Annotated in this window: 45 protein-coding genes, 2 tRNA genes, 9 rRNA genes and 1 other annotated feature (2 of these 57 running past the window's edge); of the genes, 51 read left to right on the top strand and 5 right to left on the bottom strand. The window is 35.4% G+C overall.

Translation table 11 applies throughout. From position 1 onward, the window contains the following. The 5 genes in view from NON08_RS04900 to NON08_RS04880 are tightly spaced (at most 15 nt apart) and all read left to right on the top strand, a layout consistent with a single transcriptional unit that may run on beyond the window. Positions 1–120: the 3' end of an RnfABCDGE type electron transport complex subunit D gene (locus tag NON08_RS04900; RefSeq protein WP_256690327.1), read on the top strand. The gene continues 813 nt to the left of window position 1, outside the view; the window shows 120 of its 933 coding nt (coding positions 814–933); its start codon lies off the left edge, out of view; its stop codon occupies positions 118–120. Beyond that, positions 120–659 carry an RnfABCDGE type electron transport complex subunit G gene (locus NON08_RS04895; protein ID WP_256690326.1) on the top strand — a complete coding sequence of 180 codons (540 nt, stop codon included), beginning with the start codon at positions 120–122 and terminating at the stop codon, positions 657–659. Before NON08_RS04900 ends, NON08_RS04895 begins: the two co-directional genes overlap by 1 nt. Beyond that, complete coding sequence (locus tag NON08_RS04890) at positions 659–1,267, top strand: RnfABCDGE type electron transport complex subunit E (protein ID WP_256690325.1); 609 nt, start codon at positions 659–661, stop codon at positions 1,265–1,267. Before NON08_RS04895 ends, NON08_RS04890 begins: the two co-directional genes overlap by 1 nt. Positions 1,268–1,270: 3 nt before the next feature. After that, entirely contained in the window at positions 1,271–1,855 is a 585-nt protein-coding gene (gene rsxA / locus NON08_RS04885; protein ID WP_256690324.1) for an electron transport complex subunit RsxA, read from the top strand. Between the two features lie 15 nt (positions 1,856–1,870). Continuing rightward, positions 1,871–2,866: an RnfABCDGE type electron transport complex subunit B gene (locus tag NON08_RS04880; RefSeq protein ID WP_256690323.1), complete on the top strand. Its 996-nt coding sequence runs from the start codon at positions 1,871–1,873 to the stop codon at positions 2,864–2,866. Between the two features lie 31 nt (positions 2,867–2,897). On the opposite strand, the gene NON08_RS04875 is transcribed toward NON08_RS04880, so the two are convergent. Continuing rightward, complete coding sequence (locus NON08_RS04875) at positions 2,898–3,275, bottom strand: RidA family protein (RefSeq protein WP_256690322.1); 378 nt, start codon at positions 3,273–3,275, stop codon at positions 2,898–2,900. A gap of 346 nt (positions 3,276–3,621) precedes the next feature. Here NON08_RS04875 and NON08_RS04870 point away from each other — a divergent pair, with 346 nt between their 5' ends. From NON08_RS04870 to NON08_RS04860, 3 genes are all read left to right on the top strand, one after another. Then, on the top strand, positions 3,622–4,635 hold the full coding sequence (locus NON08_RS04870) for a PTS sugar transporter subunit IIC (protein ID WP_256690321.1): 1,014 nt from the start codon (positions 3,622–3,624) through the stop codon (positions 4,633–4,635). A gap of 116 nt (positions 4,636–4,751) precedes the next feature. Further along, complete coding sequence (locus NON08_RS04865) at positions 4,752–6,056, top strand: Na+/H+ antiporter NhaC family protein (protein WP_256690320.1); 1,305 nt, start codon at positions 4,752–4,754, stop codon at positions 6,054–6,056. Between the two features lie 15 nt (positions 6,057–6,071). Then, complete coding sequence (locus NON08_RS04860) at positions 6,072–7,511, top strand: flippase (RefSeq protein ID WP_256690319.1); 1,440 nt, start codon at positions 6,072–6,074, stop codon at positions 7,509–7,511. A 14-nt stretch (positions 7,512–7,525) separates the two neighbouring features. On the opposite strand, the gene NON08_RS04855 is transcribed toward NON08_RS04860, so the two are convergent. From NON08_RS04855 to NON08_RS04840, 4 genes are all read right to left on the bottom strand, one after another. Beyond that, positions 7,526–7,804 (bottom strand): DUF2325 domain-containing protein, encoded by a 279-nt coding sequence (locus NON08_RS04855; RefSeq protein WP_256690318.1) that lies wholly within the window; start codon positions 7,802–7,804, stop codon positions 7,526–7,528. A 14-nt stretch (positions 7,805–7,818) separates the two neighbouring features. Continuing rightward, on the bottom strand, positions 7,819–8,154 hold the full coding sequence (locus NON08_RS04850; protein WP_256690317.1) for a DUF2023 family protein: 336 nt from the start codon (positions 8,152–8,154) through the stop codon (positions 7,819–7,821). 108 nt (positions 8,155–8,262) lie between these two features. After that, positions 8,263–9,072, bottom strand: coding sequence for a Cof-type HAD-IIB family hydrolase (locus NON08_RS04845; protein ID WP_256690315.1), 810 nt, complete (start codon positions 9,070–9,072; stop codon positions 8,263–8,265). Further along, positions 9,062–10,195: a M20 metallopeptidase family protein gene (locus NON08_RS04840; RefSeq protein ID WP_256690313.1), complete on the bottom strand. Its 1,134-nt coding sequence runs from the start codon at positions 10,193–10,195 to the stop codon at positions 9,062–9,064. Before NON08_RS04840 ends, NON08_RS04845 begins: the two co-directional genes overlap by 11 nt. Before the next feature lie 229 nt (positions 10,196–10,424). On the opposite strand from NON08_RS04840, the gene NON08_RS04835 reads away from it, so the two are divergent. From NON08_RS04835 to NON08_RS04625, 43 genes are all read left to right on the top strand, one after another. Next, the gene (locus NON08_RS04835) at positions 10,425–11,147 is read left to right on the top strand and encodes a hypothetical protein (RefSeq protein ID WP_256690312.1); all 723 of its coding nucleotides are present in this window, start codon (positions 10,425–10,427) and stop codon (positions 11,145–11,147) included. 109 nt (positions 11,148–11,256) lie between these two features. Next, positions 11,257–12,132, top strand: a complete 876-nt coding sequence (gene dapA, locus NON08_RS04830) for a 4-hydroxy-tetrahydrodipicolinate synthase (protein WP_256690310.1) — start codon at positions 11,257–11,259, stop codon at positions 12,130–12,132. Further along, positions 12,129–12,827: a 4-hydroxy-tetrahydrodipicolinate reductase gene (gene dapB / locus NON08_RS04825; RefSeq protein WP_256690308.1), complete on the top strand. Its 699-nt coding sequence runs from the start codon at positions 12,129–12,131 to the stop codon at positions 12,825–12,827. The genes dapA and dapB overlap by 4 nt, the downstream gene beginning before the upstream one ends. A gap of 13 nt (positions 12,828–12,840) precedes the next feature. After that, entirely contained in the window at positions 12,841–13,542 is a 702-nt protein-coding gene (dapD, locus tag NON08_RS04820) for a 2,3,4,5-tetrahydropyridine-2,6-dicarboxylate N-acetyltransferase (RefSeq protein WP_256690306.1), read from the top strand. Positions 13,543–13,802: 260 nt separating this feature from the next. After that, a 16S ribosomal RNA gene (locus NON08_RS04815) occupies positions 13,803–15,319 on the top strand. A 45-nt stretch (positions 15,320–15,364) separates the two neighbouring features. Beyond that, a tRNA-Ile gene (locus tag NON08_RS04810) sits at positions 15,365–15,441 on the top strand. Positions 15,442–15,579: 138 nt separating this feature from the next. Continuing rightward, positions 15,580–18,492, top strand: a 23S ribosomal RNA gene (locus NON08_RS04805). Positions 18,493–18,541: 49 nt separating this feature from the next. After that, positions 18,542–18,658 (top strand): 5S ribosomal RNA (rrf, locus tag NON08_RS04800). Between the two features lie 426 nt (positions 18,659–19,084). Next, a 16S ribosomal RNA gene (locus NON08_RS04795) occupies positions 19,085–20,597 on the top strand. A 176-nt stretch (positions 20,598–20,773) separates the two neighbouring features. Beyond that, positions 20,774–23,684 (top strand): 23S ribosomal RNA (locus tag NON08_RS04790). Between the two features lie 49 nt (positions 23,685–23,733). After that, positions 23,734–23,850 (top strand): 5S ribosomal RNA (gene rrf, locus NON08_RS04785). The 16S, 23S and 5S rRNA genes sit together here with 1 tRNA gene alongside, the layout of an rRNA operon. Positions 23,851–24,022: 172 nt before the next feature. Then, the gene (gene rpmG / locus NON08_RS04780; protein WP_023051526.1) at positions 24,023–24,175 is read left to right on the top strand and encodes a 50S ribosomal protein L33; all 153 of its coding nucleotides are present in this window, start codon (positions 24,023–24,025) and stop codon (positions 24,173–24,175) included. Positions 24,176–24,243: 68 nt separating this feature from the next. After that, positions 24,244–24,319, top strand: a tRNA-Trp gene (locus tag NON08_RS04775). Positions 24,320–24,354: 35 nt separating this feature from the next. Then, on the top strand, positions 24,355–24,537 hold the full coding sequence (gene secE, locus NON08_RS04770) for a preprotein translocase subunit SecE (RefSeq protein ID WP_023051525.1): 183 nt from the start codon (positions 24,355–24,357) through the stop codon (positions 24,535–24,537). A 1-nt stretch (position 24,538) separates the two neighbouring features. Further along, the gene (gene nusG / locus NON08_RS04765; protein ID WP_256690305.1) at positions 24,539–25,138 is read left to right on the top strand and encodes a transcription termination/antitermination protein NusG; all 600 of its coding nucleotides are present in this window, start codon (positions 24,539–24,541) and stop codon (positions 25,136–25,138) included. A gap of 70 nt (positions 25,139–25,208) precedes the next feature. Continuing rightward, positions 25,209–25,634, top strand: a complete 426-nt coding sequence (rplK, locus tag NON08_RS04760) for a 50S ribosomal protein L11 (RefSeq protein WP_256690304.1) — start codon at positions 25,209–25,211, stop codon at positions 25,632–25,634. Between the two features lie 80 nt (positions 25,635–25,714). Continuing rightward, complete coding sequence (gene rplA, locus NON08_RS04755) at positions 25,715–26,419, top strand: 50S ribosomal protein L1 (protein WP_256690303.1); 705 nt, start codon at positions 25,715–25,717, stop codon at positions 26,417–26,419. A 77-nt stretch (positions 26,420–26,496) separates the two neighbouring features. Continuing rightward, positions 26,497–26,639, top strand: a sequence feature (ribosomal protein L10 leader region). A gap of 18 nt (positions 26,640–26,657) precedes the next feature. Further along, positions 26,658–27,182 (top strand): 50S ribosomal protein L10, encoded by a 525-nt coding sequence (gene rplJ, locus NON08_RS04750; RefSeq protein WP_256690302.1) that lies wholly within the window; start codon positions 26,658–26,660, stop codon positions 27,180–27,182. Positions 27,183–27,258: 76 nt separating this feature from the next. Continuing rightward, positions 27,259–27,621, top strand: coding sequence for a 50S ribosomal protein L7/L12 (gene rplL / locus NON08_RS04745; RefSeq protein WP_256690301.1), 363 nt, complete (start codon positions 27,259–27,261; stop codon positions 27,619–27,621). A 209-nt stretch (positions 27,622–27,830) separates the two neighbouring features. After that, positions 27,831–31,328 (top strand): DNA-directed RNA polymerase subunit beta, encoded by a 3,498-nt coding sequence (gene rpoB, locus NON08_RS04740; protein WP_256690300.1) that lies wholly within the window; start codon positions 27,831–27,833, stop codon positions 31,326–31,328. A 68-nt stretch (positions 31,329–31,396) separates the two neighbouring features. Continuing rightward, positions 31,397–35,341: a DNA-directed RNA polymerase subunit beta' gene (gene rpoC / locus NON08_RS04735; protein ID WP_256690299.1), complete on the top strand. Its 3,945-nt coding sequence runs from the start codon at positions 31,397–31,399 to the stop codon at positions 35,339–35,341. A gap of 56 nt (positions 35,342–35,397) precedes the next feature. Continuing rightward, complete coding sequence (locus NON08_RS04730; RefSeq protein ID WP_256690298.1) at positions 35,398–36,273, top strand: YicC/YloC family endoribonuclease; 876 nt, start codon at positions 35,398–35,400, stop codon at positions 36,271–36,273. Between the two features lie 12 nt (positions 36,274–36,285). Then, positions 36,286–36,840 carry a guanylate kinase gene (gene gmk / locus NON08_RS04725; RefSeq protein WP_256690297.1) on the top strand — a complete coding sequence of 185 codons (555 nt, stop codon included), beginning with the start codon at positions 36,286–36,288 and terminating at the stop codon, positions 36,838–36,840. Between the two features lie 9 nt (positions 36,841–36,849). Next, complete coding sequence (gene rpoZ, locus NON08_RS04720) at positions 36,850–37,068, top strand: DNA-directed RNA polymerase subunit omega (RefSeq protein ID WP_256690295.1); 219 nt, start codon at positions 36,850–36,852, stop codon at positions 37,066–37,068. Further along, the gene (locus tag NON08_RS04715; RefSeq protein ID WP_256690294.1) at positions 37,061–38,050 is read left to right on the top strand and encodes an FAD:protein FMN transferase; all 990 of its coding nucleotides are present in this window, start codon (positions 37,061–37,063) and stop codon (positions 38,048–38,050) included. Before rpoZ ends, NON08_RS04715 begins: the two co-directional genes overlap by 8 nt. A gap of 107 nt (positions 38,051–38,157) precedes the next feature. After that, positions 38,158–40,128 (top strand): sodium-translocating pyrophosphatase, encoded by a 1,971-nt coding sequence (locus NON08_RS04710; protein ID WP_256691227.1) that lies wholly within the window; start codon positions 38,158–38,160, stop codon positions 40,126–40,128. Between the two features lie 271 nt (positions 40,129–40,399). Beyond that, positions 40,400–41,809: a pyruvate kinase PykF gene (gene pykF, locus NON08_RS04705; RefSeq protein ID WP_256690293.1), complete on the top strand. Its 1,410-nt coding sequence runs from the start codon at positions 40,400–40,402 to the stop codon at positions 41,807–41,809. Between the two features lie 71 nt (positions 41,810–41,880). Continuing rightward, complete coding sequence (eno, locus tag NON08_RS04700) at positions 41,881–43,188, top strand: phosphopyruvate hydratase (RefSeq protein WP_023051511.1); 1,308 nt, start codon at positions 41,881–41,883, stop codon at positions 43,186–43,188. 114 nt (positions 43,189–43,302) lie between these two features. Continuing rightward, the gene (gene tyrS, locus NON08_RS04695) at positions 43,303–44,529 is read left to right on the top strand and encodes a tyrosine--tRNA ligase (RefSeq protein WP_256690292.1); all 1,227 of its coding nucleotides are present in this window, start codon (positions 43,303–43,305) and stop codon (positions 44,527–44,529) included. Further along, complete coding sequence (locus NON08_RS04690; protein ID WP_256690291.1) at positions 44,529–45,002, top strand: GNAT family N-acetyltransferase; 474 nt, start codon at positions 44,529–44,531, stop codon at positions 45,000–45,002. Before tyrS ends, NON08_RS04690 begins: the two co-directional genes overlap by 1 nt. A gap of 11 nt (positions 45,003–45,013) precedes the next feature. Beyond that, positions 45,014–45,649, top strand: coding sequence for an endonuclease III (gene nth / locus NON08_RS04685; RefSeq protein ID WP_256690290.1), 636 nt, complete (start codon positions 45,014–45,016; stop codon positions 45,647–45,649). A gap of 100 nt (positions 45,650–45,749) precedes the next feature. Further along, entirely contained in the window at positions 45,750–46,916 is a 1,167-nt protein-coding gene (locus NON08_RS04680; protein WP_256690289.1) for a cysteine desulfurase family protein, read from the top strand. Between the two features lie 26 nt (positions 46,917–46,942). After that, a complete protein-coding gene (gene nifU / locus NON08_RS04675) occupies positions 46,943–47,317 on the top strand; it encodes a Fe-S cluster assembly scaffold protein NifU (protein WP_256690288.1) in 375 nt (124 codons plus the stop codon). Between the two features lie 62 nt (positions 47,318–47,379). Then, the gene (locus NON08_RS04670; RefSeq protein ID WP_256690287.1) at positions 47,380–48,513 is read left to right on the top strand and encodes a D-alanyl-D-alanine carboxypeptidase family protein; all 1,134 of its coding nucleotides are present in this window, start codon (positions 47,380–47,382) and stop codon (positions 48,511–48,513) included. A 200-nt stretch (positions 48,514–48,713) separates the two neighbouring features. After that, a 16S ribosomal RNA gene (locus NON08_RS04665) occupies positions 48,714–50,226 on the top strand. Between the two features lie 176 nt (positions 50,227–50,402). Next, positions 50,403–53,317 (top strand): 23S ribosomal RNA (locus NON08_RS04660). 49 nt (positions 53,318–53,366) lie between these two features. Further along, positions 53,367–53,483: ribosomal RNA gene (gene rrf / locus NON08_RS04655) — 5S ribosomal RNA — on the top strand. A gap of 68 nt (positions 53,484–53,551) precedes the next feature. Continuing rightward, positions 53,552–54,526 carry a UDP-glucose 4-epimerase GalE gene (galE, locus tag NON08_RS04650; RefSeq protein WP_256690286.1) on the top strand — a complete coding sequence of 325 codons (975 nt, stop codon included), beginning with the start codon at positions 53,552–53,554 and terminating at the stop codon, positions 54,524–54,526. Between the two features lie 16 nt (positions 54,527–54,542). Beyond that, positions 54,543–55,388, top strand: coding sequence for a hypothetical protein (locus tag NON08_RS04645; RefSeq protein WP_256690285.1), 846 nt, complete (start codon positions 54,543–54,545; stop codon positions 55,386–55,388). A gap of 9 nt (positions 55,389–55,397) precedes the next feature. Further along, on the top strand, positions 55,398–56,234 hold the full coding sequence (yqeB, locus tag NON08_RS04640) for a selenium-dependent molybdenum cofactor biosynthesis protein YqeB (protein ID WP_256690284.1): 837 nt from the start codon (positions 55,398–55,400) through the stop codon (positions 56,232–56,234). Further along, positions 56,203–56,994 carry an XdhC family protein gene (locus tag NON08_RS04635; RefSeq protein ID WP_256690283.1) on the top strand — a complete coding sequence of 264 codons (792 nt, stop codon included), beginning with the start codon at positions 56,203–56,205 and terminating at the stop codon, positions 56,992–56,994. The genes yqeB and NON08_RS04635 overlap by 32 nt, the downstream gene beginning before the upstream one ends. Beyond that, positions 56,978–57,448: a cyclic pyranopterin monophosphate synthase MoaC gene (gene moaC / locus NON08_RS04630; RefSeq protein ID WP_256690282.1), complete on the top strand. Its 471-nt coding sequence runs from the start codon at positions 56,978–56,980 to the stop codon at positions 57,446–57,448. Before NON08_RS04635 ends, moaC begins: the two co-directional genes overlap by 17 nt. Next, positions 57,441–57,671, top strand: partial view of a sodium:glutamate symporter gene (locus NON08_RS04625; RefSeq protein WP_256690281.1) — the beginning only. 1,107 nt of this gene lie beyond the right edge of the window; the window shows 231 of its 1,338 coding nt (coding positions 1–231); the start codon lies at positions 57,441–57,443; its stop codon lies beyond the right edge, outside the window. Before moaC ends, NON08_RS04625 begins: the two co-directional genes overlap by 8 nt.

Below are 57,671 nucleotides of genomic sequence, written 5' to 3'. Positions count from 1 at the left end.
CTGATAAGATTTAAAGGTGGATATCCAGAAGGTGTAGCATACTCAATACTTATAATGAATGGATTTGTGCCATTAATAAATAGATATACAAATCCTAAGAAGTTTGGGGAGGTGAAGTAATGGAGAAAAATAGATTTATACATTATGGTATAGTTTTAACTCTGATTGCTTCGATATCAGCTGGAATATTATCTATAGTTAATGGAGCTACTCAAAAAGTTATTAAAGAAAATGAAAGAGCAGCTGTAAATGCAGCTAGAATCATGGTTTTACCTAAAGCAGAATCATTTGATGAAAATGCTATTGTAAAAGTAGATGAATTAGAATTTATTCCAGGAAATGGTTCAAATGGAAAACCAGTAGGTTATGTAGTAACAGTTTCACAACCAGGTTACGCAGCAAACATAGACTTTGTTTTAGGTATTGATAGAAGAGGAAGAGTCACTGGATTAAATATAATAGGAAGCCAAGAAACACCAGGATTAGGATCAAAAATATTAGATCCAGAATGGCAAAAAAAAGCTATAGGAAAAGATGCATCTTATGAGTTTAATAAATCAGCAGATGGATTTGCAGGTGCAACAATATCACCAAATGCTGTATATACTGGAATTAAAAGAGCTCTTAATAGCTTTAATAGTGGGGTGAATAAAAAATAATGGCTAAGTCAAATAAAGATATATTATTAAATGGAATAATAAAAGAAAACCCAGTATTTGTGCTTTTACTTGGATTATGTCCAACATTAGGTGTTACATCTTCATCAATAAATGGTATGGCTATGGGATTAGCTACGATGTCCGTAATAGTTTGTTCTAACATGTTAATATCTATGATAAAAAGTTTCATTCCAGATAAAGTTAGAATACCTGCTTTTATAATGGTTATAGCATCATTAGTAACAATAGTAGAAATGGTTATGAAGGCATATGTGCCTGAATTATACAAAGTTTTAGGATTATTTATTCCACTGATTGTTGTTAACTGTATAGTACTAGGTAGAGCTGAGAGTTTTGCATCAAAAAATACAGTTTTTAAATCAATATTAGATGGAATTGGAGCAGGATTAGGATTTACATTAGCTTTAACTCTTTTAGGTACTATAAGAGAGATTTTAGGAAATGGAACAGCTTTTGGAATTTCTGTAACACCAGCTTCATTTACACCAGCTTTAATATTTATATTAGCTCCTGGGGCATTTATAACAATTGGTTTTATAATCGCTACTCAGAACTATATTAAAGCTAGAAAGAGTGGGGTGAAATAAGATATGGATTTTGCAAAAATATTTAGTTTAATAATAACAGCAATTTTTATTCAAAATATAATATTTGCTAAATTTTTAGGAATTTGTCCATTTATGGGAGTTTCTAAAAAGGTTGAATCATCAATAGGAATGGGAATGGCTGTAACTTTTGTTATGTCATTAGCTTCTGGAGTTACATGGACAATTTATAATTATTTATTAGTACCATTAAATTTAGAATATTTACAAACTATAGCATTTATATTAATAATAGCTTCTCTGGTACAATTTGTTGAAATGGCAATTCAAAAAACTTCGCCAAATTTATATAAAGCTCTTGGAGTTTTTTTACCACTTATAACAACAAACTGTGCGGTGTTAGGTATCGCAATTTTAAATATCCAACAGGAATATAATTTTATAGAATCAGTAATAAACGGAGCTGCAGTAGCAATTGGATTTACATTGGCTCTAGTATTATTAGCAGGAATAAGAGAAAGAATAGAATATGCAGCTATTCCAGGACCATTTAAAGGAGTTCCAATTGCATTTATTTCAGCAGGACTTTTAGCAATGGCTTTTATGGGATTCAGCGGAATGCAAATATAGATTGGAGGTAGCTTAATGGAATCAATATTATTTCCTGTTTTATCATTGGGAGGAACAGGGTTAGCAATGGGACTATTTTTAGCCTATGCTTCTAAGAAGTTTGAAGTTAAGGTTGATGAAAAAGTAGAAGCTATTCAAGGAATACTTCCAGGAATAAACTGTGGAGCTTGCGGATATCCAGGATGTTCAGGATACGCAGAAGCAATAGCTTTAAATGGAGCAGAAATGACAGCATGTTCACCTGGAGGTCCAGCAGTAGCAGCAGAAATAGCAAAGGTTATGGGAGCTACAGTTGATCTATCAGGACCAAAAATGGTGGCAAAATTACTGTGTCAAGGAGATTGTACAAAAACAAGCAAAACATATGAATTTGAAGGAGAGTTGACAACTTGTTCTGCAATAAATTTATATGCTGGTGGAGATAAATCTTGTAAGTATGGATGTTTAGGATATGGAGATTGTGCTAAAGTTTGTCCAGTTAATGCTATAACAGTTACTGAAAAAGGAATTGTTAGTATAGATGAAGAGAAATGTGTATCTTGTAAAAAATGTGTTGCAACATGTCCAAAACGATTGATAGAAATGTTACCTATGAATAAAAGAGTGACAGTTAGTTGTATGTCTAGAGATAAAGGTGTTGTGGCTAGAAAAGCCTGTACAGCAGCTTGTATAGCTTGTGGATTATGTCAGAAGGCTTGCCCAGTAGATGCGATTGAAATAAAAAATAATGTAGCAAGAATAGATCCAGAAAAATGTGTAGAATGTGGTTTATGTGCTGTAAAGTGTCCAACTAAAGCTATAAATAGCGAAGTCAAAGAGATAAAAAAAGCTGAAATAATTGAAGAAAAATGTATAGGATGTACAGCATGTGCTAGAGTTTGTCCTGTTAAATGTATAGAGGGAGAAGTAAAACAAAAGCATAAAATTGATCAATCAAAATGTATAGGATGTCAATTGTGTTATGATAAATGTAAATTTTCAGCAATAAAAATTAATATTCAAAATCTATAAAAAAAAGATGAGGATTTCCTCATCTTTTTTATTATTTTACAGCTATAACTTCAATTTCAACTTTAACATCTCTAGGTAATCTAGCAACTTCAACACATGCTCTAGCAGGTTTAACATCTCCTAAATACTCAGCGTAAATCTCATTGATAGCAGCAAAATCATTCATATCTTTAATGAAAACTCCAGCTTTAACAACATCATTTAAACTGTATCCAGCTTCCTCTAAAATAGCTTTAACATTTTCTAATGATTGTCTAGTTTGCTCTCTAACGTCCTCAGATACAACAGTCATAGTTTCAGGAACAAATGGAATTTGTCCAGATACATATAAAGTTCCATTTACTTCGATTGCTTGAGAATAAGGTCCAATAGCTGCAGGAGCTTTGGCAGTGTTAATAACTCTTTTCATTACGAATACCTCCCAATTAAATTTAGATGCTTAGATTCTAACATAAAATTATCATATAAACAACCTACAAAATACTAATTTAAGGGAAGGTTCAAACGTCGAATTGTGAAAATAGTAACTATATTTAATAAAAAAATGTTTATCGAACATTTAAAAAAAGTGCAGTATTGTGAAGTATACATTAAATGTGTTAAACATATATTGAATTGTTTTAAAAATAAACATAAAAATAAAAAAAACACTTTACTTTTTGTAAAAGGTGGAGTATAATCAATTCTGTGAGAAAAAAAGTATATATTAATGTATTGTTATTTTTTTAACAAGGACATTAAAGGAAAGAGGGAAAATGGAATTATTAAAAGGTACAGTGTTATTATTATTGGTTTTAGCATTCTTTACTGGATTTAGTTTAAAAGCACCAAGAGGAATGAAAGCTATGGGTGCTCTAGCAGGAGCAGCAACAGCAAGTTTCCTAGTAGAAGCTTTCCAATTATATGTTGGTGGAGATCTTTTAGGAATTAAGTTTTTAGGAGAAGTTGGAGCGTCAGCAGGATCAATGGGAGGAGTTGCAGCAGCAATTTTAGTTCCATTAGCATTAGGTGTAAGTCCTGTTTATGCAGTTATGTTAGGTGTAGTTTGTGGAGGAATGGGAATCATCCCTGGATTTATAGCTGGATACATAATGTCATTCATTATTCCTAAATTAGAAGAAAAAATCCCTGATGGATTAGATTTAATTGTTATTATTTGTTTAGCAGCACCTTTAGGAAGAGGAATAGCTCAGTTTGTTTCACCAGGAGTTACATTTGCTTTACAAACAATTGGAGATATAATTATAGCGGCTCAATCAGCTAGTCCGTATGTAATGGCATTTATCTTAGGAGGAGTTATAACAGTAGTTGCTACAGCTCCAATAAGTTCAATGGCTTTAACAGCAATGTTAGGATTAACTGGTTTACCAATGGCAATAGGAGCATTATCAGTAATGGCTTCATCATTTATGAACTATGTATTCTTTGATAGAATGAAATTTGGAGATAGATCAACAACAATAGCAGTAGCTATTGAGCCATTAACTCAAGCAGATATTATATCTGCAAATCCAATTCCAGTATTCACTACTAACTTTATTGGTGGAGGAATAGCTGGTATGATTGTTAACTACTTCGGATTAATTAATAATGCTACAGGAACAGCAACACCAATCGCTGGTTTCGCAGTAATGTTTGGATTTAATCCCGCTAAAGAGGTATTAATAACAGCTGGATTATGTGCAGTTGCAGGTATCTTAGCAGGATATGTTGGATCGATCGTATTTAAAAATTATAAAATAAAAACTGTTGCTGAAATAAGAGGGTAATAGTTATATAAGAAAGTTCCAGTTCTGCTGGAACTTTTTTTTACTAAAAATTTGATAAAAAATAAAAAATAATGTATACTCATAAAAATATATAAAAAAATAAAAAGGGGGTAAAAATGAATACAAAAATAAAAGGAGATTTCAAAGGATTAGTTCCTTTTTTAGTTTTCATTGGATTTTATCTAGGAAGTGGAGTTGTTTTAGACTCTATGGGTGTAGAGTTAGCGTTCTATCAATTACCAGCACCAGTAGCAATTTTTCCTGGAATAATTGTAGCGTTTTTGCTATTTAAAGGTACTATAAAAGAGAAGTTTGAAACTTTCCTAGAAGGATGTGGACATCAAGATATAATAACAATGTGTATAATATATCTTTTGGCAGGTGGATTTGCAATTGTATCAAAATCAATGGGAGGAGTCGATTCTACTGTTAATTTAGGATTAACTTATGTGCCATCTCATTATATAGCGCCAGGGTTATTTGTAATAGCAGGATTTATATCAACAGCCACAGGAACATCAGTAGGTTCTATTGTGTCATTAGCGCCAATAGCTGTAGGTTTAGCAGAGAAAAGTGGTGTTTCAATGTCTTTAGTTCTAGCAGCTTTAATGGGAGGAGCAATGTTTGGAGATAACCTTTCGATAATTTCTGATACAACAATTGCAGCAACAAGAACCCAAGGTGTTGAGATGAAAGATAAATTTAGGGTGAATATTAAAATTGCAGCTCCTGCAGCTATTTTAACATTGATACTATTAATAGTTTTTGGAAAACCAGATGTAGCTCCAGAAACGGGAATATATGCTTATAATATAATAAAAGTTTTACCGTATATTTTTGTATTAACATTGTCATTAGTTGGAATAAATGTTTTTGTTGTATTAACAGCAGGAATTGCACTATCAGGAGTAATAGGATTATATTATGGTGATTTTACATGGTTAGGATATGCTAAAGAAATTTATAATGGTTTTACAGGAATGACGGAGATATTTTTATTATCTCTTTTAACAGGTGGATTGGCGTCTCTAGTTACTAAAGCTGGAGGAGTAGATTGGATAATGAATACAATTGAAAAAAGAATAAAAGGTGTAAAAAGTGCTCAAATGGGAATGGCGCTTTTAGTAACTTTAACTGATATGGCTGTAGCAAATAATACAGTGGCAATAATAATAAATGGACCAATTGCTAAAAAAATATCTGATAGATATGGAGTAGATCCTAAAAAGGCAGCATCAGTATTAGATATATTTTCATGTATAGCTCAAGGAGCAATTCCTTACGGTGCACAAATGCTTATCATGTTAAGCTTTGCAGGTGGGAAAGTTTCTCCTTTTGATATAATACCTTTATTATGGTATCAAATGATATTATCTGTATTTACAATAGCGTATATTTTTTATAATCCAAAAGAATCTTAAAAAGGAAGATGCAAAATGTCAGTTTCTAAAAATTATCTATATAATGTTCTACTTATAATAAGTAACACAATTTTTCCAATAATAACCTTTCCTTATATTTCGAGAATATTAATGCCTGAATATTTAGGAAAGGTATATTTTGTTCAGGGAGTTGTAGCTTATTTTTTGATTATTTCAGTGCTAGGAGCTCCAAATTATGGAATAAAAGAGCTATCTAGAGCAAAAGGAATTGGAGATTGGGTTGAATTTAAAAAAATATTTACAGAACTATTCATAATGACAATTTTGAGTAGTATAGGTTCTTTAATTCTTTTATTAATAACAGTCCAATTTTATGGAAAGTTTTATCAAGAGAAGTTAATATTTTATATTTTTGCAATTCAAGTTCTATTTGAATGCTTTCATATAAATCATTTTTTTGTTGTTATGGAAAATCATAAAAGAAGGTTAATAAGATCATTTACAATTAGAGTTTTATCTTTAGGATTTTTATTTTATTTCATAAAAACTCCAAGTGATTATTATTTATATGCCTTGCTTTTAGTTGTTCCAGAAGTACTAGCAAGAATAATTGATGTGATTAGTGTAAGAAAATATTTTTATTTTAAAGATTTGAACTTTAAAAGACATACGAGTAATATGTTTATAATATTTTTATATATTTTTACAATTGGTATATATGGAAGTATTGATACAACAATGTTAGGTATTATGATAAACGATACAGAAGTAGGATTATATACAGCAGCAGTAAAAATGTATAAAATGGTTTTACCGGTAATTTTAACACTAGGAACAGTTTTATCTCCAAGAATAATTGGAGCAATTAAGAGAAAAGAAAAGCAAAATATTTATAAAAATATAGATGTTTTTATAGATTATTGTTTTATAGTAGGAGTTCCAGCTACTTTGTTAATGATGATTTTAGCTAGAGAATTTACATTATTATTTTCAGGTCCTGATTTTAAGGGTGCAATAGAAACTATGATAATAATGTCTCCATGTTTAGGATTTTTAGCATTAGGTACTTTTGTAGGTGGCCAAGTTATGCTACCAAATGATTTAGAAAAAGATATATTATTGATATCTATATTTGGCGTATTTTTAAATATAGGATTAAATTACTTTTTAATCCCAATATATTTAAGAAATGGAGCAGCTTTAGCAACTTTAATTACCGAAGTTATAGTAGCTCTAATAAAAATAGGCAAAATGAAAAAACTATATTGTGATTATAAAATTATGACAAAAGATAGAGTTTTAACTATTATTGTTGGAATTATAATAGCTTGTGGTATATATTTAAAGATAAATTCTATAAGAGAATTAGGAAATTTGATATCCTTAATAGCAGTTCCAATAATATATGGAGTTATTTATTTTTTAATTTTAATTTTATTAAAAAATATGAGGGTTTTAAGCTGGATTGATTTTATAAAAAAAAGATTGCATTAATATGCAATCTTTTTTCATTTATATACTTTATCTAAGTTTTCTTTTAGTTTTGAGATACTATTATTAGTTAAATGAACAATAGGAATGTTTTGTGTTTTGCAAACTTTATTACAGTTGTTCAAAAGATTATGACTTACCAAGTTAGTAAAAATTATGCACATTTCACAATTTTTAATTTTTTTACAAAAATTTGGACATTGAGTATTATAAACTTTTCCTTTTAGATTATAAGTTTTTAGTAAATCTAAATATTCTCGTTCTCCTCTTTTTAACCCCCCAACTATAGCAATCATTTTCATCTCCTCCTTTATGAAACTTTAGTGTTTTCTTTATTTTTAAAAAAAATATATCTATCACATTGCTTCTTTCTATCGTAGCCAAGCATAATTCCAAGAATAAAATCTTCTTCTGCTGTATATTCAGATAGGTTAGATTTATTAATTTTTTTTATGACATTAATACAAGAATCATCTCCAAAAAAAATATTGTATCTTCCATTTTTGATTTTATATATTTTATAAGCTATATTTTTTGAATTCAATCTATTCTCTACAAAACTTAACAAGTCTTCAGAAATAGTGTGTAAAATTAAGTTTCTTATTCCTTTTTCAAATTCATATATATGATGAATGAAAACTTGCATAAACTACCTCCAAAATTTTTATATAAAAATATTAACATAATAAACTTTATATGTCAATTATTTTTATTGTCAAAGTATTTAACTTAAAAAATAAAGTGATTAATCACTTTATTTTTTTAAAATTAAATTTTCAATAATATTTGTCATTCCATTATTGTTATTTGAAGTTGAAATAAACTTACAAATCTCTTTTATTTCAGGTTTTGCATTTTCAACACATGCAGGTAACCCAGCTATTTTAAGCATAGGTAGGTCATTATAAGAATCTCCTACAACAATGATTTCTTCTTGTCGGATATTTAACTTTTTAGCTAATTTTAAAAGTGAGCTTCCTTTATCAACACCTAGTTTTGTAACTTCTAAAAAAAATGGTTTAGAAATAGCGATAGAGAAATTTTTTCCTAATTCGTTTTTTAATTTTTCTTCTACTTTTTTAAGATATGATGGTTCTTCAAGTAGTATACATTTAACGCAGTCCTTATCTATTGTAGCTTTAAAGTTTTTAACTTTTTCAAAAGGCATTTTTGTTAACTCAACTTCCACTTCAATATAAGAACTATAATTTTCTGAAACTATTGTATCATCTAAGTAAGTTATAATTTCAACATTATTTTTTTTACTAAAGTCATAAAGTTGATGAATTTCATCTTTAGTAAGAGTTTCTTCTAAAATATTTTTATTAGTTTTGCAATTAGTTATAATAGAGCCATTGTAAGATAGAATATAGCTACCATATTTATCGAGTTTTAGTTCTTTGGCCAAATCTCTCATGGCATATGTTGGTCTTCCTGAAGCAAGAACAAATATTATTCCTTCTTCTTGAGCTTTCAGTATTGATTCTTTATCTTTTAAAGATACTTTTCCTTGAGAATTTAGTAAAGTATCATCAAGATCAGTAACAATCATTTTATATTTCATTAGTTTCCTCCAAAAGTTTTGCAAAAAGTTTGACTCCCTCAAGAAGTACTTTTTCATCAAAATTAAATGAAGAGCTATGTAGAGGGGAAGTGAATTTTTTTTCTTTATTTCTAGTGCCTAACAGAAAAAATATTCCAGGAACTTTTTCTTGATAGAAAGCAAAATCTTCAGCTAAAGCTAAAGCTTCTCCTTGAATGAAGTTAAATTGTGAAGAAATCTTTAGAAATTTTTTATAAAGAGATTCATCATTTATTACAGGAGGATAAAGAATTCTAAATTCATTTTCAATTTTTACATTGAAAGCTATTTCTATTCCAGTATGTATTTCTTTCATTCTTTTTATGATAAACTCAGTATCTTCTTGAGAATATGCTCTAATTGTACCATAAAAATCGATAGAGTTAGATATAATATTTCTAACTGTACCACCACTTATTTTCCCAACTGTAATAACGCCAGCGTTGAAAGGAGAAATATTTCTAGAGATAATGGTTTGATAAGAATCGATAATTTTTGTAAAAGGAATAAGTGGATCATTAGTTTTTTGAGGCATCCCTCCATGTCCACCCTTTCCAATAACTTTACAATCAAATTCAGTAGCTTGTGCAAAAAATGGACCAGGTTTAGTTGAAATGGTTCCCTCTTCTAAATCTGGAAAAAGATGAAAAGAGTAAATTGCATTAACATCAAATTTTTCTAAAATTCCTGTTTCACAAATGAATTTGGCTCCTCCTGGTCCTTCTTCGGCAGGTTGAAATATTAAGAGTATACTCTGATTAAAAATATCTAAAGTAGTTAAATATTTTGCAAAAGCTAAAAGTGTAGCAGTATGTCCATCGTGCCCGCAAGCATGCATAAACCCAGTATGTTTTGAAGAAAATTCACAATTATTTTCTTCCTCTATGGCTAAAGCATCAATATCAGCTCTAAAAGCGATACATTTTTTTTGTTTACCTGAAATATGTACGTATACACCTGTTTCGCAAATTACGTTAGGAGAATATCCCATATCCTTTAATGCCTTAATTATATACTGCTGAGTTTTAAATTCTTTAAAACCTACTTCAGGAATTTGGTGTAGGTCTCTTCTATATCTAATAATATCTTTTAATAAAAAATCCATAGTAACCTCCTAAAAAATAATTTAATTAATAATAATATTATTTTGTTGTAAAAACAAATATAAAGTATATAAATTCATATTATATGAATTTACAAAAATATAAATTAATTATATTTAAAAATCTTATTCGTATAATATATGAACAAAAAAAATAAAAAATTGATAAATTAAAAATCATATTTAAAAGAAGTAAAATATAGAAAAGAAAATTGAGAGGTGAAATAAATTTATGAGAGTAGTATTAAAATACGGTGGAAGTTCAGTAGCTACGTTAGAAAAAATTATAAAAATAGCTAATCATATAAAATTATTAAAAGAAAAAGTTGATGAAATTATAGTAGTAGTTTCTGCAATGGGAAAAACAACAGATGAATTATTAAAAAAAGCATTTTATTTTACAGATAAACCTAATAAAAGAGAAGTGGACATGCTCATAAGTACTGGTGAGCAGCAGAGTATTGCATTACTATCTTTAGCTTTGAATTCTATTGGATGTGAAGCTGTTTCTTATACAGGATATCAAATAGGTTTAAAAACAGAAGGTGAATATGGAGATAGTGAAATAGTAAGTATAAATAATGAGTTTTTAGAAAAAATATTAAAAGAGAAAAAAGTAATTATAATCGCAGGATTCCAAGGGATAAATGATGTGGGAGATATAACAACTTTAGGAAGGGGAGGGTCTGATACAACAGCGGTAGCTTTAGCTGGAGTTTTAAGATGTGAGTGTAAAATTTATACTGATGTGGATGGAGTGTATACAGAAGATCCTAAAAAAAATAAATTAGCAAAAAAAATTGAAAGAATATCTTATGATGAGATGGAAAAAATGTCTAGAAATGGTGCTAAAGTAATGGAAACTAAAGCGGTTATAATCGGGAAAAAATATGGGGTATCAATTTTTGTAGGAGAAAGTTTAGGCAGTGAAAGTGGAACTTACATAAGTAACTAAATTATAAAAATTAAAAAATGATTTGAATTTTCTCAATATAGAGGATAATATAAGATAGGGGACAGTAAAAGATACTGCTCGATTAACAACTTAAACTGGAGGGTAGCGTATGTTTAAAGGATCAGGAGTAGCACTAATTACACCATTTAATGAAGACATGAGTGTAAATTATTTAAAAGTATCAGAGTTAGTAGAATATCACTGTGAAAATAGCACAGATGCTCTTATAATTTTAGGTACAACAGGAGAGGCTAGTACACTTACAGAGAATGAAAAAGTCAAAATTGTTGAAACTGTTTTAGAAGCTAATAAGAAGAGGCTACCTATAATAGTTGGAGCTGGGAGTAACAATACGATTCAAGCTATTGAAATGGCCAAGAAATATGAACAAATGGGTGTGGATGGTCTGTTATTAGTAACACCATATTATAATAAAGGAAATGAAGATGGAATATATAAACACTTTATATCAATAGCAGAATTTGTTGATTTACCTATAATGTTATATAATGTTCCAGGAAGAACAGGAGTAAATTTATCTATAAATTTACTAAAAAAATTATCTAAACAAAAGAATATTGTCGCGTTAAAGGAAGCTAGTGGAGATATTTCTTATGCTTGTGAAATAGCTCGTTTAGTACCAGAGTTAGCTTTATATTCAGGGAATGATGATATAACAATACCATTGATGTCTATAGGAGCTGTGGGAACAGTTTCTGTTTTAGCTAATATTGAGCCAAAAGTCGTTCATAATATGGTTTATAGTTTTCTAAATGGTGATGTAAAGGAAGCTCAGAGACTTCAATTAAAATATAATGGATTAGTAAAAGCTTTATTTGTAGAAGTAAATCCAATTCCTGTAAAAGAAGCTATGAATATACTTGGTAAAAATGTTGGAAAATGCCGTCTGCCTTTAGGGGATTTAGATGAAAAAAGCAAAAGTATAGTCAAAAAAGAGCTTCAAGAAGTTGGTGAGACAATTTGAATATAGCTGTACATGGAACAGGGACGATGGGAACTGTGATTAAGGAATTAGGTGGAGAAAACGTAGTTGCCTTTGTTAATGATATAAATGAAATTCAAAAAAATCTTAAAATAGATGTTGTGATAGACTTTTCACATTTTAGCAAGTTAGAAAAGTTGTTAAACGATTGTGTAGAAAAAGAATATCCTTTAGTTATAGCAACAACGGGTTATGATGGGAAAATATTAGAAAAAATAGTAGATTCCTCAAAAAAAATACCTATATTATTATCATCAAATACATCTTTGGGAATTAATGCTGTAAATGATATTCTAGAAAAAATAACACCAAAATTAGAAGAGAATTTTGATATTGAAATAATAGAAAAGCATCATAATAAAAAAATAGATGCTCCTAGTGGTACTGCGATTACTCTTTTAGAAACAATTCAGAACTCGTTATCAGAAAAGTATGAAGTTATTTATGGAAGAGAAGGGATGAAAAAAAGAGAGCAAAAAGAGATTGGAGTACACGCTATAAGAGGAGGGACGATAGTTGGTGAACATAGTATAATTTTTGCTGGAGAAGATGAAATAATAGAAATAACACACAAAGCTTTATCAAAAAAAATTTTTGCTGTAGGAGCTTTAAAATGTGCAGATTTTATATTTTCAAAGAAACCAAATCTTTATACGATGAAAGATATGTTTAAATAAAAAAGGAGGAGAAATGAAATTAGAAACAGCTGAAGAATTAATAAGTTTTATAAAAAATTCAACAAAAAAAACTTTGTCAAAAGTTTATATAAATGGAATAGTAAATTTAAAAACTGAAAATATATTTTCTTTTAAAGGCGAAGAGGGAGTAATTTTAATTGGCGATTGGAAAGAGATTGAAGAAATACTCCAAGAAAATAAGGAAAATATAAAAAATTATTTTGTAGAAAATATAGCTAGAAACTCTGGAGTACCTTTATTAGATACTAAAAATATAAACGCTAGAATAGAACCAGGAGCTATAATAAGAGATAAAGTAAAAATTGGCAATAATGCAGTAATTATGATGGGGGCCGTTATAAATATTGGGGCTGAAATAGGAGAAGAAACTATGATTGACATGAACGCAGTATTGGGCGGAAGAGCAATAGTTGGTAAAAGATGTCATATAGGAGCAGGAACTGTTTTAGCTGGTGTAATAGAGCCTCCATCTGCGCAACCTGTAATAGTAGAAGATGATGTAATGATAGGAGCTAATGCAGTAGTCATAGAAGGTGTTAAGATAGGTAAAGGTGCGGTTGTTGCAGCAGGAGCAATTGTTTTACAAGATGTACCTCAAGGAGCAGTTGTAGCAGGAAATCCAGCTAAAGTAATAAAGTTAAAAGATGAAAAAACTTCTGAAAAGACAAAACTTATGGATGATTTAAGAAAATAAAAAAGTCAAAGATAGAAAGAAAATACTTTCTATCTTTTTTTTATTTTAAAAAAAAATAAAAAAAATAAAAAAAAGTAGTTGACGAAGTTTAAAATTTATGGTACTATTATTTTTGTCAGCGGGAAACACCGCAGACGAAAAAACAGAAGGACATTAACAACCGAATAGAGAAAATAGTCAGAAGTTATGAAAATAACAAATGCCAGAAATGGCAAACCAATAAATGGTGTAAACGTAAGTCTTAGGACTTTAAATATATTTGAATGAAGAGTTTGATCCTGGCTCAGGATGAACGCTGACAGAATGCTTAACACATGCAAGTCGATTCAAGTTACCTTCGGGTAATGAGGATGGCGGACGGGTGAGTAACGCGTAAGGAACTTGCCTCTTGGTCTGGGACAACTGTTGGAAACGACAGCTAATACCGGATATTATGAGATTCTCGCATGGGAAACTTATGAAAGCTATATGCACCAAGAGAGAGCCTTGCGTTCCATTAGCTAGTTGGTGGGGTAACGGCCCACCAAGGCGACGATGGATAGCCGGCCTGAGAGGGTGAACGGCCACAAGGGGACTGAGACACGGCCCTTACTCCTACGGGAGGCAGCAGTGGGGAATATTGGACAATGGGCCACAAGCCTGATCCAGCAATTCTGTGTGCACGATGAAGGTCTTCGGATTGTAAAGTGCTTTCAGTTGGGAAGAAGAAAGTGACGGTACCAACAGAAGAAGCGACGGCTAAATACGTGCCAGCAGCCGCGGTAATACGTATGTCGCAAGCGTTATCCGGATTTATTGGGCGTAAAGCGCGTCTAGGCGGAAAAATAAGTCTGATGTTAAAATGCGGGGCTCAACTCCGTATTGCGTTGGAAACTGTTTTTCTAGAGTACTGGAGAGGTGGGCGGAACTACAAGTGTAGAGGTGAAATTCGTAGATATTTGTAGGAATGCCGATGGAGAAGTCAGCTCACTGGACAGATACTGACGCTGAAGCGCGAAAGCGTGGGGAGCAAACAGGATTAGATACCCTGGTAGTCCACGCCGTAAACGATGATCACTAGGTGTTGGGGGTCGAACCTCAGCGCCCAAGCTAACGCGATAAGTGATCCGCCTGGGGAGTACGCACGCAAGTGTGAAACTCAAAGGAATTGACGGGGACCCGCACAAGCGGTGGAGCATGTGGTTTAATTCGACGCAACGCGAGAAACCTTACCAGCGTTTGACATCCTAAGAAGTTTCTAGAGATAGATTCGTGCCGGCTTGCCGGAACTTAGTGACAGGTGGTGCATGGCTGTCGTCAGCTCGTGTCGTGAGATGTTGGGTTAAGTCCCGCAACGAGCGCAACCCCTATTGTATGTTGCTACCATTAAGTTGAGCACTCATGCGATACTGCCTGCGATGAGCAGGAGGAAGGTGGGGATGACGTCAAGTCATCATGCCCCTTATACGCTGGGCTACACACGTGCTACAATGGGCAGTACAGAGAGTTGCCAACCCGCGAGGGTGAGCTAATCTCTTAAAGCTGTTCTTAGTTCGGATTGTACTCTGCAACTCGAGTACATGAAGTTGGAATCGCTAGTAATCGCAAATCAGCATGTTGCGGTGAATACGTTCTCGGGTCTTGTACACACCGCCCGTCACACCACGAGAGTTGGTTGCACCTGAAGTAGCAGGCCTAACCGTAAGGAGGGATGTTCCTAAGGTGTGATTAGCGATTGGGGTGAAGTCGTAACAAGGTATCCGTACGGGAAGGTGGGGATGGATGGATCACCTCCTTTCTAAGGAGACTAACTTTTTCTCTATTCGATTGATGATGTTCTTATGCGTTTGTAGCTCAGGTGGTTAGAGCACACGCCTGATAAGCGTGAGGTCGGTGGTTCGAGTCCACTCAAACGCACCATTATACATTATCAAACTTGGACATTGGAAACTATATAGTAGATATTGAGAAAATATTCTAAATTAACTAACAATTCATTTTTAAGTCAATCTTAAATTGAGTAGTTAGTCTGTCTAAATAATATGAATTATATTACAAGGTTAAAATATTAAGGGCACACGAAGGATGCCTAGGAAGTAAGAGCCGATGAAGGACGTGGTAAGCTGCGATAAGCTTGGTGGAGTTGCAATCGAACTGTGATGCCAAGATTTCCGAATGGAGAAATCTGCTAAGATGGAGTCTTAGCACGAAAGAGGGAACCGGGTGAACTGAAACATCTAAGTAACCCGAGGAAAAGAAAGTAAAAACGATCCCCTAAGTAGCGGCGAGCGAACGGGGGTGAGCCCAAACCGTAGATGTGCCAAGGATGCAGCCGTTGCATCTACGGGGTAGCGGGAAGATCGTCTGAAGAACTGCAAGGTATTCGACATTATGATACGCCGAACTGGAAAGGTCTGGAAAGGCCTGCCGTAGAGAGTGAAAGCCTCGTACAGGTAAACCGTATCAAATGTATGATCTCTCCCAAGTAGCACGGAACACGAGGAATTCTGTGTGAATCTGCGAGGACCATATCTCGTAAGGCTAAATACTCTTACTTACCGATAGCGCATAGTACCGTGAGGGAAAGGTGAAAAGAACCCCGGGAGGGGAGTGAAATAGAACCTGAAATCGTGTGCTTACAAGCGGTCAGAGCCCTTTGGGGTGATGGCGTGCCTTTTGGAGAATGATCCTGCGAGTTACGTTCAGTGGCAAGGTTAAGTTTAACGGAGCCGAAGGGAAACCGAGTCTGAATAGGGCGACATAGTCGCTGGGCGTAGACGCGAAACCTGGTGATCTAAGCCTGTCCAGGGTGAAGCTGTGGTAAGACACAGTGGAGGCCCGAACTCACCGCCGTTGAAAAGTTGGGAGATGAGGTAGGTTTAGGGGTGAAAAGCCAATCGAACCAGGAGATAGCTCGTTCTCTCCGAAATGCATTTAGGTGCAGCCTTGAGTGTTCCATTATGGGGTAGAGCACTGAATGACCTAGGGGCATACTGCTTACCGAAGTCAATCAAACTCCGAATACCATAATTCTAGAGCTCAGGAGTGAGACTATGGGAATTAACTTCCATGGTCAAAAGGGAAACAACCCAGACCACCAGCTAAGGTCCCTAATTATAACTAAGTGGGAAAGGAGGTGGAGATTCACAAACAACCAGGAGGTTGGCTTAGAAGCAGCCATACCTTTAAAGAGTGCGTAATAGCTCACTGGTCGAGAGTCTCTGCGCCGACAATGTAACGGGGCTAAGTTATAAACCGAAGCTGTGGAGTTGCGTAAGCGACTGGTAGGAGAGCGTTCTGTAGGCCGTTGAAGGAGAATCGACAAGAGACTCTGGAGGTATCAGAAGTGAGAATGCAGGAATAAGTAGCGAGAATGGGGGCGAGAATCCCCCACGCCGGAAGACCAAGGGTTCCAGGGTAAAGTTTGTCTCCCCTGGGTAAGCCGGGTCCTAAGCCGAGGCTAGATTGCGTAGGCGAATGGAAAACAGATTAATATTTCTGTGCCACTGATATCAAGTGATGGAGGGACGCAGGAGGTTATGCACGCTGGCGAACGGAAGTGCCAGTTCAAGCATGTAGCGTGGTCTAGTAGGAAAATCCGCTAGACTAAACGTGAGGTGTGATGAGGAGTCGTAAGATGGAAGGTGCAAATACCACACTGCCGAGAAAAGCTTCTAAGCGTTATAAAGATATTAGTGCCCGTACCCCAAACCGACACAGGTGGTCAGGATGAGAAATCTAAGGCGGACAGGCTAACTCTCGTTAAGGAACTCTGCAAAATAGCCCCGTAACTTCGGGAGAAGGGGTGCCTTTTATGGTGAGCGTACACGCGACGCAAAGCTATGAGAGGCCGCAGTGAAGAGTCTCAGGCGACTGTTTAACAAAAACACAGGTCTATGCTAAGCTGTAAGGCGACGTATATGGGCTGACACCTGCCCAGTGCCGGAAGGTTAAGAGGAGGAGTGAGAGCTCCGAATTGAAGCCCCGGTGAACGGCGGCCGTAACTATAACGGTCCTAAGGTAGCGAAATTCCTTGTCGGGTAAGTTCCGACCTGCACGAATGGTGTAACGATCTGAGAGCTGTCTTGACGGGAGGCCTGGTGAAATTGTATTACCGGTGAAGATACCGGTTACCTGCAGTAGGACGGAAAGACCCCATGGAGCTTTACTGTAGCTTGGTATTGGGTTTTGGCATCGTATGTATAGGATAGTTGGGAGACTAAGATGTGTGGTCGCTAGATTACGCGGAGTCACTGGTGGAATACCAACCATACTATGTCGGAATTCTAATTAGGTTTGTACCCTCGAAGACAGTGCTAGGTGGGCAGTTTGACTGGGGCGGTCGCCTCCGAAAGAGTAACGGAGGCGTTCAAAGGTTCTCTCAGGTTGGATGGAAATCAACCGTAGAGTGCAATGGCATAAGAGAGCTTAACTGCGAGACTGACGGGTCGAGCAGGTGCGAAAGCAGGACATAGTGATCCGGCGATTCCGAATGGAAGGGTCGTCGCTCAACGGATAAAAGCTACCCTGGGGATAACAGGCTGATTCTACCCGAGAGTCCATATCGACGGTAGAGTTTGGCACCTCGATGTCGGCTCATCGCATCCTGGGGCTGGAGAAGGTCCCAAGGGTTGGGCTGTTCGCCCATTAAAGCGGTACGTGAGCTGGGTTCAGAACGTCGTGAGACAGTTCGGTCCCTATCCACTGTAGGCGTTAGAGTATTGAGAAGATCTGTCCTTAGTACGAGAGGACCGGGATGGACAAACCTCTGATGTACCAGTTGTCACGCCAGTGGCACAGCTGGGTAGTCACGTTTGGAACAGATAACCGCTGAAAGCATCTAAGCGGGAAACTGACTTCAAGATAAGTACTCTTTAAGATACCTTCGAGACTAGGAGGTTGATAGGTTGGGGGTGTAAGAGTTGTGAGACTTTTAGCTGACCAATACTAATATATCGAAGTTTTAACCTTAATATGCTACTATATAGTTTCAAGTGTTCAAGAACACAAATAAATATTGATTGGCAACGATAGCTATGGAGGTACACCCAGTAACATTTCGAACCTGGAAGTTAAGCCCATAAACGCTGAAAGTACTTGGGGGGCAGCCCCCTGGGAGGATAGGAAGTTGCCAATCTTTTTTTATTTTTTGCAAAAAAAATACTTATAGAAGCATTTTTATTGCTACTATAAGTCCTAGAAAAACAATTGTGGTATTAAAAGTTTTTTTCTTTTTTTTAGAAAAATTTAAATTTAAATAAGTTGAATTTTTATTAAAATAAAAAAATAAAAAATATTTTTTTAGCAAACAAAGTCAATAAAAACAAAGTCTAATGATATAAATTACTATATATATTTTAAAAAAAGAAAAAAAGTTTGTTGACAAAATTCATATGCTGTGGTATGATTATATATGTCAGTGGGGAACGCCACAGACGAAGGAAAACTAAAGGACATTAACAACCGAATAGAGAAAATAGTCAGAAGTTATGAAAATAACAAATGCCAGAAATGGCAAACCAATAAATGGTGTAAACGTAAGTCTTAGGACTTTAAATATATTTGAATGAAGAGTTTGATCCTGGCTCAGGATGAACGCTGACAGAATGCTTAACACATGCAAGTCGATTCGATTTATCTTCGGGTAATGAGGATGGCGGACGGGTGAGTAACGCGTAAGGAACTTGCCTCTTGGTCTGGGACAACTGTTGGAAACGACAGCTAATACCGGATATTATGAGATTCTCGCATGGGAAACTTATGAAAGCTATATGCGCCAAGAGAGAGCCTTGCGTTCCATTAGCTAGTTGGTGGGGTAACGGCCCACCAAGGCGACGATGGATAGCCGGCCTGAGAGGGTGAACGGCCACAAGGGGACTGAGACACGGCCCTTACTCCTACGGGAGGCAGCAGTGGGGAATATTGGACAATGGGCCACAAGCCTGATCCAGCAATTCTGTGTGCACGATGAAGGTCTTCGGATTGTAAAGTGCTTTCAGTTGGGAAGAAGAAAGTGACGGTACCAACAGAAGAAGCGACGGCTAAATACGTGCCAGCAGCCGCGGTAATACGTATGTCGCAAGCGTTATCCGGATTTATTGGGCGTAAAGCGCGTCTAGGCGGAAAAATAAGTCTGATGTTAAAATGCGGGGCTCAACTCCGTATTGCGTTGGAAACTGTTTTTCTAGAGTACTGGAGAGGTGGGCGGAACTACAAGTGTAGAGGTGAAATTCGTAGATATTTGTAGGAATGCCGATGGAGAAGTCAGCTCACTGGACAGATACTGACGCTGAAGCGCGAAAGCGTGGGGAGCAAACAGGATTAGATACCCTGGTAGTCCACGCCGTAAACGATGATCACTAGGTGTTGGGGGTCGAACCTCAGCGCCCAAGCTAACGCGATAAGTGATCCGCCTGGGGAGTACGCACGCAAGTGTGAAACTCAAAGGAATTGACGGGGACCCGCACAAGCGGTGGAGCATGTGGTTTAATTCGACGCAACGCGAGAAACCTTACCAGCGTTTGACATCCTAAGAAGTTTCCAGAGATGGATTCGTGCCGGCTTGCCGGAACTTAGTGACAGGTGGTGCATGGCTGTCGTCAGCTCGTGTCGTGAGATGTTGGGTTAAGTCCCGCAACGAGCGCAACCCCTATTGTATGTTGCTACCATTAAGTTGAGCACTCATGCGATACTGCCTGCGATGAGCAGGAGGAAGGTGGGGATGACGTCAAGTCATCATGCCCCTTATACGCTGGGCTACACACGTGCTACAATGGGCAGTACAGAGAGTTGCCAACCCGCGAGGGTGAGCTAATCTCTTAAAGCTGTTCTTAGTTCGGATTGTACTCTGCAACTCGAGTACATGAAGTTGGAATCGCTAGTAATCGCAAATCAGCATGTTGCGGTGAATACGTTCTCGGGTCTTGTACACACCGCCCGTCACACCACGAGAGTTGGTTGCACCTGAAGTAGCAGGCCTAACCGTAAGGAGGGATGTTCCTAAGGTGTGATTAGCGATTGGGGTGAAGTCGTAACAAGGTATCCGTACGGGAACGTGCGGATGGATCACCTCCTTTCTAAGGAGACTAACTTTTTCTCTATTCGATTGATAGTGTTCTTTACTATCAAACTTGGACATTGGAAACTATATAGTAGATATTGAGAAAATATTCTAAATTAACTAACAATTCATTTTTAAGTCAATCTTAAATTGAGTAGTTAGTCTGTCTAAATAATATGAATTATATTACAAGGTTAAAATATTAAGGGCACACGAAGGATGCCTAGGAAGTAAGAGCCGATGAAGGACGTGGTAAGCTGCGATAAGCTTGGTGGAGTTGCAATCGAACTGTGATGCCAAGATTTCCGAATGGAGAAATCTGCTAAGATGGAGTCTTAGCACGAAAGAGGGAACCGGGTGAACTGAAACATCTAAGTAACCCGAGGAAAAGAAAGTAAAAACGATCCCCTAAGTAGCGGCGAGCGAACGGGGGTGAGCCCAAACCGTAGATGTGCCAAGGATGCAGCCGTTGCATCTACGGGGTAGCGGGAAGATCGTCTGAAGAACTGCAAAGTATTCGACATTATGATACGCCGAACTGGAAAGGTCTGGAAAGGCCTGCCGTAGAGAGTGAAAGCCTCGTACAGGTAAACCGTATCAAATGTATGATCTCTCCCAAGTAGCACGGAACACGAGGAATTCTGTGTGAATCTGCGAGGACCATATCTCGTAAGGCTAAATACTCTTACTTACCGATAGCGCATAGTACCGTGAGGGAAAGGTGAAAAGAACCCCGGAGGGGAGTGAAATAGAACCTGAAATCGTGTGCTTACAAGCGGTCAGAGCCCTTTGGGGTGATGGCGTGCCTTTTGGAGAATGATCCTGCGAGTTACGTTCAGTGGCAAGGTTAAGTTTAACGGAGCCGAAGGGAAACCGAGTCTGAATAGGGCGACATAGTCGCTGGGCGTAGACGCGAAACCTGGTGATCTAAGCCTGTCCAGGGTGAAGCTGTGGTAAGACACAGTGGAGGCCCGAACTCACCGCCGTTGAAAAGTTGGGAGATGAGGTAGGTTTAGGGGTGAAAAGCCAATCGAACCAGGAGATAGCTCGTTCTCTCCGAAATGCATTTAGGTGCAGCCTTGAGTGTTCAATTATGGGGTAGAGCACTGAATGACCTAGGGGCATACTGCTTACCGAAGTCAATCAAACTCCGAATACCATAATTCTAGAGCTCAGGAGTGAGACTATGGGAATTAACTTCCATGGTCAAAAGGGAAACAACCCAGACCACCAGCTAAGGTCCCTAATTATAACTAAGTGGGAAAGGAGGTGGAGATTCACAAACAACCAGGAGGTTGGCTTAGAAGCAGCCATACCTTTAAAGAGTGCGTAATAGCTCACTGGTCGAGAGTCTCTGCGCCGACAATGTAACGGGGCTAAGTTATAAACCGAAGCTGTGGAGTTGCGTAAGCGACTGGTAGGAGAGCGTTCTGTAGGCCGTTGAAGGAGAATCGACAAGAGACTCTGGAGGTATCAGAAGTGAGAATGCAGGAATAAGTAGCGAGAATGGGGGGCGAGAATCCCCCACGCCGGAAGACCAAGGGTTCCAGGGGAAAGTTTGTCCCCCGTGGGTAAGCCGGGTCCTAAGCCGAGGCTAGATTGCGTAGGCGAATGGAAAACAGATTAATATTTCTGTGCCACTGATATCAAGTGATGGAGGGACGCAGGAGGTTATGCACGCTGGCGAACGGAAGTGCCAGTTCAAGCATGTAGCGTGGTCTAGTAGGAAAATCCTAGACTAAACGTGAGGTGTGATGAGGAGTCGTAAGATGGAAGGTGCAAATACCACACTGCCGAGAAAAGCTTCTAAGCGTTATAAAGATATTAGTGCCCGTACCCCAAACCGACACAGGTGGTCAGGATGAGAAATCTAAGGCGGACAGGCTAACTCTCGTTAAGGAACTCTGCAAAATAGCCCCGTAACTTCGGGAGAAGGGGTGCCTTTATGGTGAGCGTACACGCGACGCAAAGCTATGAGAGGCCGCAGTGAAGAGTCTCAGGCGACTGTTTAACAAAAACACAGGTCTATGCTAAGCTGTAAGGCGACGTATATGGGCTGACACCTGCCCAGTGCCGGAAGGTTAAGAGGAGGAGTGAGAGCTCCGAATTGAAGCCCCGGTGAACGGCGGCCGTAACTATAACGGTCCTAAGGTAGCGAAATTCCTTGTCGGGTAAGTTCCGACCTGCACGAATGGTGTAACGATCTGAGAGCTGTCTTGACGGGAGCCCTGGTAAATTGTATTACCGGTGAAGATACCGGTTACCTGCAGTAGGACGGAAAGACCCCATGGAGCTTTACTGTAGCTTGGTATTGGGTTTTGGCATCGTATGTATAGGATAGTTGGGAGACTAAGATGTGTGGTCGCTAGATTACGCGGAGTCACTGGTGGAATACCAACCATACTATGTCGGAATTCTAATTTGAGGTTTGTACCCTCGAAGACAGTGCTAGGTGGGCAGTTTGACTGGGGCGGTCGCCTCCGAAAGAGTAACGGAGGCGTTCAAAGGTTCTCTCAGGTTGGATGGAAATCAACCGTAGAGTGCAATGGCATAAGAGAGCTTAACTGCGAGACTGACGGGTCGAGCAGGTGCGAAAGCAGGACATAGTGATCCGGCGATTCCGAATGGAAGGGTCGTCGCTCAACGGATAAAAGCTACCCTGGGGATAACAGGCTGATTCTACCCGAGAGTCCATATCGACGGTAGAGTTTGGCACCTCGATGTCGGCTCATCGCATCCTGGGGCTGGAGAAGGTCCCAAGGGTTGGGCTGTTCGCCCATTAAAGCGGTACGTGAGCTGGGTTCAGAACGTCGTGAGACAGTTCGGTCCCTATCCACTGTAGGCGTTAGAGTATTGAGAAGATCTGTCCTTAGTACGAGAGGACCGGGATGGACAAACCTCTGATGTACCAGTTGTCACGCCAGTGGCACAGCTGGGTAGTCACGTTTGGAACAGATAACCGCTGAAAGCATCTAAGCGGGAAACTGACTTCAAGATAAGTACTCTTTAAGATACCTTCGAGACTAGGAGGTTGATAGGTTGGGGGTGTAAGAGTTGTGAGACTTTTAGCTGACCAATACTAATATATCGAAGTTTTAACCTTAATATACTACTATATAGTTTCAAGTGTTCAAGAACACAAATAAATATTGATTGGCAACGATAGCTATGGAGGTACACCCAGTAACATTTCGAACCTGGAAGTTAAGCCCATAAACGCTGAAAGTACTTGGGGGGCAGCCCCCTGGGAGGATAGGAAGTTGCCAATCTTTTTTTATTTTGGAGTAAAGAAAAAACTGTTGACAAAAATGGAAAAAAGTGGTATTATCATCTATGTCTTAAAAAGAAAGCAATAAATAAGGAAACTCTTGTTTACCATACAATAAGCTATAAGGTATGGGAGGATTTGTGATATCCGTTAGATGAGTGGAGGTGTAAAGAGTGAGAGTAAATATTCAATTAGAGTGTACAGAGTGTAAAAGAAGAAACTACAGTACTTCAAAGAATAAGAAGAACACTACTGAAAGATTAGAATTAAATAAATACTGTAAATGGGACAAAAAAGTAACATTACATAAAGAAACTAAAAAATAATTCTTAGTCTAAGAAGCCTATGTGCTTCTTGATTAATTATTTAAAGTAAAACATTTGCAACAACATGCAGGTCAATGGCTCAATTGGCAGAGCATCGGTCTCCAAAACCGAGGGTTGGGGGTTCGATTCCCTCTTGACCTGCCATTTTTTTTATAAATTAAAATTACTGGTGGTGCAAAATGGGACTAATTAATGATGTAAGAAGAGAGTATTCTAAGGTTCAATGGCCTAGAAGAAAAGAGATTGTTGCAGCAACTAGTTGGGTTGTTGCTATGAGTATATTTTTAGGAATATACTTAGGAGTTTTCGATATAATTGCTTCAAGACTTTTAAAGATGCTTGTATCTCTCTTTGGAGGATAAAATGGAAAAAAGCTTAGTGAAAAAATGGTTTATGATTCATACTTATTCGGGGTATGAGAAAAAAGTTAAAACGGACTTAGAACAGAAGATAGAAACTTTAGGTTTATCTAATATAGTAACTAAAGTTTTAGTTCCTGAAGAGGAAACTATTGAAGAGAGAAGAGGAAAGAAAAAGGTTATTTCAAGAAAACTATTTCCTGGGTATGTTATGCTAGAAATGGAAGCTACTAGAGAGGAAAGTGGAGATGGAATCAACTTTAGAGTAGACTCTGATGCTTGGTATGTTGTTAGAAATACTAATGGTGTAACAGGATTCGTTGGTGTAGGATCTGATCCGATTCCAATGGAAGATGATGAAGTAGAAAATATCTTCTCTGTTATAGGATACAAAAATGATGAGGATGAGAAAGCACTAAAAGAAGTTATAAAAGTTGACTATGAAGTAGGAGACTATGTAAAACTTCTATCTGAAGGTTTTGAAAACCAAGAAGGAAAAGTTGCAGAAATCGATATGGAACATAGAAAAGTTAAGGTAATGATGGAGATGTTTGGAAGAATGACTCCTATTGAAGTTGATCTTAACAGTGTAGAGAAAGCTTAATTAAATAAAATTAAGCCAGTGGGAGATCGCAAGATCAATACCACAATTTTATGGAGGTGTAATTTAAACAATGGCAAAAGAAGTAATCGGATTAATAAAACTACAATTACCTGCTGGAAAAGCTAACCCTGCTCCACCAGTAGGACCAGCATTAGGACAACACGGAGTTAACATTATGGAATTCTGTAAGGCGTTCAATGCAAAAACTCAAGATAAAGCAGGATGGATTATCCCAGTTGAAATCTCTGTTTATAACGACAGATCTTTCACATTTATCTTAAAAACTCCACCAGCATCTGATTTATTAAAGAAAGCAGCTGGAATTCAATCAGGAGCTCAAAACTCTAAAAAAGAAGTAGCTGGAACTATAAATACAGCTAAATTAAGAGAAATCGCTGAAACTAAGATGCCAGATTTAAATGCTGGATCAGTAGAAGCTGCTATGAACATCATAGCTGGATCAGCAAGATCAATGGGAATTAAAATAGAGGACTAATTAGAAGTCAATTCTTATTTATGTGATATTAAGTGGTAGGATGTAAACATCCGTTTAACCACAGGAGGAGGAAATTTTCAATGGCAAATAAAAGAGGTAAAAAATACCTAGAAATAGCTAAATTAGTTGAGCAAGGAAGACTATACGAGGTTAAAGAAGCTATAGAACTTGTAAGAAAAACAAGAACAGCTAACTTCGTAGAGACAGTTGAGATAGCATTAAGATTAGGAGTAGATCCTAGACATGCTGACCAACAAGTTAGAGGTACAGTAGTACTTCCACACGGAACAGGAAAGACAGTTAAAATCTTAGCAATCACTTCAGGAGCTAACATAGAGAAAGCTTTAGAAGCTGGAGCAGATTATGCTGGAGCAGAAGAGTATATCGAGAAAATTCAACAAGGTTGGTTTGACTTTGATATCGTAATCGCAACTCCAGACATGATGCCTAAATTAGGAAGATTAGGAAGAGTTTTAGGAACTAAAGGTTTAATGCCTAACCCTAAGTCAGGAACAGTTACACCAGATATCGCAACGGCAGTATCTGAGTTCAAGAAAGGAAAACTTGCATTTAGAGTAGACAAGTTAGGATCAATCCATGCGCCAATTGGTAAAGCAGATTTCTCTGAAGAAGCTTTATTAGAGAACTTTACAGCGTTCATAAATGAGATTGTAAGATTAAAGCCATCTGCATCTAAAGGTCAATACTTAAGAACTGTTGCAGTTTCTTTAACAATGGGACCAGGAGTTAAGATGGATCCAGTTTTAGTTGCAAAAAATGCTTAATTAAAATTTGCAAAAATTTAAATTATGTGTTATAATTATAAAGTTGTAAAATTATAACTTAAAAAGTTGGATAAATAATTAAATATAGATCCAAACCAAAGACCGTAGGTGACGTAAGTCTTAAATATCCTACCGAGGTTGGAAGAAGGTATTCACTAACCTCATAGTTAGATTTTGAACCTCCGTTCCTACCTTGGAGCGGAGGTAATTTTAGAGTAAAAGAGGAGGTGAATCAATAATGGCAACTCAATTAAAAAAGGAACTTGTAGCTGAATTAGTTGAAAAAATTTCTAAAGCTCAATCAATCGTTTTAGTTGACTATCAAGGTCTTAAAGTTAATCAAGAGACTGAGTTAAGAAAACAAATGAGAGAAAACGGAGCTGAGTACTTAGTTGCTAAGAACAGACTGTTCAAAATAGCACTAGCTGAGGCTGGTATCGCTGATAAATTCGATGATTTACTAGAGGGGACTACTGCATTTGCATTCGGATATGCTGATCCAGTAACTCCAGCAAAGGTAGTTTACGATGTAGAAGCGGCTCAAGCAAAAGCAAACGCAAAAGCTAAGAAAACTATATTCACTATAAAAGGTGGAGTATTAACTGGTAAGAGAGTTGAAGCTGCAGAGGTAGTAGCACTAGCTAAATTACCTTCTAGAGAGCAACTTCTTTCTATGGTTCTTAACGGAATGCTTGGACCAGTTAGAAAACTTGCTTATGCAACTGTGGCAATCGCTGAGAAGAAAGAAGCAGCTGCTGAGTAATCACTTGTTGATTTTAGAGTATTATTGATTTAATAAAAAAAGAAGAAAAATTAGGAAAATTTAAGGAGGATTTATAATGGCATTCAATAAAGAGCAATTCATAGCTGATTTAGAAGCTATGTCAGTATTAGAGTTAAGAGAATTAGTAACAGCTTTAGAGGAGCACTTCGGTGTTACTGCTGCTGCACCAGTAGCTGTAGCTGCTGCTGAGGGACCAGCTGCAGAGGAGAAAACAGAATTTGATGTAGTTTTAACTGCAGCAGGAGCTAATAAAATAGCTGTAATCAAAGAAGTAAGAGCAATTACTGGATTAGGATTAAAAGAAGCTAAAGAGTTAGTAGATAACGGTGGAACATTAAAAGAGGGAGCTTCTAAAGAAGAGGCTGAAGCTATAAAAGCTAAATTAACTGAAGCTGGAGCTACAGTAGAGGTTAAGTAATAGCCCTTACAAAGTTGCCTTAAGCAACTAGTTATACTTAAATAAAAAAAATAGGCACTCTAATGGGGTGCCTTTTTACTCATTATAATGAAAATTATTAAAAATCTATTAAAAGTAAGTTAATACTTAATCTTTTGAAAATAAAAGGGCTTTTATTTTCCAAAGATTAGGTATTGATCACTATATGAAATAGTAAGGAGTGTGAATTGATGGGGAAACTCGTTGAAAGATTGAATTTTGGAAGAATCGAAGAAAGAGGTACTATGCCTCATTTTTTAGAATTCCAACTGGATTCCTATGAAGATTTTCTACAAGCTAAGGAGGCTCCACTTAACAGAAAAGATAAGGGGCTAGAATCTGCTTTTAGAGAAATATTCCCTGTTGAATCTTCAAATGGAGATATAAAATTAGAGTATGTTTCTTATGAGTTACATGAAGCGGAAGCTCCATTGAATGATGAGCTTGAATGTAAGAAAAGAGGGAAAACTTATTCTGCGTCTTTAAAAGTAAGATTAAGACTTACTAACAAAAAGAGTGGAAACGAAATCCAAGAAACACTTGTTTATTTTGGAGAAGTTCCTTTAATGACTGAAAGAGGGACATTTATAATAAATGGTGCTGAAAGAGTTGTTGTATCACAGTTACATAGATCTCCAGGAGTATCATTTAACAAAGAGGTTAATATTCAAACAGGAAAAGACTTGTTCTCTGGAAAAATTATTCCGTATAAAGGGACTTGGCTAGAGTTTGAAACTGATAAAAATGATTTCTTAAGCGTTAAAATTGACAGAAAGAAAAAAGTTTTAGCAACTGTATTTTTAAAAGCTGTTGATTTCTTTGATACAAATGAAGAGATAATGGATGAATTTTTAGAAGAAAAAGAAATTAACTTATCAGAATATTATGCAAGATATTCAAATAAAGAAGAGTTAATAAGTGTATTAAAAACTAAAATCGAAGGAAGCTTTATTAAAGAAGATGTGTTTAATGAGGAGACTGGAGAAATTTTACTTGAGACTAAGCAATTGATTACAGAAGCTGTAATATTTGATTTAGTTGATTTAAAAATAGAAAATATTTTAGTTTGGGAAGTTAAACCAGAGGATAAAGTATTTGCTAATACGATTGTAAATGATACTGGTGATACAAAAGAAGAAGCTGTAACAGAGGTATTTAAGAAATTAAGACCAGGAGATTTAGTAACAATAGATTCAGCTAGATCTTTAATAAAACAAATGTTCTTTAATCCACAGAGATATGATTTAGAACCTGTTGGAAGATATAAAATGAATAAAAGATTAAAATTAGATCTTCCAGAAGATGAGATCCTATTAACAAAAGAGGACGTAATCGCAACTGTAAAGTACGTTATTAATTTAAATAATGGAAAAGGACATACAGATGATATAGATAATCTTTCTAATAGAAGAGTTAGAGGGGTTGGAGAGTTGCTGTTAATGCAAATTAAAGCAGGACTTTCTAAAATGGGTAAAATGGTAAAAGAGAAAATGACAATACAAGATGTAGAGACATTAACTCCACAATCATTACTAAATACTAGACCTTTAAATGCTTTAGTATTAGATTTCTTTGGATCAGGACAATTATCACAATTCATGGACCAATCAAATCCTCTTGCTGAATTAACTCACAAAAGAAGAATATCAGCATTAGGACCTGGAGGACTTTCAAGAGAAAGAGCAGGATTCGAAGTTAGAGACGTTCATGACTCTCACTATGGAAGAATTTGTCCAATAGAAACTCCAGAAGGACCAAACATTGGACTTATTGGATCTTTAGCTATATATGCTAAAGTAAATTCATATGGATTTATAGAAACTCCATACGTTAAGGTGGAAAATGGAATAGCTAATTTTGATGATATTCATTATTTAGCAGCAGATGAAGAAGAAGGATTATTCATAGCCCAAGCGGATACAAAGATTGGTGAAAATGGAGAGCTTTTAGGAGATGTTGTATGTAGATATGGACATGAAATAGTTAATATTTCAGGAGAAAAAGTTCATTATTTAGATGTATCACCTAAACAAGTTGTATCAGTTTCAGCAGGATTAATTCCATTCCTTGAGCATGATGACGCCAATAGAGCACTTATGGGATCAAACATGCAAAGACAGGCTGTTCCGTTATTAAGAACAGAAGCTCCATTTATAGGAACAGGACTTGAAAGAAAAGTTGCTGTTGATTCAGGAGCTGTAATTTCAGCTAAAGCAAAAGGTAAAGTTACTTATGTAGATGCAAAAGAAATTATAATTGAAGATGCAGAAGGAAAAGTTTACAGACATAGATTATTAAACTTTGAAAGATCAAACCAAGCAATGTGTTTACATCAAACACCATTAGTTGACTTAGGACAAGAGGTAGAATTAGGACAAGTAATTGCTGATGGACCTGCAACAAAAGGTGGAGACTTAGCTTTAGGAAGAAATATTCTAATGGCATTCATGCCTTGGGAAGGATATAACTACGAGGATGCTATTCTTATATCAGATAGATTAAGAAAAGATGACGTATTTACATCTATCCATATAGAAGAATATGAAATAGAAGCAAGAAATACTAAGTTAGGTGATGAAGAGATTACAAGAGAAATACCAAATGTATCTGAAGAAGCTTTAAAGAATTTAGATTCTAGAGGTATAATTGTAGTTGGATCAGAGGTTGGACCAGGAGATATATTAGTTGGAAAAACAGCACCAAAAGGTGAATCTGAGCCGCCAGCAGAAGAAAAGTTATTAAGAGCTATCTTCGGAGAAAAAGCTAGAGATGTAAGAGATACATCTTTAAAAATGCCTCATGGATCTAAAGGAACAGTTGTTGAAGTTCTTGAATTATCAAGAGAGAATGGAGATGAATTAAAAGCTGGAGTAAATAGATCAATAAGAGTATTTATAGCTGAAAAAAGAAAAATAACTGTTGGAGATAAAATGTCAGGAAGACACGGTAATAAAGGTGTTGTTTCTAGAGTATTACCAGCAGAAGATATGCCATTCTTAGCAGATGGTACACACTTAGACGTTGTAATCAATCCACTTGGAGTTCCTTCACGTATGAACATCGGACAGGTTCTAGAGGTTCACTTAGGAATGGCAATGGGTAAATTAAATGGTGGAACATATTTATCAACTCCAGTATTTGATGGTGCAACAGAAGAGCAAGTAAAAGATTATTTAGAGAAAGCTGGATATCCAAGAAAAGGTAAGGTTACTTTATTTGATGGAAGAACTGGAGATAAATTTGATAATCCAGTAACAGTTGGAAGAATGTATATGTTAAAACTTCACCATCTTGTTGAAGATAAGATGCATGCAAGAGCAATTGGACCATACTCATTAGTAACACAACAACCTCTTGGAGGAAAAGCACAATTCGGAGGACAAAGACTTGGAGAGATGGAGGTTTGGGCTTTAGAAGCATACGGAGCATCAAATATACTTCAAGAAATGTTAACGGTTAAGTCTGACGATGTAACAGGTAGAACAAAAACTTATGAAGCAATTGTAAAAGGTGAAGAGATGCCAGAGGCAGACTTACCAGAGTCATTTAAGGTTCTATTAAAAGAGTTCCAAGCTTTAGCGCTAGATGTAGAACTTTTTGATTTTGACAATGAGTTAATTAATGTTAACGAAGAGTTAGGAAAAGACGAAACAATCGTTGAGTTTTCTTTATCTGACCAAATAAACTAATTTTAAGTAAAATTGAATATGATGATAGATGAAAGCTTTATCTCATTTAAGGAGGCTTTGTATTTAATATGGGAATTAAAAGTTTTGAGAAGATTAGAATTAAACTAGCTTCTCCAGAGAAGATAGAAGAATGGTCGTACGGAGAAGTTACGAAACCAGAAACAATAAACTATAGAACATTAAATCCAGAGATGGATGGATTGTTCTGTGAAAGAATATTTGGACCGTCAAAAGATTGGGAATGTTCTTGTGGAAAATATAAAAGAATGAGATACAAAGGACTAGTTTGTGAGAAGTGTGGAGTTGAAGTAACTAAGTCTAAAGTAAGAAGAGAGAGAATGGGGCATATTGCATTAGCTGCCCCAGTAGCTCATATTTGGTATTCTAAAGGAACACCGAATAAAATGTCACTTATTTTAGGTATTTCTCCAAAAGAGTTAGAATCAGTTCTATACTTTGCTAGATATATAGTAACAGCTAGTGAAGAGCCAACTTTAAAAATTGGTAAAATTATAACTGAAAAAGAGTACAAGTTATATAAGCAAATGTACGGAAAACAATTTGAAGCAAAGATGGGAGCAGAAGCTATTTTAAAACTATTAGAAATGATAGATTTAGAAGAGTTAAGAGTAGAGTTAGAAAAAGAACTTGAAGATGTAAATTCCGCTCAAAAGAGAAAGAAGTTAGTAAAAAGATTAAAAATAACTAGAGATTTTATAGCATCAGGAAATTTACCACAATGGATGATATTAAAAAATGTTCCTGTTATTCCAGCTGATTTAAGACCAATGGTTCAATTAGATGGTGGAAGATTTGCTACTTCAGATTTAAATGATTTATATAGAAGAGTTATTAATAGAAATAATAGATTAAAGAGACTTTTAGAAATAAAAGCTCCAGAAATCGTTGTTAAAAATGAGAAAAGAATGCTACAAGAAGCAGTTGATGCTCTGATTGATAATGGAAGAAGAGGAAAACCAGTTGTTGCTCAAAATAACAGAGAGTTAAAATCACTTTCTGATATGTTAAAAGGAAAGCAAGGTAGATTTAGACAAAACCTTCTTGGAAAAAGAGTAGATTACTCTGCAAGATCGGTTATCGTTGTAGGACCTTCTTTAAAAATGCACCAGTGTGGAATTCCTAAAAAGATGGCTCTTGAGCTATACAAACCTTTCATAATGAGAGAGTTAGTAAAAAGAGAGTTAGCTTCTAATATAAAAACAGCAAAAAAATTAGTTGAAGATGCTGATGATAAAGTTTGGGATGTAATTGAGGATGTTATTCAAGATCACCCTGTTTTATTAAACAGAGCTCCAACACTACATAGACTATCAATACAAGCTTTTGAACCAGTATTAATAGAAGGAAAGGCAATAAGATTACATCCGTTAGTATGTTCAGCATTTAATGCGGACTTCGATGGAGACCAAATGGCCGTTCACTTAATGTTATCACCAGAAGCTATAATGGAAGCAAAACTTCTTATGTTAGCACCTAATAATATTATATCTCCATCAAATGGAGAACCAATAGCTGTACCATCTCAGGATATGGTTATGGGATGTTTCTACATGACAAAGGATAGACCAGGTGCAAGAGGAGAAGGAAAATCTTTCTCTAACAAAGAACAAGTTCTAACAGCTTACGATAGAGATATTATAGATACTCATGCTATTGTAAATGTTAGAATCAATGGTGAAATGGTAAAAACAACTGCAGGAAGAATTATGTTTAATGAGATGTTACCAGAAGTAAATAAGCAATATGATGTAACGTTTGGAAAATCTCAACTTAAAAAGCTTATTGGTAAATTATATGAAATGCATGGATTTACAAAAACTGCAGAATTGATAAATGATATAAAAAACTTTGGATATCATTATGCAACATTTGCTGGAGTTTCAGTAGGAATTGAAGATTTAGAAATTCCAGAAAGTAAGAAATCTATTTTAGAAGAAGCTGACCAAAAGGTTGCAGAAATCGAAGCTGATTACAAATCTGGAAAAATCATAAACGAAGAGAGATATAGAAAAACAGTAGCTCTTTGGTCTGAAACAACAGCTAAAGTAACAGATGCAATGATGAGTGGACTAGATCAGTTTAACCCAGTTTACATGATGGCGAACTCTGGAGCCAGAGGATCTATTGCACAGATGAGACAGCTTGCGGCAATGAGAGGAAACATGGCCGATACACAAGGTAGAATCATTGAGGTGCCAATTAAAGCCAACTTCAGAGAAGGACTAACAGTATTAGAATTCTTCATGTCATCACATGGAGCTAGAAAAGGACTGGCAGATACAGCTTTAAGAACTGCCGATTCAGGATATTTAACAAGAAGACTTGTTGATATTTCTCATGAGGTTATTGTAAATTCAGTTGATTGTGGAACTCACGAAGGAATTGAAGTAGCAGAACTAGTTTCAGATGGACAAGTTATTGAGAAATTATCAGAAAGATTAATTGGAAGAGTTCCTGCTGAAGATGTAATCTTTGAAGGTGAAGTAATCGCTAGAAGAAATGAGATGTTTACAAAAGAACAAATCGCTAGAATTACAGAATTAGAAATAAAGAAGATAAAAATTAGATCTCCATTAACATGTGACCTTGAAAAAGGAGTTTGTCAAAAATGTTATGGAATGGATTTAGCTAACCATAAAGAAATCTTACTAGGAGAAGCGGTTGGAGTTATAGCAGCTCAATCAATTGGAGAACCTGGTACGCAGCTAACAATGAGAACATTCCATACAGGAGGAGTTGCCACAGCTACTGCTGCTGCAACAAGTATCAAAGCTGAAAATACTGGAAAGGTTATATTTAAAGATATAAAACTTCTAGAAAATCAAGAAACACAAGAGAAAATTGTTGTTTCACAATCGGCTAAGATTTTAATAGGAAATTATGACTATGAAATTGCTTCAGGATCTATCTTAAAAGTTGAAGAAGGTCAAGAAGTAAAACCAGGAGATATCCTAGTTACATTTGATCCATACCATATTCCTATTATTGCAAATCAAGATGGAAGAATTGAATATAGAGAGTTATATGTAAAAGAGAACTTTGATGAGAAATATAATGTTACAGAGTACATGGCTATAAAAACTGTAGAATCTGGAGATTCAAACCCAAGAGTAGTTATATTTGATGAAGATGGAACTGCAAAAGAAAGCTATTCAATTCCATTTGGAGCATATTTAATGGTAAGAGAAGGAGAATCTGTAAGAACAGGACAGATTATAGCAAAAATCATTAAAGAGGGAGAAGGTACAAAGGATATCACTGGAGGTCTTCCAAGAATTCAAGAGTTATTCGAAGCTAGAAACCCTAAAGGAAAAGCTATTTTATCAGAAATAGATGGAAAAGTTGAAGTTACTGGAAGAAAGAAGAAAGGTATGAGAGTAATTATTATCAGATCTACTTCTGATACAGAAAACTTTAGAGAGTATTTAGCTCCGGTTGGAGAACATTTAGTTGTAACAGACGGAATGTTAATAAAAGCAGGAGATAAAATTACAGATGGAGCTATATCACCATTTGACGTTCTAAACATCAAAGGATTAGTTGCAGCAGAGCAGTTTATACTAGAGTCTGTGCAACAAGTATATAGAGACCAAGGAGTTACTGTAAATGATAAGCATATAGAGATTATCGTTAAGCAGATGTTTAAGAAAGTAAGAATAGTAGATTCAGGAGCTTCATTATTCTTAGAAGATGAGGTTGTAGAAAAGAGAGTTGTTGAGTTAGAAAACAATAAATTAAGAGCTGAAGGAAAAGCAGAAATCAAATATGAGCCTGTAATTCAAGGTATTACAAAAGCAGCTGTTAATACAGGAAGTTTCATTTCAGCAGCATCATTCCAAGAAACTACAAAAGTTCTTTCAAATGCAGCAATAGAAGGTAAAGAAGACTACTTAGAGGGACTAAAAGAAAACGTAATTATAGGTAAGAAAATTCCAGCAGGTACTGGATATAAGGCTTATAAAAACATAGTTCCAGTTGAGATAGAGGACTAATAAAATAGGCGACTTTGTCGCCTATTTTAGCATTTTATTTATGAGAGGTTGATGTTATGAGAAGTATGACAGGGTATTCAAAAGAATATTTTGAAAATGAGAAGTATGCAATATCTTTAGAGATAAAAAGCGTTAATAATAAAAACTTAAATTTAAAAATAAAATCACCTCATATGCTAAATTTTTTGGAAAATAAAATCAGAACAGAGGTTGCTTCTAAAGTTACAAGAGGAAGTATAGATTTAAAAATTGAATTTCAAGACAAAAGAGAAGTTGATAATCTATTTGAATATGATAAAAATATGACAGCTTCTTATTTGAAAGTTTTAAATGCTATAGAAAATGAATATGATGAAAAGTTTAGCAATAAACTTGATTTACTAGTTAAGAATTTAAATGTCATTAGAAGAAATGATTTAGAAATAGATGAAAATGAGTATGAAAATATTGTAATAGAAAAGCTTCATTTACTATTAGATTCTTTCATTGAAATGAAAGAAGCAGAAGGTATTAGAATGAAAAATTATTTTTTACAATGTATTGATACAATTGAGAAAAATGTCCAGGAAATAAAAAAATTAAAAGAAAATATAGTTTTAAATTATAAAGAAAAATTATTGGAAAGACTTTCCAAAATAACAGACTTAGAATTTAATGACGAATCTTTATTAAGAGAAGTTCTTTTATTTACTGATAAATCTGATATTTCAGAAGAAGTTTCTAGATTAGAAAGTCATCTTTTTCAATTAAAAATAGAATTAGATTCAACAAATACAGGTGTAGGAAAAAAAATTGATTTTATTCTTCAAGAGATTTTTAGAGAGTTAAATACCTCAGGAGTAAAATGTAATTTATATGATATTTCAAAATTAATTGTAGAATGTAAAAATGAAATAGAAAAAATTAGAGAACAAGCTCTAAATATAGAATAAAGGAGAATGCAAATGAAAAAGGGAGAACTATTTATTGTATCTGGACCGAGTGGTGCAGGAAAATCGACAATATGTAGAATAGTTAGAAAACAGCTAGGTATTAATTTAGCAACTTCAGCTACAACTCGTGCTCCAAGAGAGGGAGAGTTACATGGGAGAGATTACTATTTCTTATCAGTAGATGAGTTTAAAACTAAAATAGAAAATAACGAATTTTTAGAATATGCAACTGTTCATACTAACTACTATGGAACTTTAAAATCTGAAGTGGAATCAAGATTAACAGCTGGTGAAAATGTCATTCTTGAAATAGATGTTCAAGGTGGACTTCAGGTAAAAGCAGTTTATCCAGATGCTCACTTAATATTCTTCAAAACTCCAACAATGGAAGATTTAGAGAGAAGACTAAGAGGAAGAAAAACTGATAGTGAAGAAACTATTCAACTTAGATTAAAAAATTCTATAAAAGAGTTAGAGTACGAAAAAGATTATGATATAACTATTATTAACTATACAGTTGAAAAATCATGTGACGAATTAGTAAAAATTATAAAGTCTAAAAACTAGGAGGATCTTATGAAAAAGGTAATTACTTATGACGAATTATTAGAAAAAATACCTAATAAATATACGTTAACAATAACAGCTGGTAAAAGAGCTAGAGAAATTGGTAAAGGGGCACCAGTACTTACAAAAGTTTCTAAGAAAGATACAGTTGTAAAGAAAACTTTTAGAGAAATTATAGATGGAAAAATCACTTTTGGTGAAAGTGCGGAGGATTTAATAAATGAGTAAGAGTAGAAATATATTTCTACTCTTTTTACTTTTTTTGTTGTTAGTAGGATGTGACAAAAAAATTAAAAGAGTAGATGAAGAAAGATTTGCTTTTGGAACTTTTTTTAAAATTTCTGTATTTTCTGACAATGAAAAAAGGACTAAAGAAGATATAGAGAAAGCTTTTCAAGAGATAGAAAGAATTGATTCGAAATACAATAGTAAAGTGAAGGGAAGCTTAGTAGATAACTTAAATAACCTAAAACAAGAAAACTTTGATGATGAAGGGTTATACTTACTATCTGAAGTAAATAAAGCTTACAAATTATCTAATGGAAAATATGATATAACTATGGAACCTTTGATGACTGCTTGGGGATTTTCAGAGGATGTTCCTCCAAGAGAAACTTTACCAACTAATTTAGAACTTGAAGCAGCAGCAGAAAAAGTAGACTTTTCTCAAATAAAAGTAGATGGAAATATAGTCACTATAAAGAAAGATGACGTGAAAATAGATACAGGATCATTTTTAAAGGGTTATGCAGTACAAAAAGCAGGTCAAGAGTTAAGAAAAGCTGGAGTGAAAAGTGGATTTATATCGGCTATATCTAGTATAGAGGCTATTGGGTCAAAAGGGGATGGAACTCCTTGGAAAATTGGTATACAAAATCCAAATAATCCTTCAGAAATTTTAGGTATTGTAGAACTTAATAACCAAAGTATGGGAGTTTCAGGAGACTATCAAACATATGTAGAAATAAATGGAAAAAGATACCACCATATTATAGATAAAGAAACAAAATTTCCTGTCCAAGATAAGAAAATGGTTGTTGTTGTGAATAAAAATTCTTTAGAAGCAGATTTATATTCAACTACATTTTTTTTAATGCCAATAGAAAAAGTTCTAGAAAAGGCCAATGAGACGCCAGATTTAGATGTATTGATTGTTGATAAAAATGATGAAATCTATATTTCTAAAAATTTAAAATTCAATAAAAAATAACAAAAAATAAAGAAAAAAAGAACTTTGTTTTTTCTTGAAATATCATAGACTTTCTCGTATACTTTAATCATTACTAAACATACTGGGAGGTTTTAAAAGTGGAACAAATGATCTATTTAGGAATTTTCGGTGGTATTATAGCACTATTCGCAGCATCTTTTTACTCCAAGAAAGTTCAAAGTTATGAGATTAATATTCCGAGAGTAGCTGAAATAACAGATGCAATTAGAGAAGGAGCAATGGCATTTCTTTCGGCGGAATATAAAATTTTGATTTGGTTTGTTGCGGCAGTAGCAATTTTATTAGGAGTATTTTTATCTCCAATGGTGGCATTAACTTTTGTAATAGGGGCATTAACATCAGCTTTAGCAGGTAACATTGGTATGAGGATAGCAACAAAAGCTAATGGAAGAACATCGATTGCAGCAAAAGAGGGAGGCTTATCAAAAGCTTTAGATGTGGCTTTTGCTGGTGGAGCGGTAATGGGTCTTTCAGTAGTAGGATTAGGAATGTTAGGTTTAACGATATTAATATTAATTTTTAATTGGGATGTAAGTATAATAACAGGATTTGGTATGGGAGCTTCTTCCATAGCTTTATTTGCTAGAGTAGGAGGAGGAATATATACTAAAGCGGCTGACGTAGGAGCAGATTTAGTTGGAAAAGTTGAAGCAGGAATTCCAGAAGATGATCCAAGAAATCCGGCAACAATAGCAGATAATGTAGGAGACAATGTAGGGGATGTTGCTGGTATGGGAGCAGACTTATTTGAATCTTATGTAGGATCTATAATAGCTACTTTAGCAATTGGTGCAGCTATGGAAACAAAAGAGTACTTATTAGCACCTGTAATGATATCTGCATTTGGAATAATAGCGTCAATTTTAGCAACATTGACAGTAAAAACAGAAAATCCAGATGAAGTTTATCATAAACTGGAAAATGGAACTAGAATAGCTGGAGTTTTATCGATTATTGCTTCGTTTGGAGTAATAAAATACCTTGGGCTGCCTATGGGTGTGTTTTGGGCAATTGTAGCAGGATTAATAGCAGGATTAGTTATAGCTTATTTTACAGGATTATATACTGATACAGGTAAAAAAGCAGTTAATAGAATTTCAGATGCAGCTAAAACAGGTCCTGCTACTACAATTATAGAGGGATTAGCAGTAGGAATGGAGTCAACAGTAGCTCCTATGGTAATTATATCTATAGCAATAATTGTTGCATATAAATTTGCAGGATTATATGGAATATCAATAGCAGCAGTAGGAATGCTATCTACAACAGGAATGGTAGTAGCGGTAGATGCCTATGGACCTGTTGCTGATAATGCTGGTGGAATAGCAGAAATGGCTGAATTACCACATGAAGTTAGAGAATGTACAGACAAATTGGATGCAGTAGGAAATTCAACAGCAGCAGTAGGAAAAGGATTTGCTATAGGGTCAGCAGCTTTAACAGCATTATCATTGTTTGCTGCCTACAAAGAATCGATTCAAAAATTATCAGGTAAAGAGTTTGTTTTAGATATAATAAATCCAGATGTAATAGTTGGAATATTTATAGGTGGAATGTTAACATTCTTATTCTCAGCTTTAACAATGACTGCAGTAGGAAAAGCCGCTATGGAGATGGTTGAAGAGGTAAGAAGACAATTTAGAGAAATTCCGGGAATTATGGAGAAAAAAACAAAACCAGACTATAAAAGATGTGTTGAAATTTCTACACATTCATCATTAAGAGAGATGTTATTACCTGGAGTATTAGCAGTTTTAGCACCTGTAGTCATAGGATTATGGTCACCAGAAGCACTGGGAGGATTGTTAGCTGGAGCTTTAGTTACAGGGATACTAATGGCTATTATGATGGCTAATGCAGGAGGAGCATGGGATAATGCTAAAAAACAGATAGAAGCAGGATATAAAGGTGATGGAAAAGGATCGGAAAGACATAAGGCAGCAGTTGTAGGAGATACTGTTGGAGATCCATTTAAAGATACATCAGGACCATCTTTAAATATTCTAATAAAGTTAATGAGTATAGTTTCTTTGGTTTTAGTTCCACTTTTTGTTTAGAAAAAATTAAGTCCTAGTTAAACTAGGACTTTTTTATTTAAAATAAAAGGAAAAAGTATAAAAAATAAGAAGAACAAGAAGAGATATTTTGTAAAAGTAATAAAAAATGAAGACTCTTATAAAAAAGTGGGAATAATAGAGGCAAAAAAAGGTAAAAAATAGATATTTAAGTTTCTTGACTTTAGCTAGTATATTAGATAGAATTTGAATACAAAATGCAGGGATGTAAAAAATTAAAATATAGATTAAAAACTCATTATAGGAGGGAACTATGAAAAAAACGAAAATAGTATGTACAATAGGGCCAAAAACAGAATCGGTTGAGGTATTATCACAGTTATTAGAAGCTGGAATGAACGTTATGAGAATGAACTTCTCTCATGGAAGTCACGAGGAGCACGGACAAAGAATAGTTAATTTAAAGCAAGCTATAGCAAATACAGGAATAAATGGAGCTGTTTTATTAGATACTAAAGGTCCAGAAATAAGAACAATCAAATTAGTAGGAGGAAACGATGTTTCTTTAGTAGCTGGACAAAAGTTCACTATAACTACTGATGAGACAGTAATTGGAGATTCTACAAAAGTTGCTGTAACATATAAAGGATTAACAGATGACTTAAAAGCTGGAAACATAGTTTTAATTGATGATGGATTAATTGAAATGGAAGTTGAAGAAGTTGTTGGAAACGAAGTAAGATGTATTGTAAAAAATAACGGAGACTTAGGAGAAAACAAAGGAGTAAATTTACCAAATGTTTCAGTTCAATTACCAGCTTTATCACCAAAAGATATTGGAGATTTAAAATTTGGATGTGAGCAAAACGTAGATTTCGTAGCTGCATCATTTATTAGAAAAGCTGATGATGTAAGAGCTGTTAGAGAAGTATTAGATGCCAACGGTGGAGAAAAAATAAAAATAATTTCTAAAATAGAAAATCAAGAAGGATTAGATAATTTTGATGAGATTTTAGAGTTATCTGATGGTATAATGGTAGCTAGAGGAGATTTAGGAGTAGAGATTCCTGTAGAAGAGGTTCCGTTTGCACAAAAGATGATGGTAGAAAAATGTAACTTAGCAGGAAAAGTTGTAATAACAGCTACGCAGATGCTAGATTCAATGATAAAAAATCCAAGACCAACTAGAGCGGAAGCAACAGACGTAACTAACGCAATATTAGATGGGACAGATGCAATAATGCTATCTGGTGAAACAGCAAAAGGAAAATACCCAATTGAGGCTGTAACAGTAATGAGAAAAATAGCTGAAAAAACAGATCCTTTAGTAGCTTTCCAAATAGAAAATGAAGAGGGAGTAACTATAACTGAAGCTATGGCTAGAGGTACAGTAGATGTAGCAGAGGCTTTAGGAGCTAAATTAATCGTATCAGGAACTGCATCAGGAAGATCGGCAACAGCTTTAAGAAGATATTTCCCAGAAGCATTTATATTAGCAATAACAAACAATGAGAAAACATACAATCAAATGATTTTAACAAGAGGAGTAATCCCTTGTTTAGATACAACAGCTAAGAATTTAGAAGAGTTCTACATTTTAGCAGAAGCAAAAGCTTTAGCATTAGGACTTGTAAAATCAGGAGATATAATAGTTGCATCATGTGGAGAAGAAGTATTCAAAGCAGGAACAAGTAACTCAATGAAAGTTATTAAAGTAAAATAAACATTACATAAATTTTGAGACTTAATTTTAAAGTATAAACTTTTATAAAATTCTAAGGAGGATTTAAAGAAATGACTAGAATAGTTGAAGTTAAAGGAAGAGAAATTCTTGATTCAAGAGGAAACCCAACAGTTGAGGTTGACGTAATATTAGAATGTGGAGCTATGGGAAGAGCAGCAGTTCCATCTGGAGCATCTACAGGAGCTTACGAAGCAGTAGAATTAAGAGACGAAGATAAATCTAGATACTTAGGAAAAGGTGTTTTAAAGGCAGTAAACTATGTAAACACTGAAATTAAAGAATTAGTAATCGGAATGGACGCAACTAACCAAGTAGCTATCGATAAAGCTATGATCGAGTTAGATGGAACTCCAAACAAAGATAGATTAGGAGCAAACGCTATATTAGGTGTTTCTCTAGCGGTAGCTAAAGCAGCAGCAGAGGCTTTAGGACAACCTTTATACAAATACTTAGGAGGAGTTAACGCTAAAGAGTTACCTTTACCTATGATGAATATATTAAACGGAGGAAGTCATGCTGATTCTGCAGTAGACGTTCAAGAGTTTATGGTTCAACCAGTTGGAGCTAAGACATTTGCTGAGGCAATGAGAATGGGATGTGAAATATTCCACCACTTAGGAAAAATTTTAAAAGCTAACGGAGATTCAACAAACGTTGGAAACGAGGGTGGATATGCACCAGCTAAAATCAATGGAACAGAAGGAGCTTTAGACATTATATGTCAAGCAGTTAAAGCAGCAGGATATGAGTTAGGAACTGATATTACATTTGCTTTAGACGCAGCAGCAACTGAGTTCTGTGTTGAAAAAGAAGACGGATCATTTGAGTACCACTTCAAAAGAGAAGGTGGAGTAGTAAGAACTACTGAAGAAATGATCGAGTGGTACGCTGGATTATGTGAAAAGTATCCAATTAAATCTATCGAAGATGGATTAGGAGAAAATGACTGGGCTGGATTCCAAATGTTAACTGCAAAAGTTGGAAAGAAAGTTCAAATTGTTGGAGACGACTTATTCGTAACTAACACTGAGAGATTAGCAAGAGGAATCGAAATGAAAGCTGCTAACTCAATCTTAATTAAATTAAACCAAATAGGAACTTTAACTGAGACTTTAGATGCAATTGAAATGGCTAAGAGAGCTAACATGACTGCTGTAATTTCTCACAGATCTGGAGAAACTGAGGATGCTACAATAGCTGATATCGCTGTTGCAACAAACGCAGGACAAATTAAAACTGGATCAACTTCAAGAACTGATAGAATGGCTAAATACAACCAATTATTAAGAATTGAAGAGGAATTAGGATCAGTTGCTCAATATAACGGAATTGAAGTATTCTACAATACAACAAAGTAATTAATTAATATTACACAAAGAGAGACTAGAGAGTCTCTCTTTTTTATTAACCCTTTAAAAATAGGGCCCTTTATGTTACAATAGAAATAAAATTAAAATATGGAGGAAATAAAAATGTCAAATGTTTTTGAAGTTTTAAAAGATCGTGGATACATAAAACAAATGACTCACGAAGAGGAGATAAAAGAGTTACTAGCAAAGGAAAAAGTAACATTTTATATAGGATTTGATCCAACAGCAGATAGTTTACATGTAGGACACTTTATAGCTATGATGTTTATGTCACATATGCAACAACATGGACATAGACCAATAGCTCTAATCGGTGGAGGAACTGCTCAAATAGGAGATCCAAGTGGAAGAACTGATATGAGACAGATGATGACGGATGAAATTATTGCTCACAATGTGGCATCTATAAAAAAGCAAATGGAGAAATTTATTGATTTCTCTGATGATAAAGCTTTATTAGTAAATAATGCTGATTGGTTAAGAGGATTAAACTATATTGATTTCATAAGAGATATTGGATCTCAATTCTCTGTAAATAGAATGTTATCTGCAGAATGTTTTAAATCTAGAATGGAGAACGGAGGATTATCATTTTTAGAATTTAACTATATGTTAATGCAAGGATATGACTTCTTAGTTTTAAATAGAAAATTTGGATGTACTATGCAATTAGGTGGAGATGATCAGTGGTCTAACATGATCGCAGGAGTAGATTTGATTAGAAAAAAAGATAGAAAACAAGGTTATGCAATGACGTGTACTTTACTAACTAATAGTGAAGGAAATAAGATGGGAAAAACAGCAAAGGGTGCTCTATGGTTAGACCCGGAAAAGACATCTCCATATGAATTTTATCAATATTGGAGAAATCTTCCAGATGCGGATGTTGCACAACCGTTAGCTTTACTAACATTCTTACCTATGGATGAAGTTAGAAGACTTTCATCGTTAGAGGGAGCTGAAATAAACGAAGCTAAAAAAGTGTTAGCTTATGAGGTAACAAAAATTGTTCATGGAGAAGAGGAAGCTGAAAAAGCAAAGCAAGCATCAGAAGCATTATTTGGTCAAGGTGGACTTGATTTAACAAATGTTCCGACATCAGAGGTAGAAGATGATGTAATAGGTAAAGGTATTGTTGACGTAATGGTGGAATTAGGTCTATTAAAAACTAAAAGTGAAGGAAGAAGACTTGTTCAACAAAATGGTTTAACTATAAATGATGTAAAAGTAACTGATTTTGCTATGGAAATAACAAAAGAATTATTTGTAGATGGTGCAATGATGATAAAACAAGGAAAGAAAAAATACAATAGGGTTGTTATAAAGTAGTGATAGTAATAAGAGAAACTACGACGGAAGACATAGAAAATATATATAATCACCTGAATTTAAACTATGTAAAAAAATATTGTAAAAGTAGTGAGGAAGAGCAAAAAAAAAATCATGAGAGATGGTATAAATTTTTAATAAGCTCACCAAATTATGCAATGTTTACTGTCGAAGACTTAAAGGGGACTTTTTTAGGAAATGTAAAATTTCAACTGGATGAGGAATTAGAAAGTGCAGAAATTTCTTTATATTTAGCTGAGTGCATAAGAGGGAGAGGATATTCTACAACAATAGTTAATGCAAGCATAGACGAATTGAGATTTAAGTATCAAAATTTAAAATATGTTGTAGCTTATATTTTAGAGGAAAACGATAGATCGATTTTATGCTTTGAAAAAGCTGGATTTCACTTTAAAGGTCAAATAGAACATGGTGGTATTGATTATTTTTTATATATGAAAGTTTTCGATTGATGGAGGAAGTTTTGAAAAAAAAGGAAAGAGCTTTAAAAGTAATTGAGATTCTAGAAAGTAAATTTGGGCATCCTAAGTGTGCTTTAAATTATAAAACTCCTTTTGAACTATTGGTAGCGGTTATATTATCAGCTCAATGCACAGATGTGAGAGTAAATATTGTAACTGAAAAGATGTATAAAATTGTGAATACTCCTCAACAATTTGCCTCTATGCCTTTAGAAGAGATAGAAGAGTTAATAAAAAGTACGGGGTTCTATAGAAATAAAGCTAAAAATATAAAATTATGCAGCCAGCAGTTGATTGAAAAATATAATGGAGAAGTTCCTGAAGAAATGAATGAATTAACTGGATTAGCAGGAGTAGGACGAAAAACTGCAAATGTAGTAAGAGGAGAAATTTGGAGATTGGCAGATGGAATAACTGTGGATACCCATGTAAAAAGATTAACAAATTTAATTGGATTGGTAAAAGAACAGGATGTAATAAAAATAGAAAAAGAATTGATGAAAATAATACCAAAAGAGTATTGGATAGACTTTTCTCATTTTTTAATTCTCCAAGGTAGAGATAAGTGTATTGCAAGAAGACCAAAATGTTTAGAATGTGAAATAAAAGCCTATTGTAAACATGGTGAAAAAATATAAAAAAGTCTATAAAAAAAGTTTTTAATTGTTGACATATATGGTAAAGAATGTTATTATCTTAGTGTAAGAATATAAATGATAACTTAAGGAGACGATAACTATGAGAGTTTATCTGGATAATAATGCTACTACAAAAATGGATCCCAAAGTATTAGAAGCTATGATGCCTTTTTTAACAGAGGAATATGGAAATGCTTTTAGTATGCATCTTTTTGGAAAAGAAACGGGAATAGCTGTTTCAGAAGCAAGAGAAAAAATTGCAACTTTATTAAAAGTTAAACCAGAAGAGATTATATTTACATCTTCAGGAACTGAATCAGATAACATTGCAGTTAGAGGAGTAGCTAAGGCATATAAAAATAGAGGAAATCATATAATAACAAGTTCAATAGAGCACCCAGCTATAAAAAATACATTTAAAGATTTAGAGCAAGATGGATATAAAGTAACGTTTATACCGGTAGATAAGAATGGTGTTATTGATATAAAGAAATTAGAAGAAGCAATTACAGCAGAAACTATTTTAATATCAGTGATGCATGCAAATAATGAGGTTGGAACTATTGAGCCTATAAAAGAAATATCAGAGATAGCTAAAAAAAATAGAATTTTACTTCATGTAGACGCAGTTCAGAGTGTTGGAAAAATACCTGTATATCCTAAAGAGTTAGGTGTAGATTTGTTGACATTTTCAGGACATAAGTTCCATGGACCTAAAGGAATAGCTGGTCTTTATATAAGACAAGGTGTGAGAGTAGCTAGAACAATAACTGGTGGAGGACAAGAGAAGAAACTGAGACCAGGAACAACAAATACACCAGCTGTAGTTGGAATGGCAAAAGCTTTAGAAATTGCTTGCAAAGATATGGATATTGAAATAAAAAGAGAACAGGAATTAAGAGATTATTTTGAAAGTGAAATTGTAAAAAGAATTCCTGAAGTAGTTGTGAATGCCAAGTCCGTAGAAAGACTTCCAGGAACTTCAAGTATAACTTTTAAATATTTAGAAGGAGAATCAATTCTGCTATCATTAAGTTATTTAGGAGTAGCTGTAAGTTCTGGATCAGCTTGCTCGTCAGATGAATTACAAGCTTCTCATGTTTTACTAGGGATGGGAATAGAGCCAGAGTTTGCTCATGGAACAATAAGATTTAGCTTAGGAAAGTATAATACAAAAGAAGAAATTGATTATACAATTGAACAAGTTGTAAAAGTTGTAGAAAAATTAAGAATGTTATCCCCTTTATGGAATGAATATAAAAAATAAAACAATTGAAAACTAAGGAGAAAATTATGCAATATTCAGAAAAAGTAATGGATCATTTTATGAATCCAAGAAATGTAGGAACAATGGAAAATCCTGATGGATACGGTAAAGTTGGAAATCCATCTTGCGGAGATATCATGGAGATATTTTTAAAGATAGAAAATGATATAATAACGGATGTTAAATTCAGAACTTTTGGATGTGCTTCAGCAATAGCAACATCATCTGTGTCAACAGAGATGGTTTTAGGTAAAAATATTCACGAGGCATTAGATATAACAAATAAAGTTGTAGCTGAAGCTTTAGGTGGATTGCCAGCAACAAAGATGCACTGTTCAGTATTGGCAGAAGAGGCGTTAAAAGAAGCTATTGAAGACTACTTGGCTAAAAAACAAAAATAATGTATAATATTTAGGAACTGCTTCAGTGTAGTTCCTAAATTTTTTATTTGGAGGAAGAAGCTATGAAAAAATTAGTTGTAATTTTCGTATTAATTGCATCAACAGTATCTTTTTCAAAGAATGTTCAAAGTAAAGTTGTGAAAGATAATATTCCAGATTACAGAGCTTATATACTAGGCGACGATAAAGGCAACATATTTTATCAGGAAAATGCAACGCACATGTATCCATTAGCTTCTGTAACTAAAGTTATGACTATATTAGTCACTTTGGATGAGATAAGAAAAGGAAATATAAGTGTGTATGATGAGGTTCCTATAGATTGGGAAATTTTAAGCGTTGGGGGAAGCTCAATTCCTATGGAAAGTGGAGAAAAAATAGTTGTTTTAGATTTATTAAAATCAGCAGCTATAAAATCAGCAAATAATGCAGCTTATGCTTTAGCTAAACATTCTGGGAAGGGGAGTATTCCTAGGTTTGTTGATATGATGAATGCAAAAGCAAAAAGTTTAGGATTAGAAAATGAATTGGAATTTCATACACCTGCAGGATTACCAGATCATATGACTAGAAAAAAATTAGATATGGGAACAGCTCACGGAATTTATAAATTATCTATGGAAGCTTTAAAATATCCAGAATACATAGCAATTGCTAGACAAAAAACAGCAGAAATAAAAAATGGTGGTTATAGATTAAAAAGTACGATTCATCTTTTAGGTAAAGAAGGAATATATGGTTTAAAAACAGGGTATCATACTAAATCTAGATTTAATATAACAGTTTTAAGCGATAAAGATAGTGCAAATATAATAACGGTGGTAATGGGTGGAAAATCTCCTAAAATAAGAGATAATAAAATTTTAACGTTAAATGAAAAGTTTCATGAGAATTATAAAAATAAAGATATTATAAAAAAAGATATACCAGTTGTGTCTATTCCAATTTCAGGTGGATATATTTCAGAAGTAAAAACATATGGGACTAAGTCATTTTCTAAAATTGTAAAAAAAGATGCAGATGTCTCAATAGTAACAGAAAGAGAGAAAAAATTAGTAGCTCCTTTAAAAGCTGGTACAATAGTGGGGAGTTACAAGGTGTTGGTTAACGGAGAGGTAGTATTTAAAGATAATTTAATCGTAAAAAAAGATGTTGAAAAAAAGAAATTTATGGACAAAATAATGGATATTTTTTAAAAAATAAAAAAAATGTTGACTTAGTTTAAAATTTATGATACTATAATTTTTGTCAGCGGGAAACACCGCCGGCAAGAATTATGGAAAAGGACATTAACAACCGAATAGAGAAAATAGTCAGAAGTTATGAAAATAACAAATGCCAGAAATGGCAAACCAATAAATGGTGTAAACGTAAGTCTTAGGACTTTAAATATATTTGAATGAAGAGTTTGATCCTGGCTCAGGATGAACGCTGACAGAATGCTTAACACATGCAAGTCGATTCGATTTACCTTCGGGTAATGAGGATGGCGGACGGGTGAGTAACGCGTAAGGAACTTGCCTCTTGGTCTGGGACAACTGTTGGAAACGACAGCTAATACCGGATATTATGAGATTCTCGCATGGGAAACTTATGAAAGCTATATGCGCCAAGAGAGAGCCTTGCGTTCCATTAGCTAGTTGGTGGGGTAACGGCCCACCAAGGCGACGATGGATAGCCGGCCTGAGAGGGTGAACGGCCACAAGGGGACTGAGACACGGCCCTTACTCCTACGGGAGGCAGCAGTGGGGAATATTGGACAATGGGCCACAAGCCTGATCCAGCAATTCTGTGTGCACGATGAAGGTCTTCGGATTGTAAAGTGCTTTCAGTTGGGAAGAAGAAAGTGACGGTACCAACAGAAGAAGCGACGGCTAAATACGTGCCAGCAGCCGCGGTAATACGTATGTCGCAAGCGTTATCCGGATTTATTGGGCGTAAAGCGCGTCTAGGCGGAAAAATAAGTCTGATGTTAAAATGCGGGGCTCAACTCCGTATTGCGTTGGAAACTGTTTTTCTAGAGTACTGGAGAGGTGGGCGGAACTACAAGTGTAGAGGTGAAATTCGTAGATATTTGTAGGAATGCCGATGGAGAAGTCAGCTCACTGGACAGATACTGACGCTGAAGCGCGAAAGCGTGGGGAGCAAACAGGATTAGATACCCTGGTAGTCCACGCCGTAAACGATGATCACTAGGTGTTGGGGGTCGAACCTCAGCGCCCAAGCTAACGCGATAAGTGATCCGCCTGGGGAGTACGCACGCAAGTGTGAAACTCAAAGGAATTGACGGGGACCCGCACAAGCGGTGGAGCATGTGGTTTAATTCGACGCAACGCGAGAAACCTTACCAGCGTTTGACATCCTAAGAAGTTTCCAGAGATGGATTCGTGCCGGCTTGCCGGAACTTAGTGACAGGTGGTGCATGGCTGTCGTCAGCTCGTGTCGTGAGATGTTGGGTTAAGTCCCGCAACGAGCGCAACCCCTATTGTATGTTGCTACCATTAAGTTGAGCACTCATGCGATACTGCCTGCGATGAGCAGGAGGAAGGTGGGGATGACGTCAAGTCATCATGCCCCTTATACGCTGGGCTACACACGTGCTACAATGGCTAGTACAGAGAGTTGCCAACCCGCGAGGGTGAGCTAATCTCTTAAAGCTGTTCTTAGTTCGGATTGTACTCTGCAACTCGAGTACATGAAGTTGGAATCGCTAGTAATCGCAAATCAGCATGTTGCGGTGAATACGTTCTCGGGTCTTGTACACACCGCCCGTCACACCACGAGAGTTGGTTGCACCTGAAGTAGCAGGCCTAACCGTAAGGAGGGATGTTCCTAAGGTGTGATTAGCGATTGGGGTGAAGTCGTAACAAGGTATCCGTACGGGAACGTGCGGATGGATCACCTCCTTTCTAAGGAGACTAACTTTTTCTCTATTCGATTGATAGTGTTCTTTACTATCAAACTTGGACATTGGAAACTATATAGTAGATATTGAGAAAATATTCTAAATTAACTAACAATTCATTTTTAAGTCAATCTTAAATTGAGTAGTTAGTCTGTCTAAATAATATGAATTATATTACAAGGTTAAAATATTAAGGGCACACGAAGGATGCCTAGGAAGTAAGAGCCGATGAAGGACGTGGTAAGCTGCGATAAGCTTGGTGGAGTTGCAATCGAACTGTGATGCCAAGATTTCCGAATGGAGAAATCTGCTAAGATGGAGTCTTAGCACGAAAGAGGGAACCGGGTGAACTGAAACATCTAAGTAACCCGAGGAAAAGAAAGTAAAAACGATCCCCTAAGTAGCGGCGAGCGAAGCCGGGTGAGCCCAAACCGTAGATGTGCCAAGGATGCAGCCGTTGCATCTACGGGGTAGCGGGAAGATCGTCTGAAGAACTGCAAGGTATTCGACATTATGATACGCCGAACTGGAAAGGTCTGGAAAGGCCTGCCGTAGAGAGTGAAAGCCTCGTACAGGTAAACCGTATCAAATGTATGATCTCTCCCAAGTAGCACGGAACACGAGGAATTCTGTGTGAATCTGCGAGGACCATATCTCGTAAGGCTAAATACTCTTACTTACCGATAGCGCATAGTACCGTGAGGGAAAGGTGAAAAGAACCCCGGGAGGGGAGTGAAATAGAACCTGAAATCGTGTGCTTACAAGCGGTCAGAGCCCTTTGGGGTGATGGCGTGCCTTTTGGAGAATGATCCTGCGAGTTACGTTCAGTGGCAAGGTTAAGTTTAACGGAGCCGAAGGGAAACCGAGTCTGAATAGGGCGACATAGTCGCTGGGCGTAGACGCGAAACCTGGTGATCTAAGCCTGTCCAGGGTGAAGCTGTGGTAAGACACAGTGGAGGCCCGAACTCACCGCCGTTGAAAAGTTGGGAGATGAGGTAGGTTTAGGGGTGAAAAGCCAATCGAACCAGGAGATAGCTCGTTCTCTCCGAAATGCATTTAGGTGCAGCCTTGAGTGTTCAATTATGGGGTAGAGCACTGAATGACCTAGGGGGCATACTGCTCAGCGAAGTCAATCAAACTCCGAATACCATAATTCTAGAGCTCAGGAGTGAGACTATGGGAATTAACTTCCATGGTCAAAAGGGGAACAACCCAGACCACCAGCTAAGGTCCCTAATTATAACTAAGTGGGAAAGGAGGTGGAGATTCACAAACAACCAGGAGGTTGGCTTAGAAGCAGCCATACCTTTAAAGAGTGCGTAATAGCTCACTGGTCGAGAGTCTCTGCGCCGACAATGTAACGGGGCTAAGTTATAAACCGAAGCTGTGGAGTTGCGTAAGCGACTGGTAGGAGAGCGTTCTGTAGGCCGTTGAAGGAGAATCGACAAGAGACTCTGGAGGTATCAGAAGTGAGAATGCAGGAATAAGTAGCGAGAATGGGGGCGAGAATCCCCCACGCCGGAAGACCAAGGGTTCCAGGGTAAAGTTTGTCTCCCCTGGGTAAGCCGGGTCCTAAGCCGAGGCTAGATTGCGTAGGCGAATGGAAAACAGATTAATATTTCTGTGCCACTGATATCAAGTGATGGAGGGACGCAGGAGGTTATGCACGCTGGCGAACGGAAGTGCCAGTTCAAGCATGTAGCGTGGTCTAGTAGGAAAATCCGCTAGACTAAACGTGAGGTGTGATGAGGAGTCGTAAGATGGAAGGTGCAAATACCACACTGCCGAGAAAAGCTTCTAAGCGTTATAAAGATATTAGTGCCCGTACCCCAAACCGACACAGGTGGTCAGGATGAGAAATCTAAGGCGGACAGGCTAACTCTCGTTAAGGAACTCTGCAAAATAGCCCCGTAACTTCGGGAGAAGGGGTGCCTTTATGGTGAGCGTACACGCGACGCAAAGCTATGAGAGGCCGCAGTGAAGAGTCTCAGGCGACTGTTTAACAAAAACACAGGTCTATGCTAAGCTGTAAGGCGACGTATATGGGCTGACACCTGCCCAGTGCCGGAAGGTTAAGAGGAGGAGTGAGAGCTCCGAATTGAAGCCCCGGTGAACGGCGGCCGTAACTATAACGGTCCTAAGGTAGCGAAATTCCTTGTCGGGTAAGTTCCGACCTGCACGAATGGTGTAACGATCTGAGAGCTGTCTTGACGGGAGGCCTGGTGAAATTGTATTACCGGTGAAGATACCGGTTACCTGCAGTAGGACGGAAAGACCCCATGGAGCTTTACTGTAGCTTGGTATTGGGTTTTGGCATCGTATGTATAGGATAGTTGGGAGACTAAGATGTGTGGTCGCTAGATTACGCGGAGTCACTGGTGGAATACCAACCATACTATGTCGGAATTCTAATTTGAGGTTTGTACCCTCGAAGACAGTGCTAGGTGGGCAGTTTGACTGGGGCGGTCGCCTCCGAAAGAGTAACGGAGGCGTTCAAAGGTTCTCTCAGGTTGGATGGAAATCAACCGTAGAGTGCAATGGCATAAGAGAGCTTAACTGCGAGACTGACGGGTCGAGCAGGTGCGAAAGCAGGACATAGTGATCCGGCGATTCCGAATGGAAGGGTCGTCGCTCAACGGATAAAAGCTACCCTGGGGATAACAGGCTGATTCTACCCGAGAGTCCATATCGACGGTAGAGTTTGGCACCTCGATGTCGGCTCATCGCATCCTGGGGCTGGAGAAGGTCCCAAGGGTTGGGCTGTTCGCCCATTAAAGCGGTACGTGAGCTGGGTTCAGAACGTCGTGAGACAGTTCGGTCCCTATCCACTGTAGGCGTTAGAGTATTGAGAAGATCTGTCCTTAGTACGAGAGGACCGGGATGGACAAACCTCTGATGTACCAGTTGTCACGCCAGTGGCACAGCTGGGTAGTCACGTTTGGAACAGATAACCGCTGAAAGCATCTAAGCGGGAAACTGACTTCAAGATAAGTACTCTTTAAGATACCTTCGAGACTAGGAGGTTGATAGGTTGGGGGTGTAAGAGTTGTGAGACTTTTAGCTGACCAATACTAATATATCGAAGTTTTAACCTTAATATACTACTATATAGTTTCAAGTGTTCAAGAACACAAATAAATATTGATTGGCAACGATAGCTATGGAGGTACACCCAGTAACATTTCGAACCTGGAAGTTAAGCCCATAAACGCTGAAAGTACTTGGGGGGCAGCCCCCTGGGAGGATAGGAAGTTGCCAATCTTTTTTTATTTTTTGTAAATTTATGCTATAATTTAGTAAACCAAAAATAAATTATAGAGAGGTGTTACATGAAAAATATATTAGTAACTGGTGGAGCAGGTTATATTGGCAGTCATGCAGTAGTGGAGTTATTAGATTCAGGATATAATGTTATTGTTTTGGATAATTTAGAAAATGGATATATAGAATTAGTTGATAAAAGAGCAAAGTTTTATAAAGGTGATATAAGAGAGATATCTTCTTTTGAAAATGTTTTTAAAGAAAATCAAATAGATGCAGTTATGAATTTTGCAGGATATATAAAGGTTGGAGAAAGTGTTTCTGAACCTAATAAATATTATTTGAACAATACTTATGGTGTTATGAATATAATAGAAGTTATGAGAAGATACGATGTAAAAAATATAATATTTTCATCGACAGCAGCTGTTTATGGAGAGGTAAAATGTGAAGGATTAGTTTATGAAGATTATCCAACAAATCCAATAAATCCTTATGGTGCAAGTAAGCTTATGGCAGAAAGAGTTATAATAGACGCTGCAAAAGCATACGAAATGAATTACTCAATATTTAGATACTTTAATGTTGGAGGAGCACATGAAAAGTATCATATAGGTCAAAAAGGAGAAGGAGTAACTGCATTAATTCCTATTATATTACAGGCAGCAAAAGGAGAAAGAGAAAAGTTAAGTATTTATGGAAATGATTATCCAACAAAAGATGGGACAGGAATAAGAGATTATATACATGTGGTTGATTTAGTAAGAGCTCATATTGCCGCATTACCGTCGCTAGAAAAAAATATTAGTGGAATTTATAATTTAGGTAATGGAAATGGATTCTCAGTTTTAGAGATGTTAAATGCTGCAAAAAATATAACAAAAATAGATATAAAATCAGAAGTAGTTGATAGAAGAGCGGGAGATCCAGCTTCGGTAGTTGCTGCTAGTGAAAAAGCAAGAGAAGTATTGGGGTGGCAACCAGAGTATACAGATGTTAGTAAAATAATTGAAACAGCATGGAATTGGTATAAGAGTCTTTAGAGATAGGAGATAAATCATGGAATTTTTTAAAAAATTTTTTACAAAACAAAAGATAGAAGATGTGAGAAAAAATGAACAAAATTGTGAAAAAATCCAAAAAAATTTAGATTGTAATAGCGAAAATTGTGGATGTAAAATGTGTGAACATAAAGATGAAAAAAATGGGGACTATTTAAAAAATATCTGTATTCAAATTGAGACGATTCCATGCGAACCAAATCCTTATTTTGTAGTAAACGATGAGAGTGCAAAGTTTTTTGAAGAGTTTGAAATTAGAATGACAACCATCTATAGAATGTATAGTATAAACAGTATTTTTTTAAAAGAGTATCAAAAAGTTTCAAGAGAATCATTAACTTCTACAAGAAATAATGAAAAAGAATTTTCTAAATATAGTAAATGTTACTTTATAAATAATAATGCTTTTAAAGAGATACATCATATGAGCAATTTATTAAATATTTTTATGATATTTGAAGTATTATTAAAAAATATAACTAAAGATTTAGCTTATGATAAACATTTAGAATTAGAAGAGATACAAAATAAAAATATGTCTTATTTGAATAGTTATATTTTATTTTTAGAAGATGCTATGGAAAATAAGTTTTTTTTGGATGAAAGAGAAAAAAATTTCATAGGAATTGTTAGAAAAATTAGAAACGACTATCTTCATGATTATATGACAGAGATTCCAGAATCAATTGAAAAAGAGATTGTAAAAATTTTTAATTTAAGAGAGGGAAAAAGAATTGTTGTAGATGAATATTTTATAGAAAATACTTGTAAAATATTTGGTGATATAGCTAAGAGATTAGAAAAAGCTTATTGGGAATATAAAAATAAATTTCTTGAAAAATAAGGAGATATTATGTTGACTATAGTTAGAGGAGCAGGGGATTTAGCGACAGGGGTTATTCATAGATTATATAAAAGTGGATTTAAAATGTTAGTTTTAGAGATAGAAAATCCAAGCGCAATAAGAAGAACAGTATCGTTATGTGAATGTATTTATAGTAATGAACAAACAGTAGAAAATATAAAGGCAAAAAAAGTAAAATCATATGAAGAAATTGAAAAATGTTGGAAAAATAGAGAAATTCCAATAGTTATAGATCCTAATGGAGAATGGATAGAAAAATTAAAACCAGATATAGTAGTAGATTCAATTATAGCAAAAAAAAATTTAGGAACAAATAGAAGTATGGCTCCTCTGACTATAGGATTAGGACCAGGTTTTATAGCAAAAAAAGATGTTGATATTGTGATAGAGACAATGAGAGGACATAATTTAGGAAGAGTTTTAGAAGAGGGGAGTGCTCAAGAAAATACTGGAGTTCCAGGAGATATAGGAGGAGTGACTGTTGAGAGGGTTATTTATTCTGAAAATTCTGGATTATTTAAAGAAATAAAAAAAATAGGAGATATTGTAAAACAAGGAGATATATTAGGAGAGGTAGAGAATATTCCTGTTTATGCTACAATAGATGGCCTATTAAGAGGTATAATTAGAGATGGTTATGTAGTTAAAAAAGGATTGAAAATAGCAGATATAGATCCAAGATTAAATCAATATAATAATTGCTTTACAATTTCAGATAAAGCGAGAGCTCTTGGTGGAGCAGTTTTAGAGGCAATACTGAGTAATATTAACATTCCAAAAAAGGGGGAAGAAAATGGATTTAAATATTTTAGAGAAAATTTTTGAAGTTGTTAAATCAGGGAAAAAAGTAGCTCTAGTGACATTGACTAAATCAAGTGGTTCGACTCCTAGAAAAGAAGGAACTTTAATGGGAGTATGGCAAAATGATTTTGTAGGAACTATTGGTGGGGGATTAATAGAGCATAAAGTAATAAATCAAGCAAGAAAAAGTTTGGAAGAGAATGAAAATCAAAGTTTTAATTATGATTTAGTAAAAGAATCTGAGCTAGGAATGAGCTGTGGTGGTAGTGTAGAGGGATATATAAAAATAATCTCTCCTAAAAATAGAATTGTTATAGTCGGAGCAGGACATATAGGACAAAAGATTTATGAAATTTTAAAAGAGTCTGATTTTGAAAAAGTAATATTAGATGATAGACCTGAAAGTAAGTTATTATTAACGGGCATTAAAATAGGAAATTATTCTGAGCTTATAGAAAATTTAGAAGAGAACGAAAATACTTATTTTATTATTGTAACTAAAGGTCATGCAACAGATGAAGAAGCTTTAGAATCAATTTTAAAGAAAAAATGTAAATATATCGGTATGATTGGAAGTAAGAAAAAGGTAATTGAAATTAAAAAGAATTTAAAAAGTAAGAATTTAAATATACCAGAAAATAAATTTTATTCTCCTATTGGATTAAAAATATCTGACGGAAGTCCTTTTGAAATTGCAATTGAAATTGTGGCAGAAATATTAAAAGTAAAAAACGAGGGTGAATTAGTTCATAGGAGGTTAGTAGAAGATGTTAACACACTTTAATGAAGATGGAAAAGCTATAATGGTAGATGTAACCGAAAAAAAAGAAACAAAAAGAGTAGCAGTTACAACTGGAAAAATTACAATGAATTTAGAAACTTATAAAAAAGTAAAAGAAGGAACAATTGAAAAAGGTGATGTTTTAGGTGTTGCTAGAGTAGCAGCAATAATGGCAGCTAAAAAAACTAGTGAATTAATACCAATGTGTCACCCACTTTTTTTAACAGGAGTAGAAGTTGATTTTAATTTTTTAGATGAAAGTTTGACTATTGAATCAAGTGTAACAGTTAAAACTTTTGGGAAAACAGGTGTTGAAATGGAAGCTTTAACAGGAGTATCTACAGCACTTTTAACGATTTACGATATGTGTAAGGCTATGGATAAAACAATGTTAATTAGTGATATAAAGTTATGTAAAAAAACAGGGGGTAAATCTGGAGAATTTATAAATGAATAATTTTTTAAATATAACTGCATATCTAAGCATTTTATTAATACTAGGAATAGTTATAAAGAGCAAAGTAAAAATATTTCAGGAACTGTTTATACCAGCTTCTGTAATTGGCGGGGTAATTGGTTTAATTATAGGACCAGATTTTTTTGGAAAATATTATGATATAATACCTAAAGATTGGATTAATGAAATAAGATCTATACCAGGAATTTTGATTATACCTATT

This window comes from Cetobacterium sp. NK01 (assembly GCF_024506395.1).
In the GTDB taxonomy this organism is placed as follows: Bacteria; Fusobacteriota; Fusobacteriia; order Fusobacteriales; family Fusobacteriaceae; genus Cetobacterium_A; species Cetobacterium_A somerae_A.
This window is presented reverse-complemented; position numbering and strand designations above follow the sequence as displayed.

Coding starts and splice junctions, on each gene's coding strand:
- NON08_RS04895 (WP_256690326.1), top strand. CDS start 120: ATGGAGAAAAATAGATTTATACATTATGGTATAGTTTTAACTCTGATT.
- NON08_RS04890 (WP_256690325.1), top strand. CDS start 659: ATGGCTAAGTCAAATAAAGATATATTATTAAATGGAATAATAAAAGAA.
- rsxA (WP_256690324.1), top strand. CDS start 1,271: ATGGATTTTGCAAAAATATTTAGTTTAATAATAACAGCAATTTTTATT.
- NON08_RS04880 (WP_256690323.1), top strand. CDS start 1,871: ATGGAATCAATATTATTTCCTGTTTTATCATTGGGAGGAACAGGGTTA.
- NON08_RS04875 (WP_256690322.1), bottom strand. CDS start 3,275: ATGAAAAGAGTTATTAACACTGCCAAAGCTCCTGCAGCTATTGGACCT.
- NON08_RS04870 (WP_256690321.1), top strand. CDS start 3,622: ATGGAATTATTAAAAGGTACAGTGTTATTATTATTGGTTTTAGCATTC.
- NON08_RS04865 (WP_256690320.1), top strand. CDS start 4,752: ATGAATACAAAAATAAAAGGAGATTTCAAAGGATTAGTTCCTTTTTTA.
- NON08_RS04860 (WP_256690319.1), top strand. CDS start 6,072: ATGTCAGTTTCTAAAAATTATCTATATAATGTTCTACTTATAATAAGT.
- NON08_RS04855 (WP_256690318.1), bottom strand. CDS start 7,804: ATGATTGCTATAGTTGGGGGGTTAAAAAGAGGAGAACGAGAATATTTA.
- NON08_RS04850 (WP_256690317.1), bottom strand. CDS start 8,154: ATGCAAGTTTTCATTCATCATATATATGAATTTGAAAAAGGAATAAGA.
- NON08_RS04845 (WP_256690315.1), bottom strand. CDS start 9,072: ATGAAATATAAAATGATTGTTACTGATCTTGATGATACTTTACTAAAT.
- NON08_RS04840 (WP_256690313.1), bottom strand. CDS start 10,195: ATGGATTTTTTATTAAAAGATATTATTAGATATAGAAGAGACCTACAC.
- NON08_RS04835 (WP_256690312.1), top strand. CDS start 10,425: ATGAGAGTAGTATTAAAATACGGTGGAAGTTCAGTAGCTACGTTAGAA.
- dapA (WP_256690310.1), top strand. CDS start 11,257: ATGTTTAAAGGATCAGGAGTAGCACTAATTACACCATTTAATGAAGAC.
- dapD (WP_256690306.1), top strand. CDS start 12,841: ATGAAATTAGAAACAGCTGAAGAATTAATAAGTTTTATAAAAAATTCA.
- secE (WP_023051525.1), top strand. CDS start 24,355: ATGGGACTAATTAATGATGTAAGAAGAGAGTATTCTAAGGTTCAATGG.
- nusG (WP_256690305.1), top strand. CDS start 24,539: ATGGAAAAAAGCTTAGTGAAAAAATGGTTTATGATTCATACTTATTCG.
- rplK (WP_256690304.1), top strand. CDS start 25,209: ATGGCAAAAGAAGTAATCGGATTAATAAAACTACAATTACCTGCTGGA.
- rplA (WP_256690303.1), top strand. CDS start 25,715: ATGGCAAATAAAAGAGGTAAAAAATACCTAGAAATAGCTAAATTAGTT.
- rplJ (WP_256690302.1), top strand. CDS start 26,658: ATGGCAACTCAATTAAAAAAGGAACTTGTAGCTGAATTAGTTGAAAAA.
- rplL (WP_256690301.1), top strand. CDS start 27,259: ATGGCATTCAATAAAGAGCAATTCATAGCTGATTTAGAAGCTATGTCA.
- rpoB (WP_256690300.1), top strand. CDS start 27,831: ATGGGGAAACTCGTTGAAAGATTGAATTTTGGAAGAATCGAAGAAAGA.
- rpoC (WP_256690299.1), top strand. CDS start 31,397: ATGGGAATTAAAAGTTTTGAGAAGATTAGAATTAAACTAGCTTCTCCA.
- NON08_RS04730 (WP_256690298.1), top strand. CDS start 35,398: ATGAGAAGTATGACAGGGTATTCAAAAGAATATTTTGAAAATGAGAAG.
- gmk (WP_256690297.1), top strand. CDS start 36,286: ATGAAAAAGGGAGAACTATTTATTGTATCTGGACCGAGTGGTGCAGGA.
- rpoZ (WP_256690295.1), top strand. CDS start 36,850: ATGAAAAAGGTAATTACTTATGACGAATTATTAGAAAAAATACCTAAT.
- NON08_RS04715 (WP_256690294.1), top strand. CDS start 37,061: ATGAGTAAGAGTAGAAATATATTTCTACTCTTTTTACTTTTTTTGTTG.
- NON08_RS04710 (WP_256691227.1), top strand. CDS start 38,158: ATGATCTATTTAGGAATTTTCGGTGGTATTATAGCACTATTCGCAGCA.
- pykF (WP_256690293.1), top strand. CDS start 40,400: ATGAAAAAAACGAAAATAGTATGTACAATAGGGCCAAAAACAGAATCG.
- eno (WP_023051511.1), top strand. CDS start 41,881: ATGACTAGAATAGTTGAAGTTAAAGGAAGAGAAATTCTTGATTCAAGA.
- tyrS (WP_256690292.1), top strand. CDS start 43,303: ATGTCAAATGTTTTTGAAGTTTTAAAAGATCGTGGATACATAAAACAA.
- NON08_RS04680 (WP_256690289.1), top strand. CDS start 45,750: ATGAGAGTTTATCTGGATAATAATGCTACTACAAAAATGGATCCCAAA.
- nifU (WP_256690288.1), top strand. CDS start 46,943: ATGCAATATTCAGAAAAAGTAATGGATCATTTTATGAATCCAAGAAAT.
- NON08_RS04670 (WP_256690287.1), top strand. CDS start 47,380: ATGAAAAAATTAGTTGTAATTTTCGTATTAATTGCATCAACAGTATCT.
- galE (WP_256690286.1), top strand. CDS start 53,552: ATGAAAAATATATTAGTAACTGGTGGAGCAGGTTATATTGGCAGTCAT.
- NON08_RS04645 (WP_256690285.1), top strand. CDS start 54,543: ATGGAATTTTTTAAAAAATTTTTTACAAAACAAAAGATAGAAGATGTG.
- yqeB (WP_256690284.1), top strand. CDS start 55,398: ATGTTGACTATAGTTAGAGGAGCAGGGGATTTAGCGACAGGGGTTATT.
- NON08_RS04635 (WP_256690283.1), top strand. CDS start 56,203: ATGGATTTAAATATTTTAGAGAAAATTTTTGAAGTTGTTAAATCAGGG.
- moaC (WP_256690282.1), top strand. CDS start 56,978: ATGTTAACACACTTTAATGAAGATGGAAAAGCTATAATGGTAGATGTA.